43 protein-coding genes (1 of these 43 only partly in view) are annotated in these 40,449 nt (G+C 63.5%); 23 read left to right on the forward strand and 20 right to left on the reverse strand.

Features of this window, described 5'->3' with window-relative positions; translation table 11 throughout:
- The 12 genes from RQH62_RS18925 to RQH62_RS18980 all read right to left on the reverse strand — a co-directional run.
- On the reverse strand, positions 1-2,307 hold the 5' portion of the coding sequence (locus RQH62_RS18925; RefSeq protein WP_084281424.1) for an efflux RND transporter permease subunit. Its footprint begins 852 nt before the window's first position; the window shows 2,307 of its 3,159 coding nt (coding positions 1-2,307); the start codon lies at positions 2,305-2,307; the stop codon falls past the left edge of the window.
- Positions 2,304-3,788 (reverse strand): efflux RND transporter periplasmic adaptor subunit, encoded by a 1,485-nt coding sequence (locus RQH62_RS18930; RefSeq protein ID WP_311270234.1) that lies wholly within the window; start codon positions 3,786-3,788, stop codon positions 2,304-2,306. The genes RQH62_RS18925 and RQH62_RS18930 overlap by 4 nt, the downstream gene beginning before the upstream one ends.
- The gene (locus tag RQH62_RS18935) at positions 3,785-5,017 is read right to left on the reverse strand and encodes a TolC family protein (protein WP_311270235.1); all 1,233 of its coding nucleotides are present in this window, start codon (positions 5,015-5,017) and stop codon (positions 3,785-3,787) included. The genes RQH62_RS18930 and RQH62_RS18935 overlap by 4 nt, the downstream gene beginning before the upstream one ends.
- Before the next feature lie 138 nt (positions 5,018-5,155).
- A complete protein-coding gene (locus RQH62_RS18940) occupies positions 5,156-5,428 on the reverse strand; it encodes a hypothetical protein (protein WP_311270236.1) in 273 nt (90 codons plus the stop codon).
- A gap of 86 nt (positions 5,429-5,514) precedes the next feature.
- A complete protein-coding gene (locus RQH62_RS18945) occupies positions 5,515-5,877 on the reverse strand; it encodes a hypothetical protein (protein ID WP_060977811.1) in 363 nt (120 codons plus the stop codon).
- 44 nt (positions 5,878-5,921) lie between these two features.
- A complete protein-coding gene (locus tag RQH62_RS18950) occupies positions 5,922-6,365 on the reverse strand; it encodes a DUF411 domain-containing protein (protein ID WP_060977813.1) in 444 nt (147 codons plus the stop codon).
- A 68-nt stretch (positions 6,366-6,433) separates the two neighbouring features.
- Positions 6,434-6,907, reverse strand: a complete 474-nt coding sequence (locus RQH62_RS18955) for a DUF305 domain-containing protein (RefSeq protein ID WP_120252795.1) — start codon at positions 6,905-6,907, stop codon at positions 6,434-6,436.
- A gap of 58 nt (positions 6,908-6,965) precedes the next feature.
- Positions 6,966-8,111: a copper resistance protein B gene (locus tag RQH62_RS18960; protein WP_066044094.1), complete on the reverse strand. Its 1,146-nt coding sequence runs from the start codon at positions 8,109-8,111 to the stop codon at positions 6,966-6,968.
- Positions 8,108-10,087: a copper resistance system multicopper oxidase gene (locus tag RQH62_RS18965; protein WP_311270237.1), complete on the reverse strand. Its 1,980-nt coding sequence runs from the start codon at positions 10,085-10,087 to the stop codon at positions 8,108-8,110. Before RQH62_RS18965 ends, RQH62_RS18960 begins: the two co-directional genes overlap by 4 nt.
- Before the next feature lie 48 nt (positions 10,088-10,135).
- On the reverse strand, positions 10,136-10,699 hold the full coding sequence (locus RQH62_RS18970) for an RNA polymerase sigma factor (protein ID WP_232016590.1): 564 nt from the start codon (positions 10,697-10,699) through the stop codon (positions 10,136-10,138).
- The gene (locus tag RQH62_RS18975; protein ID WP_311270238.1) at positions 10,696-11,136 is read right to left on the reverse strand and encodes a periplasmic heavy metal sensor; all 441 of its coding nucleotides are present in this window, start codon (positions 11,134-11,136) and stop codon (positions 10,696-10,698) included. Before RQH62_RS18975 ends, RQH62_RS18970 begins: the two co-directional genes overlap by 4 nt.
- Positions 11,133-11,411 carry a hypothetical protein gene (locus tag RQH62_RS18980; RefSeq protein ID WP_311270239.1) on the reverse strand — a complete coding sequence of 93 codons (279 nt, stop codon included), beginning with the start codon at positions 11,409-11,411 and terminating at the stop codon, positions 11,133-11,135. The genes RQH62_RS18975 and RQH62_RS18980 overlap by 4 nt, the downstream gene beginning before the upstream one ends.
- 132 nt (positions 11,412-11,543) lie before the next feature.
- Here RQH62_RS18980 and copC point away from each other — a divergent pair, with 132 nt between their 5' ends.
- The 4 genes from copC (at position 11,544) to cueR (ending at position 15,682) form a co-directional block, all read left to right on the forward strand.
- Positions 11,544-11,930: a copper homeostasis periplasmic binding protein CopC gene (gene copC, locus RQH62_RS18985; protein ID WP_311270240.1), complete on the forward strand. Its 387-nt coding sequence runs from the start codon at positions 11,544-11,546 to the stop codon at positions 11,928-11,930.
- Entirely contained in the window at positions 11,931-12,857 is a 927-nt protein-coding gene (gene copD / locus RQH62_RS18990) for a copper homeostasis membrane protein CopD (RefSeq protein WP_311270241.1), read from the forward strand. It abuts the gene before it with no gap.
- 66 nt (positions 12,858-12,923) lie between these two features.
- Complete coding sequence (locus tag RQH62_RS18995) at positions 12,924-15,296, forward strand: heavy metal translocating P-type ATPase (protein WP_311270242.1); 2,373 nt, start codon at positions 12,924-12,926, stop codon at positions 15,294-15,296.
- Complete coding sequence (gene cueR, locus RQH62_RS19000) at positions 15,293-15,682, forward strand: Cu(I)-responsive transcriptional regulator (RefSeq protein ID WP_311270243.1); 390 nt, start codon at positions 15,293-15,295, stop codon at positions 15,680-15,682. The genes RQH62_RS18995 and cueR overlap by 4 nt, the downstream gene beginning before the upstream one ends.
- 22 nt (positions 15,683-15,704) lie before the next feature.
- On the opposite strand, the gene RQH62_RS19005 is transcribed toward cueR, so the two are convergent.
- The gene (locus RQH62_RS19005) at positions 15,705-16,274 is read right to left on the reverse strand and encodes a hypothetical protein (protein ID WP_311270244.1); all 570 of its coding nucleotides are present in this window, start codon (positions 16,272-16,274) and stop codon (positions 15,705-15,707) included.
- 220 nt (positions 16,275-16,494) lie between these two features.
- Here RQH62_RS19005 and RQH62_RS19010 point away from each other — a divergent pair, with 220 nt between their 5' ends.
- The 18 genes from RQH62_RS19010 (at position 16,495) to RQH62_RS19090 (ending at position 32,638) form a co-directional block, all read left to right on the forward strand.
- A complete protein-coding gene (locus RQH62_RS19010) occupies positions 16,495-17,256 on the forward strand; it encodes a LuxR family transcriptional regulator (protein ID WP_222887095.1) in 762 nt (253 codons plus the stop codon).
- Between the two features lie 16 nt (positions 17,257-17,272).
- Positions 17,273-18,016: a LuxR family transcriptional regulator gene (locus tag RQH62_RS19015; protein ID WP_405053570.1), complete on the forward strand. Its 744-nt coding sequence runs from the start codon at positions 17,273-17,275 to the stop codon at positions 18,014-18,016.
- Between the two features lie 74 nt (positions 18,017-18,090).
- Positions 18,091-18,702: an acyl-homoserine-lactone synthase gene (locus RQH62_RS19020; protein WP_311270246.1), complete on the forward strand. Its 612-nt coding sequence runs from the start codon at positions 18,091-18,093 to the stop codon at positions 18,700-18,702.
- A gap of 11 nt (positions 18,703-18,713) precedes the next feature.
- Positions 18,714-19,658 (forward strand): phytanoyl-CoA dioxygenase family protein, encoded by a 945-nt coding sequence (locus RQH62_RS19025; protein WP_311270247.1) that lies wholly within the window; start codon positions 18,714-18,716, stop codon positions 19,656-19,658.
- A gap of 49 nt (positions 19,659-19,707) precedes the next feature.
- Positions 19,708-20,049 (forward strand): hypothetical protein, encoded by a 342-nt coding sequence (locus RQH62_RS19030; RefSeq protein ID WP_013849918.1) that lies wholly within the window; start codon positions 19,708-19,710, stop codon positions 20,047-20,049.
- The gene (locus tag RQH62_RS19035; RefSeq protein ID WP_013849917.1) at positions 20,046-20,711 is read left to right on the forward strand and encodes a lytic transglycosylase domain-containing protein; all 666 of its coding nucleotides are present in this window, start codon (positions 20,046-20,048) and stop codon (positions 20,709-20,711) included. The genes RQH62_RS19030 and RQH62_RS19035 overlap by 4 nt, the downstream gene beginning before the upstream one ends.
- Positions 20,708-21,046 (forward strand): TrbC/VirB2 family protein, encoded by a 339-nt coding sequence (locus RQH62_RS19040; RefSeq protein ID WP_311270248.1) that lies wholly within the window; start codon positions 20,708-20,710, stop codon positions 21,044-21,046. The genes RQH62_RS19035 and RQH62_RS19040 overlap by 4 nt, the downstream gene beginning before the upstream one ends.
- Positions 21,043-21,393, forward strand: a complete 351-nt coding sequence (locus tag RQH62_RS19045) for a type IV secretion system protein VirB3 (protein WP_007683398.1) — start codon at positions 21,043-21,045, stop codon at positions 21,391-21,393. The genes RQH62_RS19040 and RQH62_RS19045 overlap by 4 nt, the downstream gene beginning before the upstream one ends.
- A complete protein-coding gene (locus tag RQH62_RS19050; RefSeq protein ID WP_405053569.1) occupies positions 21,386-23,797 on the forward strand; it encodes a VirB4 family type IV secretion/conjugal transfer ATPase in 2,412 nt (803 codons plus the stop codon). Before RQH62_RS19045 ends, RQH62_RS19050 begins: the two co-directional genes overlap by 8 nt.
- Positions 23,798-23,800: 3 nt before the next feature.
- Positions 23,801-24,517 (forward strand): type IV secretion system protein, encoded by a 717-nt coding sequence (locus RQH62_RS19055; RefSeq protein WP_311270250.1) that lies wholly within the window; start codon positions 23,801-23,803, stop codon positions 24,515-24,517.
- Positions 24,517-24,723 (forward strand): EexN family lipoprotein, encoded by a 207-nt coding sequence (locus RQH62_RS24960; protein ID WP_150104476.1) that lies wholly within the window; start codon positions 24,517-24,519, stop codon positions 24,721-24,723. Before RQH62_RS19055 ends, RQH62_RS24960 begins: the two co-directional genes overlap by 1 nt.
- Before the next feature lie 17 nt (positions 24,724-24,740).
- Positions 24,741-25,685, forward strand: coding sequence for a type IV secretion system protein (locus RQH62_RS19060; protein WP_130030144.1), 945 nt, complete (start codon positions 24,741-24,743; stop codon positions 25,683-25,685).
- A gap of 340 nt (positions 25,686-26,025) precedes the next feature.
- On the forward strand, positions 26,026-26,724 hold the full coding sequence (locus tag RQH62_RS19065; RefSeq protein ID WP_311270251.1) for a virB8 family protein: 699 nt from the start codon (positions 26,026-26,028) through the stop codon (positions 26,722-26,724).
- The gene (virB9, locus tag RQH62_RS19070; protein ID WP_311270252.1) at positions 26,721-27,578 is read left to right on the forward strand and encodes a P-type conjugative transfer protein VirB9; all 858 of its coding nucleotides are present in this window, start codon (positions 26,721-26,723) and stop codon (positions 27,576-27,578) included. Before RQH62_RS19065 ends, virB9 begins: the two co-directional genes overlap by 4 nt.
- A gap of 3 nt (positions 27,579-27,581) precedes the next feature.
- Positions 27,582-28,808, forward strand: a complete 1,227-nt coding sequence (gene virB10 / locus RQH62_RS19075; RefSeq protein WP_311270253.1) for a type IV secretion system protein VirB10 — start codon at positions 27,582-27,584, stop codon at positions 28,806-28,808.
- A 3-nt stretch (positions 28,809-28,811) separates the two neighbouring features.
- Positions 28,812-29,816 carry a P-type DNA transfer ATPase VirB11 gene (virB11, locus tag RQH62_RS19080; RefSeq protein ID WP_293784221.1) on the forward strand — a complete coding sequence of 335 codons (1,005 nt, stop codon included), beginning with the start codon at positions 28,812-28,814 and terminating at the stop codon, positions 29,814-29,816.
- On the forward strand, positions 29,800-31,764 hold the full coding sequence (locus RQH62_RS19085; protein WP_311270254.1) for a type IV secretory system conjugative DNA transfer family protein: 1,965 nt from the start codon (positions 29,800-29,802) through the stop codon (positions 31,762-31,764). The genes virB11 and RQH62_RS19085 overlap by 17 nt, the downstream gene beginning before the upstream one ends.
- Positions 31,754-32,638: an LPD7 domain-containing protein gene (locus RQH62_RS19090; protein ID WP_293784215.1), complete on the forward strand. Its 885-nt coding sequence runs from the start codon at positions 31,754-31,756 to the stop codon at positions 32,636-32,638. The genes RQH62_RS19085 and RQH62_RS19090 overlap by 11 nt, the downstream gene beginning before the upstream one ends.
- Positions 32,639-32,675: 37 nt before the next feature.
- Here RQH62_RS19090 and RQH62_RS19095 read toward each other — a convergent pair whose 3' ends face one another.
- From RQH62_RS19095 to RQH62_RS19105, 3 genes are all read right to left on the reverse strand, one after another.
- Entirely contained in the window at positions 32,676-33,860 is a 1,185-nt protein-coding gene (locus RQH62_RS19095) for a HEPN-associated N-terminal domain-containing protein (RefSeq protein ID WP_311270255.1), read from the reverse strand.
- Between the two features lie 132 nt (positions 33,861-33,992).
- On the reverse strand, positions 33,993-34,832 hold the full coding sequence (locus RQH62_RS19100; RefSeq protein ID WP_293784207.1) for a YozE family protein: 840 nt from the start codon (positions 34,830-34,832) through the stop codon (positions 33,993-33,995).
- A gap of 64 nt (positions 34,833-34,896) precedes the next feature.
- Entirely contained in the window at positions 34,897-35,877 is a 981-nt protein-coding gene (locus RQH62_RS19105) for a hypothetical protein (protein WP_293784204.1), read from the reverse strand.
- 157 nt (positions 35,878-36,034) lie between these two features.
- Between RQH62_RS19105 and RQH62_RS19110 the strand changes: the two genes are divergently transcribed.
- Entirely contained in the window at positions 36,035-36,661 is a 627-nt protein-coding gene (locus RQH62_RS19110) for a hypothetical protein (protein WP_293784201.1), read from the forward strand.
- 166 nt (positions 36,662-36,827) lie between these two features.
- On the opposite strand, the gene RQH62_RS19115 is transcribed toward RQH62_RS19110, so the two are convergent.
- The 4 genes from RQH62_RS19115 to RQH62_RS19130 form a co-directional block, all read right to left on the reverse strand.
- Positions 36,828-37,877 (reverse strand): nucleotidyl transferase AbiEii/AbiGii toxin family protein, encoded by a 1,050-nt coding sequence (locus tag RQH62_RS19115; RefSeq protein WP_311270256.1) that lies wholly within the window; start codon positions 37,875-37,877, stop codon positions 36,828-36,830.
- Positions 37,870-38,478 (reverse strand): DUF6088 family protein, encoded by a 609-nt coding sequence (locus RQH62_RS19120; RefSeq protein WP_013849904.1) that lies wholly within the window; start codon positions 38,476-38,478, stop codon positions 37,870-37,872. The genes RQH62_RS19115 and RQH62_RS19120 overlap by 8 nt, the downstream gene beginning before the upstream one ends.
- A gap of 167 nt (positions 38,479-38,645) precedes the next feature.
- A complete protein-coding gene (locus tag RQH62_RS19125) occupies positions 38,646-39,767 on the reverse strand; it encodes a relaxase/mobilization nuclease domain-containing protein (protein ID WP_013849903.1) in 1,122 nt (373 codons plus the stop codon).
- Positions 39,760-40,296, reverse strand: coding sequence for a plasmid mobilization protein (locus RQH62_RS19130; protein ID WP_016743824.1), 537 nt, complete (start codon positions 40,294-40,296; stop codon positions 39,760-39,762). Before RQH62_RS19130 ends, RQH62_RS19125 begins: the two co-directional genes overlap by 8 nt.
- Positions 40,297-40,449: the final 153 nt, after the last annotated feature.

Below are 40,449 nucleotides of genomic sequence, written 5' to 3' on the forward strand. Positions count from 1 at the left end.
ATTGATGGGATAGCGCGCCAGCCCCTCGACGGTTTGGCCGACATTCTCGCCGCCGATCGCGCCCGCGACGATCGCCTGGACATCGGAGATGTTGAGGCCATATCGCGCGGCGGCGATCCGATCGATCTGCACATCGACATAACGCCCGCCTGTCAGCCGCTCGGCGAGTGCGGAGCTCACTCCGGGCACTCCCTTCGCGACCCGTTCCACCTCGCGCGCGATATGGTCGATGGCGGCAAGATCCGACCCAGAGACCTTGACCCCGATCGGGCTCTTGATGCCGGTCGCCAGCATGTCGATCCGGTTGCGGATGGGCGGCACCCAGATGTTGGCGAGGCCGGGTACTTTCACGGTGCGGTCGAGCTCCTCGACCAGCTTCTCCGGAGTCATGCCGGGCCGCCATTGCTCGCGCGGCTTGAAGCGGATCGTCGTCTCGAACATCTCGAGCGGGGCGGGGTCGGTCGCGCTCTCCGCGCGCCCCGCTTTCCCGAACACGCTCTGGACCTCAGGCACCGACTTGATCATGCGATCGGTCTGCTGAAGCAGCTCCGAGGCCTTGGCGGCAGAGAGCCCCGGCAGCGCCGAGGGCATGTAGAGAAGATCGCCCTCGTTCATCGCCGGCAGGAATTCGCCGCCGAGCCGGGACAGCGGCCAAGCGGTCGTCAGGAAGACCAGCCCCGCGAGGACGAGGGTCGCCTTGGGTTTCTTCAACACCCAGTCGATGGCGGGACGATAGGCCCGCGTCAGCGCGCGGTTGACCGGATTGGCCTGCTCGGAAGGAATCTTGCCCCGGATGAGCCAGCCCATCAGCACCGGAACCAGCGTCACGGACAGGATCGCCGCGGCCGCCATGGTGTAGGTCTTGGTGAACGCGAGCGGCGCGAAGAGACGCCCTTCCTGTGCTTCCAAAGTGAAGACGGGCACGAAGGACAGGGTGATGATGAGGAGCGAGAAGAAGAGCGCGGGACCCACCTCGCGCGCCGCGTCGGTGATCACCGTCCAGCGCGCCCCCCCGGCCAGCTCTTCACCGGGATGATCATGCTCCCATTGCTCGATCCGCTTGTGGGCGTTCTCGATCATCACGATCGCGGCGTCGACCATGGCGCCGATCGCGATCGCGATCCCGCCCAAGGACATGATGTTGGCGTTGACGCCCTGGAAATGCATCACGATGAAGGCGGCGAGGACGCCAAGCGGCAGCGTGACGATCGCGACAAGCGCCGAGCGCACGTGCCAGAGGAACAGCGCGCAGACGATCGCCACAACCACGAACTCTTCGGCAAGTTTGTGCGTGAGGTTCTCAATCGCGGCATCGATGAGGTGCGAGCGGTCATAGGTCGGCACGATCGCGACGCCGCGCGGCAGGCTCTTCTTTAAGAGCTCGAGCTTGTCCTGCACCGCCTGGATAGTGGCACGTGCGTCTGATCCCGAACGCAGGATGACGACTCCGCCCGCCACTTCGCCGTCGCCGTCGAGCTCGGCGATACCGCGGCGCATTTCGGGGCCAAGCTGGATGGTCGCGACGTCGCCGAGCGTTACCGGCACGCCGCCGGCCGCAGTGCGCAGCGGTATGGCGCGGAAGTCGTCGAGCGTCTGAAGATAGCCCGAAGCGCGCACCATATATTCGGCCTCGCCCAGCTCGAGGACCGAGCCTCCGGTTTCCTGGTTGGCCTGCCCGATCGCCGCGACGGCCTGCGCGTGGGTGATGCCGTAACCGGCAAGCTTCACCGGATCGAGCACGACCTGATATTGCTTGACCATGCCGCCGATGCTGGCGACTTCGGCCACCCCAGGCAGGCTCTTGAGCTCGTAGCGGAGGAACCAGTCCTGGAGCGACCGCAGCTGCGCGAGGTCGTGTCCGCCGGTCCGATCGACCAGCGCATATTGATAGACCCACCCCACCCCGGTGGCGTCGGGGCCGATCGCGCTGCGTGCGGTGTCAGGCAAGCGGCCCTGGACCTGGTTGAGATATTCAAGGACGCGCGAGCGCGCCCAATAGAGGTCGGTCCCATCGGCGAAAATGACATAGACGAAGCTGTCGCCGAAGAAGGAATAGCCGCGCACGGTCTTCGCCCCGGGCACCGACAGCATCGTCGTCGCGAGCGGGTAGGTGATCTGATTTTCGACGATCTGGGGGGCTTGGCCCGGATAGCTCGTGCGGATGATGACCTGGGTGTCGCTGAGGTCGGGCAGCGCGTCGATCGGCGTGCTGCGCAAGGCAAGGAGTCCGCCGAGGACGAGCGCCAGGGCGCCGAGCACTACGAACAGGCGGTTGTTAGCCGACCAGTCGATGAGACGGCCGATCATCGCGCCGCCTCGCGGCTCAGCGTGCGAACAACTGGACCTTCCGCCGCTTGGTCGAAGCCGAAGACGACGCGGTCGCCCTTCTTGAGCCCGCGCGCGAGCGCCGGGCTCCCCAGCTTGAACGTCATCGTCATGGCGGGCCATTTGAGCGCGGGGACAGGGGCGTGACTGAGGGTAATCCGGTCGCCCGCGATGCTTTCGATCCGGCCGCTCGCGCGATAGGCGCCGTTGGATGTCGTTTCCGGTCGCGGAGTTGGGGCTGCCCCGCCGATCGGGCGCGCCTCGATTCCCGAGAGGCTGGCCTCGGAGTCGATCAGGAACTGGCCGGAAGCGACGATCTTCTCCCCCTCGGCGAGGCCGGCAAGGATTTCGGTCTGGCCTCCTGACTCGGCGCCGGTCTGCACCTCGGCGGGCCGATAGCGCCCTTGCGCCAGCGCCAGCATGACGAGCGAACGCTTGCCGGTCCGAATGACCGCCTCCGAGGGGACGAGCAGTGCCGGCCGCGCAGCGTCGCCGAGATCGACCGAGGCGAACATGCCAGGGCGCAGGCGCCCGGCTCGGTTGGAAAGTTCGATCCGCACGGTGAGCGTCCGGCTTTCGGCGGCGACGCTTGCGAGGATCGCGGCGATGCGGCCGGTGAAGCGCTCGCCCGGATAGGCGGCGAGGGTCGCGGTCGCGCTCTGGCCTGGGCGAAGCCTGCCGGCCATCGCCTCCGGCACGGCGGCATTGAGCCACACCGTACCGAGCCCATTCACCTCGGCGAGTGTCTGACCGCTCGCGACCGTCATCCCGGCCCGGACGCCGAGCGTCTTGATTGTGCCGCCGGTCGGCGCCGAAATCGTCATCACATTGTGCGGTCGCCCGCTCCGCTCGACTGCGGCCACCGTTCCGGTGGGCATGCCCAGCAAGAGCAGGCGCTGACGGGCCGCGCGAGCGAGGCCCGCATCACCGATCCGCCGGGCGGCCAGATATTCCGCCTGTGCGCCCGCCCATTCCGGCACCAGTATGTCGGCGAGCGGGGCGCCTGCCCCGATCACATCGCCCGGCGCGCGCGCATAGACCCGTTGGACGAAGCCGCCAGTTCGCGCCTGGACGATGGCGACGTCGCGCTCGTTGAACTCGATTGTACCGGTCGCCGCGAGGCCCGATCCCAGCGTGCCCGTTCGCGCCTCCGCGATGCGCAGGCCAAGCGATTGCGTGCGGCTTGGGTCGATCGCCACGCCGGTCTCGCCGCTCGCCGCTTCGTCGGCATATTTGGGGACAAGCTCCATATCCATGAAAGGCGATTTGCCCGGCTTGTCGAAATGCTGGCTCGGGACCATCGGATCGTACCAGTAGAGGATCTTGCGTCCGCTTTGCGCTGTTGCTCCAGGCGGAGACTCATGGCGCCAATTCGCGAGGCCATAGCCGAGGCCACCCGCCGCGAGTGCGAGCGCCGCGGCGGCCATGCCCAGCTGCGCGCGCGAGCTTGTGTCGAATTTCATTGGCTGTTCCCCCCAAAGGTGAAGACGAGCCGCACAGCATCGCGCGCGACTTCGGCCTCCCTGTCGAGCAATTGCAGTTCGATGTCGGCAAGCATGGTCTGGGCCTCGATCACGTCGAGCAGCCCGGCGCGACCCGCCGCATAGCTGGCCGTCTCGAGCTCAGCGCGATTGCGCGCGAGCGGCAGCAGCGTGTCGCGTGCGCGCATCCATTGCTCATGGTGCATGTCATGGTCGGCAAGGCCGGCTTCGAGATCGGCGAGCAGCGACCGGCGCATGTCCTCCTGCTCAGCCATCGCCGCGGCGGCGTTCGCGGTACTGGAGGCGATCATCGGGTCCTGCCGCCGTTTGGCAAAAAGGGGCAGGCTGACGGTGACGCCGGCCGAGACCATGTCGCCATAACGGTCTGCGCGGCGCTGATAGGCGACGTCGAAGCCCCAGTCGGGACGTTTATCGGCGCGGGCGATGGCAACGTCAGCCTCGGCCTGGGCGACCCGGGCACTGGCGGCGCCGAGATCGGGATGCTCCGCTAATGCGGCTCGCAAAGTCGTTGCATCGACCGTGAGCGCTGGGACGTCGCCAACGGTTTCAGGCGCCGACTCGCCGGTCCAGCGCGAAAGGAGCGCGCGCTGACGTCCCACTTCGGCGGCGAGCTCGCTCCGGCGGTCTTCCAGCACCGCGAGCGACTGCCGAACCTGCAGCGTCTGTGCGGGGCGGGCCGCGCCCGAGGCAACACCCGACTTTGCCGCGGAGGGAAGGGGGGCGAGCCGGGAAACTATGCCGTTGAGGGCGGCAAGACGACGCTCCGCATAGGCGAGATCGATCCAGGCCAGCGCCGTCGCCACCTTGACCCGCCTGCTCTCGGACAGAAAGGTTGCTTCCGCCGCCTGGACATCAGTCCGCGCTCTGCTTGAGCGCGCACGTCGCTTGGCGGCGTTGGGGACCTCCTGCGAGATCCCTAGCCGCGCCATCGTCATGCTGTCTTCGACGAAGCTGCCCGCTGGCGGACCCGACACCGGGAAATTGTCGATTCCGAGTCCAAGCTTGGGATCAGGAAGCTGCCCTGCGGCGGGCAGCGCAGAACGACGCGCATCAGCCTCCAGCGCCTTGGCGCGAAGCGAGGGAGCCTGTGCCTCGGCTCGGGCGAGCGCCTCCTCGAAGCGAAGCTGCCCGGCGAGCGCGGGATTCGTGGTCAGAGCGAGCACAGGGACGGCTAAGAAGAAGGTACGCATGGAGGACTCCCATTGCAGAGGATCCCGGGCCGTGAAGGACAAATTATGAGTGCCAACGCGCGCCGACGCGGTCTCTTGCCCGCGCCGGCGCGACGCGCCTGGCCTCACTGTTCTATCCTATCGGCCGGGAACCGTGGCTCAGCCGGCCGAAGGCGACATGTTGCCTTCATGCATGGATTTCATGCAATCGGCCGCGCTCGTCTTCATCATGTCGCAGGCGCAGTTCGCCATCTGCGCGTTGTCGGGCACCCACACGCGCTTCTGCGCCGGGCCGGTCGCTCGCGGCCCATATTGCGGCACCGACTTCCATTCCCAGCGCCCTTGCGGCGCACTGCTCTGGTCGGCAGCCCATGCGGGCGCGGCGAGGCTGAAGACCGCCAGCAGGGCGGCCAAAATCGACTTCTTGATCATCACGAATATCCTTGACTGTATGGAGAGGCATCGCGGGCGTCTGGACGCGACAAGAAGCCGCGCGCCTGACGGGCGCGATTGTTCAATCAGCCAAGGAGGGTGGGGGGCTCCGGCTCGGGTGCGTACTCGTGCCCCTGCAGGACGCTGACGGTGGTCCAGAAAATAGCCTGGTTGTGAATCCACGGCGATGCGGGCGCGGGCACTGCATTACCCAGCACGATTGGCACAACGCATCCCATCGCCCCGATACAATCGAGCGTAAGCCCCTTACACGGTGTTCCTTTTGGCGCGGGCTGCTGCTTGGCCATCATTGCCATGCAATCGGCGTCCATCGCCATCGCTGTGGGCGCACGCGCCGCGACGGGCACGCCGTGCGCATAGGCCAGCTGCGCCCCGAAGAGGCCGAAGAGCGCTCCGACAAGGAGCAGAGAGGCGAGCAAGCGTTTCAAGACGTTTCTATCTATCGCAGCCTAATCTTTCCGACAATCGCCATCTATCCTTGATGGCGCGCAAATATTCGTGTGCCTGATGGACCGAATGCGACGACGACATAGGGGTCGCCGCGACGACCCGGCACCTCCATGCCCGGCGATCCCACCGGCATTCCGGCCACGGCTAGGCCAGTGACGCCCTTCGGGCGCTGGGCGAGCACCCGCTTCATGTCTGCGATGGGAACGTGACCTTCGAAGACCAGGCCGTCGATGACTGCGGTATGGCAGGAGGACAGCGAGGCCGGAACGCCGCGCGTGCCTTGGAAAGTGGCGCGAGACTGATCGTCTACCATCCTGATCTGCCGCCCGAACTGTGCGCGGACTTGTGCCGCCCATTGCTCGCAGCACCCACATCCCGGGTCGCGGTGAACCACGATCGGGCCCGCCGCATTTGCAGCGGTTGCCAAAAGCATCAATGCGGCTCCAAGCAGATGGCGCTTCAGCATGTTCGGTCCTCTTTCCTTCATCTGCCTATACGCGGTCGGGAGAAGAACCCCTCGAAATATGCCGCGCGTCAATTGAGGCGCGCAAGGATGACCTTCATCTGTTCGATCTCGCGGCGCTGAGAGTTTCGGATTTCGCCGCACAGGCGCTTGACCTCTGCATCCCGGAGATTCGCTTCGCGGCACATCAGGATGGCGCCTGAATGATGTGGGATCATCGAACGCAGGAAGGCGACGTCGTCGATTGTCGTTTGGGATCGGATCAGCGCGAATGACCCAAAGAAAACGGCCACCGATACGACGATGATCGCAAGATTGGCGGAGCGCGATGCAAACATGTGCTTCATCGCCAGAATCATCAGCACCACCATGGGTGCTACCATCATCAGCGTCATGTAGAGCATGTTGAGATTGTTGTAGAAGCTGTCGAGGCTGTCGATCATGACGAACATCACGAGGTACATGATGACGGCGCCGATCAAGGTCTGCAGGGCAAGACTCAAATAGCCGTTCATCTTGCTGCCTGCGTTCTGCGAATGGTCCATCTCACTCTCCTGTCGGTCCAGCCCGGATATCAGTCCGCCTCACGTCCTCGGTGAGCGCTCAGAACCAGATTCGGACGCCAGCGACAAAACTCGTCGTTGTCGGATCTTCCCCGTCGTCGCGCGCGTAACGGGCGGTCTGGCCGCTTTTCGCGTCGTAGGACACACCCACATAGGGCGCGAGCTTGCGCGTGATTTCATAGCGCAGCCGCAAGCCCAGCTCTGCATTGGAAAGACCGGCCCCGATGCGATTTTCCGGTACGTCTTGCGCAGCGAAGTTCAGTTCGACCCTAGGCTGCAAGACCAGGCGCTGGGTTAGGCGCTGATCATAATAGCCCTCGACGCGCCCGAGCAGGTCGCCCTTGTCCGAGAGGAAGACAGCGCCCTCGACCTCAAACCAATAAGGGGCAAGCCCTTCGAAGCCAAGCACGGCATAGGCGCGTGAGGGATTGGGCTTGAAGTCGTAGCGCACACCTGCCTGGAGATTGAAATAGGGTCCTATCGCGCGGCTGTAGAGCGCCTGGATCTCTGCGGCTTCTACGCCGTCGCGGAAAGCGCCTTCTCCTTCGGATTTAAGCGTCAGCCGGTTGATGTCGCCGCCGAACCAAGCCTCGCCGTCCCACCGATAGCCGTCACGGCCTTTGCGGGCCTGATATTCGGCAAGGTTGAACATCACCTGCGACAGCGTCTGGCCGCCTTCTTCTGCCATCATTTTCCGGCGCGCCAGCGCCATTTCGGCCGGGGGAAACTGGCGATCGGCATAATGGTCCATTGGTGGCCTTGGAGCCGGCGCGCTGCCGGCAGGCAGTGCCGTACCGGTCGGCTGCATGGTCGGCATCGCGCTCATGTCGTGGCCGGCATGCTCGTTTTGCATGTCCATGCCCGGCATGGCGTCATCAGCCATGGTCTTTGAGGGGTCTTCGGACATGCCCGGCATGTTGGAGTGATCCATGCCCTGCATATCATGACCCTGATGCGCCGCCGGTGGCTGGGCAGGCTTGGGAGGCTCGCGCCTCACCGGGCGCGCCGCAGGCGCTGGTCGACGGGGTGCCGGTTTTCTCACCTTGGGCTTGGGCTTTGCAGCCTGTGGCTGTGCCGTCGGCATCGACATCCCCGGCATGTTGTGCATCGAATGATCCTGCGCGAACGCGGGTGCCGTGAGGACCATGGCGGACGATGCGGCGAGGAGAGCAGCGAGCCGCGTCATGCTGCCTCTCCTTTGGGACGGACGCTGACGATCCGCATCATGCCGGCATGCATGTGATAAAGTAGGTGGCAGTGGAAGGCCCAGTCGCCGACGGCGTCTGCAGTGAAATCCCAGGTCACCTTCCCGCCCGGCTGAACGATCACGGTATGCTTGCGCGGCCCATGATCGCCATGGCCGGTCACCAGCTCGAAGAAATGGCCATGAATATGGATAGGATGTCCCATCATGCTATCGTTGATCAGGTTCACCCGCACACGCTCGCCCTCGATGAACGGAATGGGCTCATGCACGTCGGACATCTTCTCGCCATCGAAGGACCACATGAAGCGCTCCATGTTGCCGGTGAGATGGATGTCGATACTGCGAGACGGCGCGCGCACGTCGGGATTGCGGTCGAGCGCCATCAGGTCCTTGTAGACGAGGACCTTGTGACCGACATCCTCGAGACCCTGGCCGGGTTCGCCAGTCCGATCCATTGGCATCGGTGAGATCGTCTGGACACCGGGGCCGCGCTTGACCTGAGGTGCGTTGGAGAAGTCGCGCATGTTCATCGCGCCCATATCCATCGATCCCATGTCATGGCCGGCCATGGGCTGACTGCCGGCCATCGCACCATGGCCCATCGCCGCGTGATCCATGCCGGTCACACTGCCTTGACCCATGGAGGAATGGTCCATCGCTCCCATCGTGTTATGATCCATGCCCGCCATCTGCGGCATGGTGCTTTGGATGGCCGCTCCGGCAGCGACGCCCGAAGCAAGTCGCCCCGACGCATTTTTCTCTGCTGTCGGATCGACCCCGCGAGACGAGTTCATGCCACCCGACATGTCCATGCCTTCCATGCCCTGCATGCCGGACATATCCATCCCCATGTCCTTCATCGTCGCAATGGGACGTTTTCGAAGAGGTGGAACCGGCGCGGTCATGCCCGCCCGAGGTGCTAGGGTTGCCCGCGCCATACCCGAGCGGTCGATCGCCTCGCCGACGAGCGTGAAGGCCTTGTCTTCGGACGGCGTGACGATTGCATCATAGGTCTCTGCAACGCCGATCTGGAACTCGTCGACCTCGATCGGCATGACATTTTGGCCGTCAGCCTGGACGATGGTGAGGCGTAGCCCCGGAATGCGGACGTTGAACGTCGTCATCGCGGAGGCATTGATAAACCGCAGACGGACCCGCTGGCCTGGCGTGAAAAGCGCAGTCCAGTTGTCAAACGGCCCATGGCCATTGACGAGATAGGTATAAGCGGCGCCTGTGGCGTCGGAGACGTCGGTCGGATCCATCCGCATCGCTCCCCAATCGACCCTATCCTTGAGCCGTTGGTCTTTATCTGCGAGCAGACCGGCAAGTGTCTGCCGCTGGAAATTGAAATGGCCTGGATCGACCTTCATGCGCCGAAAGATCGCCTCAGGCGAAAGCTGGCTGTGGTCGGACAGAACGATGACATGCTCGCGGTCAGACTGGACGGGGTCGGCGCCTGCAGGATCGATCACGATCGGGCCGTAATGTCCAAGCTGCTCCTGGAGGCCGGAATGGCTGTGGTACCAATAGGTGCCGTTCTGACGGACGGGAAACTCGTAGAGATAACTCGATCGCGGCTTAATTCCCGGAAACGACACGCCAGGAACGCCGTCATGTTGGGGTGGCACGAGAAGGCCATGCCAGTGAATCGAGCTGTCTTCGTCGAGATCGTTGATCACGTTGAGCCGCACTGTCTGGCCTTCACGAAGGCGGATGAGCGGGGCCGGCACGGTGCCATTGATGCCGATCGCGGCTGACCGGCGCCCATCGATCGTCATCGTTTGTCGTGCGATCTTCAGCGTTATATCGGTGCCCGATACGGTTGGAATCGGCACGGTGAGCCCCTCCGAAACCGGTTGGGCCCATGCCGGCAGCCACGCCGCCAGCGCGGCCGTCCCGCCTGCAAACCCGGCGCCTCGCAAAAAGCTCCGCCGGTCGAGGGTTGAAAGGTCCATTGCGCTTTATCCCTGTCCTGAACTCTCAGGGGTTACGCAGGGTCGGCATCAAACCCTCAAAATTTCTGCCAGTTTTGCACGGGCGCGATAGAGCCTGGTTTCCACCGCCTTCTCGCTGATGTCGAGTACGCCCGCACTTTCAACTTGGCTCATGCCTTCGATCGTTCGCAGGACGAGCACATCCCTGAGGCTTGCAGGCAGCATAGCAATCGCGGCCATGGCCCGTTCAAGTTCGCGGCGATCGTCGAGCCGGACGTCCGCCGAGATCCCGGGATCGGCGACGTCGATCGCCTCCTCGAGGGGCCGTGCAAAGGTAAAGAGACGGCGGACGGCGCGTCGGCGAGCCCAGTCGCGCGCTTTGTTTATTGCGATCCGCGAGATCCAGAGCCGAAACGGCCGTTCGCCGTCATAGCTGCGCAGCGCGGCGAAGGCCGCGATGAAGCTCTGCTGGGTAAGGTCTAGAGCGGCATCCGCGTCTCCGGTATGACCGCGCAGCAGGCGAAAGATGCTCTCCCGGTGGCGCCGCATCAACTCGCTATAGGCCGGCTGTCGCCCACCCAGCGCAAGCGCAGCGAGCTCGCCGTCCGAGCAGGCGGCGAGATCAAGGCTCACGGTTCCTTGGCCGTCAGCGCCTTTACGACGGCCGCATCAAATTTGGCGGCTTGGTCGGGTTTCAGGACCGCTCGCATGGCGAAGATATGCTCGAGCGTTTCCTTCTGAAGCTGACCCATCGCCTGATGCGACCGGTCGACTGCGGCGCTCACGGCGGGACCATAGCCGTGTTCGGCCTGGATGGCGTCGGCGAGCCGCGCATTGTCCGCCCGAAGTTCGAGCTCCAGCGCCTGTTTGCGGACTGCGAAACGGCGTTCGATTTCGTCCATGCGCGCTTGTTGCGCACTATCGAGGTCGAGCTCGTGGTGGAGCAGTGCGTGCAGTTCAGTTTCGACCGGGGTTGGCGGCACGATGAACGCCCGACCAAGGAAGGCGCCGACAATCGCGGCCAGAAAGGCGATCACCGCAATCAGCAGGAGGCGACGGCGATCGGTCATTCGCTCGTCCCGAGGAGCGTCGAGGGCGCCAGGGCCGGCGGCGCGCCGAAAGGCGCGATCGATGACACCCGAGTCTCGCGCGCCGGTATGACGGAGCCCAGAAGTCCGACGGAAAGGGCCACACCGGCGGCGATCCCGAAGACGGCTCCCGACAAAGGCGCGCCATGCCGGCGCTGGTAGGCAAGCGCGTCGAAGACGCCGTCGTCGATCGCCTCCAAACGCGGATCGACCGGAAGCTCTCTTAAGCAGCTCAGTGCTGTATCAACGTCCATCATCTCGCTACTCCCACCCCTGCGACTGGATTTACGCATCGTAGCGAAAAATCCCTCATCGCCAATCTAGCTGGCATCGATGAGGGGTCGGCACCTGATCTGCGTAATGCTCATCGAACGCGAAGGAGATGTTCGATGAAGACCAAGACCCTACTCGCCGCCGCGCTCGCGGCCCTTTCACTCGGTGTGTCGGCTCCGGCACTGGCGCATCCCAAGCTCGTGAGCTCATCGCCTGCCGCGACCGCGACCGTGGCCGCGACAAACCGGCTCACCTTGACGTTCAGCGAGCGTTTGATGCCGCAATTGTCCGGCATCGACCTTGCGATGACTGGCATGCCCGGAATGGCCAATCATGCCCCGATGAAGATTGGCGGTGTGAAGACCACCGTTGGGGAAGATGGCAAGACGCTGATCGCAGCTTTGCCGCGTCCGCTCGCCGCCGGCACTTACAAGCTGGATTGGCACGTCGTCTCGGTCGACACCCACCGCATCGCGGGTAGCCTGATCTTCACGGTCCGTTAAATGGCGGACTGGCCGCTCATTGCGATCCGTTGGGCGCTCTATGCGGATCTTGGGCTGCTGTTCGGATTGCTCCTCTTCACGCTCTACGCCCTGGCTGGCGAAGAGCGTGAGAGGTTGCTGCGCCTCCGCGGGTGGACGATGGCGCTGACGGTGCTGGGCGTGCTGCTGAGCGCTTATGGTTTCCTGCAGTCCGCTGCTGCCATGCTTGGGACGGGTATCGAGGGTGTCGATCGTGTCAGCGCGCTGATGCTGCTCACGGAGACAAGTGTTGGATGGGCGCTGCTCGCGCGCCTAGCGGTCCTGACCATCTTAGGCATTGCTGCCTTGACCCCTGTGTTGCGCCGGATGGCTGGGCTCGTGCTCCTGACCTTTCTTGCCGCCATAGCTGTCGCGAGCCTCGCCTGGTCAGGCCACGGTGCTGCCACCGAGGGACCAGTAGGAATGGTCCATTTGGCCAGCGACATTATTCATCTGCTGGCTGCTGCGGCCTGGATCGGCGCCTTAGGCGCCTTCGTCCTTATCGTATCGCGGCGGCCTCAAACACCCGAAATCCTCAACGCGGCGCATCGCGCGCTCGCCAGCTTTGCGACAGTCGGAGCGATCATTGTGGGCTTGATCGTAGCGACCGGGCTGGTGAACAGCTATCTTCTGGTCGGCCCACGAAATGTGTTGAGGCTTGCAGAGAGCGACTACGGCCGCCTCCTCCTCATCAAGCTCACCTTGTTTGCCATCATGCTGGGGCTGGCGGCGGGCAATCGGTTTCGGCTAACACCGGCGCTTGGCAAGGCGATTGGTAGAGATGGCACCGCAGCGGCCGTGGTGCGCTTGAAACGCAGTCTGTGGATCGAAACCTGCGCCGGCATCCTGATCCTCGGACTGGTTGCCTGGCTAGGAACGCTGCCGCCGCCAGCTTCAGGAGGATCGTAGAAACGGGTCTTGACCCTGACATAATGTCAGACCCTATATCGGCATGCGTCGGAAAGGAGACGGTTTATGACCGATTTGAAGAACGCGGCGCATGGAGGTCATGGTTGTTGTGGAGGCCATGCGCGTCACGCGCACGGCGAAGGCATGAAGACAGAGGTCAAGGATCCGGTCTGCGGGATGACCGTCGATCCGGCAAAGACGCCGCACCACGCTGTCCACCAACACCACGATTATCATTTCTGTAGTGCCGGTTGCCTCGCAAAATTCGAGGCGGATCCGGCGCACTATCTCGCTGCCGAACCGCCCGCGCCAGTCGAGGCCGCCCCGGGAACGATCTGGACCTGCCCGATGCATCCGGAGATCCGGCAGGATCATCCGGGCGCCTGTCCGATCTGCGGCATGGCGCTCGAGCCGGAGATCGCCACCGCCGAGACCGGGCCGAGTGCCGAACTGGTCGATATGACGCGCCGCTTCTGGATCGGCTTGGCGCTTACGATCCCGGTGCTTGTGCTCGAGATGGGCGGCCATCTCTTTCCGGCCCTCCATCACGTCGTCTCCGGACGCGCCTCCACGTGGATTCAGCTCCTTTTGGCGACGCCCGTCGTGCTGTGGGGCGGTTGGCCCTTCTTCGAGCGCGGCTGGATGTCGCTCAAGACGCGCCATCTCAACATGTTCACCTTGATCGCGATGGGAACGGGCGTCGCCTGGGCCTACAGCCTGGTGGCGACGCTCGCGCCCGGCATTTTCCCGGCCGCCTTCCGCGAGGGCGGCACGGTCGCGGTCTACTTTGAGGCCGCCGCGGTCATCACGGTGCTGGTGCTGCTCGGCCAGGTCCTCGAACTCAGGGCGCGCGAGCGCACCTCCGGCGCGATCAAGGCGCTGCTCAATCTCGCGCCCAAGACCGCTCGGCGGCTCGCAGCGGACGGGCATGAGGAAGAAGTTTCCCTTGACCTGATTGCCGTCGGGGACCGGCTGCGCGTGCGGCCGGGCGAGAAGGTCCCGGTCGACGGCGTGATCGTGGATGGTCGTTCGGCCATCGACGAGTCCATGGTGACGGGTGAATCCATGCCCGTCGCCAAGGAAGTGGACGCCGCCGTTATTGGCGGTACGCTCAACCAGAGCGGCGCTCTCGTGATCCGCGCCGAACGGATCGGCCGCGACACCATGCTCGCGCGGATCGTCCAGATGGTCGCCGAAGCGCAGCGCTCGCGTGCGCCGATCCAGCGGCTAGCCGACCAGGTCGCAGGGTGGTTCGTACCGGCGGTGCTTGGCGTCGCGGTGCTGGCTTTTGTCGCGTGGGGCGTCTGGGGACCCGAGCCGCGGCTCGCCCATGGGCTGATCGCCGCAGTCGCGGTGCTCATCATCGCCTGCCCGTGTGCGCTCGGACTTGCGACGCCGATGTCGATCATGGTCGGCGTTGGGCGGGGCGCCGGACTTGGTGTGCTGATCAAGAACGCCGAGGCGCTGGAACGCTTTGAAAAGGTCGAGACGCTGATCGTCGACAAGACCGGAACGCTGACGGAAGGAAAGCCGTCAGTCACCCAGATCGTTACCGCGGAAGGCGTCGAGGAGGGAGAAGTGTTGCGCCTGGCGGCGGCGGTCGAGCGCGCCTCGGAGCATCCGCTGGCGCTGGCGGTGGTAGCGGCGGCGACGGGGCGAGGGATCAGCATTCCAGCGGTCTTGGATTTCGACGCACCGACCGGCAGAGGCGCGATTGGAACGGTCGACAACCGGCGCGTGACGCTCGGCAACGCGCGTATCATGCGCGAAAGCGGCATTGATCTGGCCGCGATGGAAGCGGCGGCCGACGAGCTACGCCGCGACGGTGCCACCGCCATTTTCGTGGGCTTCGACGATCGCGTCGCGGGCGTGCTCGCAATCGCTGATCCGATCAAGGCGACGACACCCGAAGCGCTTGCAGGGCTGCGTGCGGCCGGGATCAAGGTGGTCATGCTGACTGGCGACAACCGCACGACCGCCGAAGCCGTCGCGCGCAAGCTCGGCATCGACGCGGTCGAGGCTGAAGTGCTGCCCGACCAGAAGAGCGCGGTGATCGAAAAGCTGAAGCGGAAAGGTCAGATAGTCGCGATGGCAGGCGACGGCGTCAATGACGCCCCGGCGCTCGCCGCCGCCGATGTCGGCATCGCCATGGGTTCAGGGACCGACGTTGCGATCGAGAGCGCTGGCGTGACGCTCTTGAAGGGTGATCTCACCGGCATCGTGCGGGCGCGAAGGCTGAGCGAAGCGACTATGTCCAACATTCGCCAAAATCTGTTTTTCGCCTTCATCTACAACGCGGCTGGCGTGCCGGTCGCAGCGGGCGTGCTCTATCCCGTCTTCGGAATTTTGCTCTCGCCGATCATCGCAGCCGCCGCCATGGCCTTGTCATCGGTCAGCGTGGTCGGCAATGCGCTTCGCCTCAATAGGGTGAAACTATGAACATCGGCCAAGCCTCGGAGGCGAGCGGCGTCTCTCAGCGCATGATCCGTCACTATGAAAAGATTGGCCTGATTCCGCCGCCTTCCCGTCGCGACAGCGGGTATCGCGACTACGCGCCGGACGACGTGCATCGGCTCTCCTTCATCTCTCATGCGCGTGACCTGGGTTTCCCGATCAACGAGATCGAGGAACTTTTGTCCTTGTGGTCGGACAGGAGCAGGGCCAGCGCCGATGTGAAGGCGTTGGCTCTAGCCCGCGCCGAAGAACTTGGACGAAAGGCCCGCGCGCTTGAGGCGATGCGTGCTTCGCTCCTCGACCTAGCGTCACGATGTCGGGGTGATAGCCGGCCCGAATGCCCGATCATCGACAGGCTACAAGCCGTCTAGGAGTGGCCAAGCACCAAGACCCTCACCCGGTCAGGGCAAGCTCGCCTTGCACGGGCAGATTCGGCTTGGAGCTGATTCCCGGCACTAGACGCAGAGCTTCGCCGACAAGCGTATAGACAGCGTGGCGTTGCGCGCCGCGGTTTCGATGGTCGACGCGGTAGCCTTGGTAATGCCGGCGCAGCAGACCGGCGTTCACAAGTTCGGAGACGGCGCGGCTGAGATTGCTCTTCCCGGCTGTACGGACACGCGCGCGCATCTCCTCCGCGATCACGCCGCGCCTTTTCTCCGCATCGCCGGGGAGCAGTCCGTTTCTGGCGAGGTCGCTCTCGACCCGCTCGGCCAGCGTGATGCTGCGCGGACCACGCTGGGCCATCGGCGTCAATGCGTCGCATAGCCAATCGCGCAGGGAAACGAGCCCATCGTTCCGCCTGACCCAGGGACCGGCGCTGCCATCTGGCCCCGCCACCTGGGCGATCAGCTTGAGCAGCATGAAGGCATAACGGGGCCGGCTCGATACGGTCGCCAGCGTCTCGAGCACGGCCGCGACATCACAGCCAATGGAGGGTTCAAGAGGCTTGCCTGCATGAAACATAACATGATGGAATCAAGCACAAAGCAGGATCAATGTGAATCCCAAATCGGCGGCCGCAGACGGGTTGTCAGCTATGACACTTTGCCGGCGGGTAAAGTGTCATAGGCGATCCATCTAATCGCAGATTGTTGCGAATCATTCTCAACTCATCCTGATAATCATGGCGCTCGCCGCTTAGGTCTGGACGAGGAGTCATCTCGCGGACGAGCTTCGACCGTCTATGGCGAACAGGATAAAAGACTGCGGCCGCCTCGATGATCTCACGCGCTTCGCGACCGAATGTGCGCGTGCTGAAAATCTCGGCGAACTGCATGGAACGATCGACGCGGCCGCGCGGGAATTCGGCTTCCGCTGGTTCACGCTGCTTCATAACGTCGATCTTCGGCGCGGAGGCGAGCAGGCTCTATTCCTCACGACCTATCCCTCGGCCTGGCTCGAGGAAGTGCTCGAAGAGCGCCATTATCTCGAAGATCCCATCCATGCGGCCTGCGCACGCACCCCGTCAGGGCTCGCCTGGGACCGGATTGGCGATGTGCTGGAGCTCACGCCGCGGCAGCGAAGCATCCTCGAACGCGCCAGGGACCATGACCTTGCGTCCGGCTACAGCTTGCCGATCCGGACCCCGGGCGAGCCCGAGGCGATCTTTACCGCCGCCCGATCGCGCGACGAGCCGCTCAGCGCAGAGGAGATACTGACCGCGCGTCTGCTCGGCTCGGTCGCTTATGATCGTGCCCGCGAGCTGCTAGGCGAGGCCGCGAAGACATTGACCTGCGTCCCGCTCAGCCCACGACAGGTCGAATGCATCGCACTCGTCGCGCAAGGCAAAAGCGACTGGGAGATCGGCCAAATCCTCGGTCTCAGCCGCGACACCGTGCACGAATATGTTGAATCGGCCCGCAGGCGTTATGGCGTGCGACGACGCACGCAGCTGGTGCTGCGCGCGGTTCGCGATGGTCATCTCAACATGGAAGCGCTGCTCTGATCTCGCCGGCCATGTGATGATCGGGCTTGGGCAAATTCAGGATTTTTGCGCTGTCGCTGGCGCGATCAAGGACGCCGCAGCCTTGTCGGACCTGATGGCCGAAATCACGAAGGCCATGGGCTTTCGGCACTATGCCCTGGTCCATCATGTCGACCTGAAGCCTGCGGTTCGCTCGGTCCACATCGTCGACTATCCGCAAGACTGGGTGGAGCGCTTCCAGGCGAGACGTCTCTATGCGAGCGACCCGATCCACCGCGCCAGCCATCGCACCAATGTGGGCTTTGCCTGGTCGGCGGTTCAGTCGATCATCTCTCTGACGGCCGCCGATCGCTCGATCCTGGCAGAAGCATACGAGGCCGGGCTGGGCGACGGCTTCACCGTTCCGGCCCACATACCCGGCGAGCTCAATGGATCCTGTTCCTTCGCGATGGCGGCGGGCGAGATGCTCGACCATCGGCAATTGCCGTTCGTGCAGCTCGTCGGCAGCTTCGCGTTCGAAGCGGCACGCAAGATTTCCCGGATCCACGCGCCACAATCCGAATGCCCGAGCCTGACCGAAAGGCAGGCCGAATGCGTGGCGCTGGTCGCGCGGGGCAAGACCGATTGGGAGATCAGCCAGATCCTCGGCATCGGCCAGGAAACGGTGATCCAGCATGTGAAGGATGCGCGCGACCGCTATGGCGTCACCAAGCGCACCCTCCTTGCCATTCGCGCCTTGTTCGACGGGCAAATCAGCTTCGCCGATGTGTTCGGCCGATGATCTCCCCAGAACTGGGGATAACGCAAGAAAGCCGCCTCTGATCGACTGACAGGCCTCACCAAAAGGAGGCTGTCATGCACATCGGGACCGGCTTTTCGCAAGCCATGGAACACTGCCTGTTTCGCTCCATGTTCGAGGAGCGCAAGCGGGTCTTCGTCGATCTTCTTCGCTGGGACGTTCCGGTCATCGCCGGTCGCTACGAAATCGATCAGTTCGACAATGATCGCGCCGTCTACATCGTTGTCACCGGGGACGACGGGGAACACCGTGCATCCGCACGGCTTCTGCCGACGACGCACGAGCATATTCTCGGCACGATCTTCCCGGATCTTTGCGAGGAAGCGCCGCCACGCGGTGGTGCGATCCTGGAAATCACCCGCTTTTGCCTTGCGCGAAAATTGCGCGCCTGGGAGCGTCTCGAGGTGCGCAATCAGCTGGTCACCGCGCTTGTCGAATATGCCCTCGCCAACCAGATCCACAGCTTCACCGGCGTCGCTGAGTGGCCGTGGTTCCAGCAGATCCTGAGTTTCGGCTGGACTTGCCGACCATTGGGTCTTCCCACGTCCGAGCAAGGGCGAAGCCTCGTCGCCTTGCAAATCGATGTGGACGGCCGAACGCGCGAGCAGTTGCGCGAGAGCGGCATTTTCCGCCCTGTCGGCCTTGCCGATCTTCCAGCAGCAGCGTGAGGAGAGCGATCATGGCCACGATCGCAAGGCGCGGCATCTTGGCCGCGACCAAAGCCGACGAAAAGCTGCGACAGCACGGCTTCTGCATCCTGCGGGATGTCGAGTCTCGATCGCGCATCGAAGAGATCGATCGATCCCTCCATCCGCGTTTTGCCGCCACGCCTTTCTGCCAGGGTGGATTCTACGGCCCACGGACAAAACGCTTCGGTGGCCTGTTGAAGCGCGCCCCGGTGGTGGAAAGCCTTGTCCAAAACCCTGCCGTCATGCGCCTCGTCCACGCTATCCTCGAGCCCTGGTGCGACACCGTCCAGCTCAACCTCACGCAAGCGCTCGAGCTGCATCCGGGCGCGCCAGCGCAATTTCCGCACCGGGACCAGGACATGTGGCGCGGTCCGACCGGGGAGCTCGAATATCTCGTCAACGTGATGTGGCCGATTTCGCCGTTCACGGCCGAAAATGGGGCCACGCTGGTCTGGCCGGGGAGCCACAATGGCGGGCAGGGTGACGACGGCGCGGAGCCGGTCGCTATCGAAGCCAATCCTGGATCGGCGATCATATTTCTGGGATCGACCCTTCATGGTGCCGGCTCGAATCATTCAAACGCCGTGCGCCGAGGCATAATCGTCAGCTACTGCCTCGGCTGGCTGAAGCCCTATGAAAACCAGTGGCTGACCTATCCGCCTGAGGTGGCCAGCGCATTTGCCCCCGAGCTTGCCGCGCTGGTCGGCTACCAGCAGCACCGCCCCAATCTCGGCAACTATGACGGGCAGTGCCCGTCCATCCTGCTCGGCGACGATCCGCCGGACCATCTCGCCGCAATCGATGCTCTCCGACCCGACCAGGAAGGCGCTCTGTCCGAATTCCTGCGACAGCAAACCGATCAACTCCCCCCGGCTGGGGGGATTGCCGAAATCGAGCGCGGTCGGAACAAAAGAGAGGTGAAATCCAACGGATAGCTGACGGCATTTCCCGACGCGGGAGCTGTCTCTCGCGGGGGAAGACCCGATGCAACGTGCGATATTCGGCATGGCGATGCTCGCCCTCGCCACAGCCCTTCCAAGCGCACCGGCAGCGGCGAATGACCTGGGCTGCCAGGTTCTCCTCTGTCTCTCCAATCCCGGTGGCGCGACCCAATACGCACAATGCGTGTCGCCGATGACCAAGCTTTGGCAACGCTTGGCCACCGGCGGCGCCTTTCCCGGCTGTAGCGGCGGCGGCGTCGCCCGCACGAAGGTCTACGATCGCGATTCCACAGTTCGCCGGCGGGTGGTCATCACGTTCAACGACGGCCGCAGCCAGACCTTCTCGCTGGCCGGCATCGAGCGCCTGGACGGCGGCGGCCAATGATCCTCGATCTCGCCACCCTTCTTTCGCTTGCAGGAGCTTGCGCGCCGACGGTGGCGCCTGAGACGCTCATTTCGATCGTCCACACGGAGAGCCGGTTCAACAGTCTCGCCATCGGGGTCAATAGTCCCGGCGTGCGCGCGCCAAAGCCCGCGACCAAGGCGCAGGCAATCGCTGCGGCGCGTAGCCTGATTGGTCGAGGCTACAACATCGATCTCGGCCTGGGGCAGATCAACAGCGCCAATCTCGGCTGGCTGGGGCTTTCGGTAGAAAATGCGTTCGAGCCCTGCTCCAATCTGGCCGCCGCCGCGCGTGTCCTCGCGACCAACTACCAGGCGGTCGCGCGCCTTGCCCCGAGCCGGGATCATGCGATCGCGACCGCCCTGTCGATGTACAATACCGGCGACCGGCAGCGCGGCTTTCGCAATGGCTATGTCGCCAGGGTCTATGCCAGCGCGTCGGCCGTCATTCCGCTGATCCGTGGCACGGCGCCGGTGGCTGCCGCACCAGCGATTCCTCAATCTCTGCCCACCTTCGCTCCGCCACCCGACACCCCTGTTTCGCCACCGGCCGCAGCTGGGTGGAATACAGCGGCGAGGGCGAGCCAGGCCTCGCTCATGGTGTTCGGCGACGGGGCCGCATCTCAGAAAGGACAGCATCCATGACAGCAATCACCGCCCACCCGGGCGGACGGCCCCAATGGGCGCGACTTCTGCTGCGCGTCATCGGCGTGATGGCATTGGCGCTGCTTGTCTCGATTCTGCTGAGCGATCCTGCACACGCGCAAGGTGCCGACGGCATCACGTCCATGGCGGAGAACATCAAGACCTGGCTCACCGGGACCTTCGCCAAGACCATCGCGGTGATCGCGGTCGTGATCGTTGGGTTCATGTTTTTCACCGGGCGCGCCAGCCTCGGCCTTCTGGTGACGGTCATCGTTGGCATCTTCATCGTCTTCAGTGCGCAGTGGATCGTCGACACCATCACAGGTGGTGCGTGAAGGAGAGCGCCGCCCTGGACGAGCGGCTGCGCGAGGAGACGCTGTTCCTGGCGGTCACGCGGCCGACGATGTGGCTCGGCGTGCCGCTCGAAGCCTCGTTGCCGATCGCGCTTGCCGCCTGTCTCACTTTGATCGTCAGCGGCAACCCGCTCTATGCCGGCGCCATCGGAGGCGCCTGTCTTGCCGTGGCGCGGCTCATCGTGCGGCACGATGCCAATGCCTTCCGGCTGCTGTGGCTGTGGACCATGACCAAGGCGCGCAGCCGGAACCGCGCCTGGTGGGGCGGCAGTTCCTATTCGCCGCTCCCGGTTGCCGGGCTGAAACGCAAGGGCTTTGCGCGTGGCTAGCGCGGCTGCCCAGCTTCCGCCGCGCAAGACGCCGTGGCGCATATTGCGGCAAGAGGCCGAGCCGGGTCGCTATCTGCCCTACGTGCGCCACGTGACATCGGAGGTGATCGCGCTCGATAGCGGCGACCTCATGATGATGTTCCGCCTTGAAGGGCTTGCGTTCGAGACCGCGGATCCGATCCACCTCAATGACTGGCACGAGAAGCTCAACGGCACCTGGCGCAACATTGCCGACGATCGGCTCGCGCTCTGGACGCACATCGTTCGCCGCCCGGTCGATGACTATCCCGAAGGCCAATTCCGCTCGGACTTCGCGGCCGATCTGGACGAAAAATATCGCGCGCGGGTGACTGCCAAGCGCATGTTCGTCAACGAGCATTATCTGACGCTGATCATGCGGCCGGCGGTCGGCTCGGCCGATCGGACCGGGCTTCTCCTCAAGCGCATCGCCAAGGCCAGGGCGGCCGATGAGGAAGTCGACCCCGACGAGTTGGCCCGCTTCGAGGAGAAGGCGCGCGATATCGAAAAGCTGCTTCGGCGGTGCAGCCCCGCGCGGCTCGCTCTTTATGAGCAGAATGGCCTCCTATTCTCCAGGCCGCTCGAAGTGCTCGAGCAAGTCATGATGGGCGCAAAGGCCAAGGTCCCGCTGGTCCGAGGCCATCTTGGATCAGCCCTCTACGGCGAGCGGGTGATCTTCGGACGCGAGACGGTCGAGATCCGCGCCCATGATGCGAGCCGCTGGTTGGGCATTTTCGGCATCCGGGAATATCCCGCGCTCACCCGTCCCGGTCAGATGAACGCTCTGCTCGGCCAGGATTTCGCGTTCGTCGTCTCGCAGTCCTTCACCTTCATGGGGAAGGCGCGCGCAGCCGAAAGGCTGCGCCGGCGACAGAACCAGATGGCTTCGACCGAGGACGCGGCAGCAAGCCAGGCGCTCGACCTCGAAGACGCCGCCGACGATCTTCAAAGCAATCGGTTCGTCCTTGGCGAACATCATTTCTCGCTTGGGGTGTTTGCCGAAAGCCAGAGGCGACTCGCCGATAATCTGTCGGCCGCGCGGGCGGCGCTCGCGGACGCTGGTTTGGTATCAGCGAGGGAAGGGCCGGCGCTCGAAGCAGCCTTCTGGGCTCAGCTTCCCGGTAACTTCGCGTGGCGGGCGCGGCCGGCGGCAATCACATCGCGGAATTTCGCCGCATTGGCACCTTTTCATACCTACCCCGCAGGCCGGCCGAGCGGAAATCATTGGGGTCCGGCGATCGCGCTGATGAAAACGGCCGCGCAATCGCCCTACTATTTCAACTTCCATGTCGGGGATCTCGGCCACACGCTCATCATCGGTCCCTCGGGCGCGGGCAAAACGGTCGTTCAGAACTTCCTGATGGCGCAGCTCGAGAAGACGGGCGCGCAGCAGATCTTCATCGACAAGGATCGCGGCGCCGAGATCTACGTGCGGTCTGCTGGCGGGATCTATCTGACGCTGAAGAACGGGGAGCCAACCGGCTTCGCGCCGCTGCGGGCGCTCGAATATGGGCCGCGCAACCTCGTCTTTCTCGGTCGTCTGATCCGGCAGCTGGTGACGCCGCCCGGCGGCACGCTGGGCGTCACCCAGGAGCGCATGATCGACGAAGGCTTGGCGTCGCTCGGGCGGCTCGCACCGGAGAACCGATCCATTCTGGCCCTGCGCCAGCTGCTCGGCCAGCGCGATCCGGAAGGCATCGGCGCTCGGCTTGAGAAATGGTCGCGAGGCGGATCGCTGGGTTGGGTGTTCGACAACGAGATCGATGCTTTGTCGCTCGATGCGCCGTTCCTCGGCTTCGACATGACCGACTTCCTCGACAATCCGGAAGTTCGCACGCCGATCATGATGTACATGTTCCATCGCATCGACGGCCTTCTGGATGGCCGACGACTGGTGATCGACATCGATGAGTTCTGGAAGGCGCTGGGTGATGACGCTTTCCGCGCCTTTGCCCAGGATGGCCTGAAGACCTACCGCAAGCAGAACGCCTTCCTGGTTTTCGGCACGCAGAGCCCGGCCGATGCGCTGCGCTCGGATATCTCGCACAGTATCATGGAGCAGGTCGCGACCAAGATCCTGCTGCCCAACCCCTATGGGCGTGAAACGGATTATATCGACGGGCTGGGCCTGACCCAGGCGGAATTCAAGCTCGTCCGTCACGACCTGAACCCGGAATCTCGCCGCTTCCTCATCAAGCAGGGTCATGACTCGATCGTGGTGGAACTGGACCTGGGCGGCCTCTCCGACGAGCTCGCGGTGCTCTCGGGCACCACGGAAACCGTGACGCTCCTCGATGCCATTCGCGCTGATGTCGGCGACGACCCGGCGAAATGGTTGCCTCTTTTTCACCAGCAGCGTCGGTCTGCATCGATCAGGAAAGGATGAGCTATGGGTAAGGGTATATACGCAGCACTTGGCGCCATCGCCCTTGGAATGGCGGGGCCTGCAGTCGCGCAAGGTATCCCCGTCTACGACAGCTCCGGCTATCTGCAGGCGCTGGCCACGGTGAAGAACACCCTGTCGATGATCGATCAGGGGAAGGAGCAGATCGCCGAGGCGAAGCAGCTCTATGGCAGCTTCAACCAGGTCACTGACGTCAACGGTATTGCCTCGTCGCTTTCCACGGACGCCATGCGCCATCTACTGCCGCGGGAGGCCCGTGACATCAGCCGGCTGATGTCGTCGGACAATGCCAGCCTGGGCTCGCTCGGGAGCTCCGCGACCCGTATCCGGGACGCCAACCGTATCGCTTTGCCGGAATTGCGGCCAGGTGCGTCGGCGTATGAGCGCGCTTCCCGCGACAACCTCTTGCGGAACGGCGACCTCGCAGCGCGCGATGCCGCGATCGCGGAGGCGGCCTATGGCGTGTCGGCTCAGCGCACCGCCGGGCTCGAAGAACTGAGAACCTCGCTGGATACGGCTTCGGACGCCAAGCAGGTCATGGATATCCAGGCGAGGGTAGGGGTCGAAAATGCCCATATCCAGAACGATGCTCTGCAATTGCAGGCGCTGCGGATGCGGCAAGAGTCGCAACGTCGGCTTCAGATTCAACGTGACGACGAACAGGACCTGGCCGACCTGACGACAAGTTTGGGTGGCGAGTGATGCTCCGCACGATTGTCGCGAGCGCTATTTTGGCGTCCGCATTAGTGGGCTGCAAACAGCCGACCGGGAAGGATGAGTATCGCCGTGATACTAACCTGAGGAACGAAACCCTCCGGAACTGCGCGAACGGCACCCATCTGAGCTCCCGAGAGTGCACAAATGCGCAAGATGTAAAAGATCTTGATGACCTCAAACGGTCTCTTTGACGTCTGGCGAATTCTCGATGGCTTCTACTCTCTTCAATGATTTCTATCTGCAGGTCGACAATCAGCTCGACCTGTTCCTGAACGAGCGTCTCCAAAATGTCGTTGAGGTTGTTCGCGGCCCACTTGCGGTCGGACTGGTCATCTACATTGCCCTGTTCGGCTACATGGTGATGCGGGGTATCATCAGCGAACCTTGGGGCGAGCTTTTCTATCGGATGGTGAAGCTCTGTCTGCTGTATGTTGCTGCGACGACGGTCGCCTATTCCGATTGGATCACGACACCGCTCTTCCATGGGATGCCGGATGCTCTTTCTCAAGCGCTTTCCGGTAGAACGATCACAAGCGTGGGCGCTGCGTTCGACGACTATTTCAATCAAGCGGATAGTATAGTTCTCATAATTCGCGCTAAGGCAGCGACATACATCGAGATAAACCCGATGCGCTTGGTGCTAATCGCGCTAGCCGTTGGCATCTATGCGTTAGCTGGCTTGTCAGCTGCGATAGGCTTCGCAATTACCATTTTCGCAAAAATTGCCCTCGCAATCATCATTGCGTTGGGTCCGATCTTCATAGCCCTCTCATTGTTTGAGCCGACGCGTCGCTTCTTCCATGGTTGGTTGGGACAGGCGTTCAACTACATCGTCCTTATGGGCGTTATCATCGCGATCACGACGCTCATCTCGGATCTGGGCACCATCGCAATCGCTGCTGCTGAATCAAAGGCCGATGTGACGATCGGTGCAGTTCTGTTCGCAGTTTACCTCTTTCTAGGAACTATCTTTTTCTTCCAGGCGCCCGCCATCGCGACGGGAATAGCGGGGGGAGCCGCTGCCGGCGTGGGTGCCTTCGCCGGAACGGCCTGGGGCACAATGGCATCTCCCTTCCGACAGCGTCGCGTCATGCGCAACAGTCGCAACTTGGAGCGCGCCGCTCGTCGCGGCGGCACCATCGAAGCGGCGTAGTGAGGCATCATCATGACTTTCCTTTTTCCGCGAATTTCCGCCTCGAGCTTCCGCCGCAGCGTCGCTTACCTAGTTGGTGGCCTAGTTGTGCTCGGCGCCGCGGGCTGTGCTTCCGGACCCAAGAAGCTCGCGGTTTGCAATGGCCGTCACCTGCGAGACGTGAACATCTACGGAAGCGTCCTGCCTGGCTCGCCAGTGCCTGCCACCACGGAACCGAGAGTTGCACCGCCTATACCGCCCCTGTCCCATCCACGAGATGGCGATCCACCCCCGCCGCCCGCCGTGCCGTCGCCGTCTCCCTCGGACGACAAGGTCTCGCTCGCACCAAGGGGACCGCACTATGCGAGCTGCTGATGATCGCTCGGAAGCGGTGCCGGCGTTGGGGCTGCAGCGCTATTTCCGGGACGCACGAAGCTGGGATCAGGACAGGATCCGGAACGCGCTGCGCTCGACCCGCATCGCTTGGAGCATCGCGGCCATCGCCTCACTCCTGGCCGCAGCATCGATCTTCGCAGTTGCGGCTCTGACGCCTCTCAAGACTGTCGTGCCCTATGTTATTCGCGTCAACCAGACCACCGGCGCGGTAGATGTCCAGACCGCGCTCACCCAGCGGCCGATGCGCTACGATGAGGCGGTCACCAAATACTTCCTCGCCCAGTATGTGAGAACCCGCGAAAGCTGGATCCCGGCAGCGGCCGAAGAAAATTTTCGGTTTGTGACGATCCTCTCGCAGCCGACCGAACAGCAGCGCTGGGCGCGCTTCTACAGCAGCAACAATGGTGCAAGTCCCCAAAATGTCTGGGGCAAGAATGCGGTCGTGCAAGCGCGCGTGCGCAACATCGCCTTCATCAACGATCGCGTCGCCAATGTGCGGTTCACACGGACAGTCCAGACCGAGACCGACGCTCAGAACAGCGATTGGATCGCCACGATCACGTTCGCCTACGCCAACGCGCCCATGGCGGAAGGCGATCGCTACCGGAACCCGCTGGGATTCCAGGTCGAAAACTATCGTGCCGATCCGGAGGTGATCCGATGAGGGTGCTCTCCGCCGCCATCATTTGCGCGCTGGTGCCTGTAACGGCGGCGCACGCGGTCGAAGTTCCGCGAGGTGGTCCGTCCGACCCGCGCGTCAAGTTCGTCGAATATGAAGAGACCGAGGTCTATCGGATCGTCGGCACGTTCCGGACCGCAACACAGATTGTCCTGAGCGACGATGAGACGATCCAGCACGTCGCGCTGGGCGACACCGTATCTTGGGAGGTCGCAGTCGCCGGGCACATCCTGTTCCTCAAGCCGCGTGAGCGCGCCGGACCGACCAATCTCATCGTCACCACGTCGCGCGGAGGCGAATTGCGCAGCTATGCGTTCGAGCTGACCGCTCGCAGCGGTCCGATCACGGGCCGCAACGGCCAAGCCTATTTTCAGGTAAGGTTCCGGTATCCCAGGGACGACGCCGACCGCGCCGCGCGTCTCAGGGCTGCACAGATTGCCATGCAGGCAGCGGTGCTGGAGGGCCGGGCCGTTCGCGGCGCCCTCGATCATGGGGTCGTCGAAGGGCCTCGCAACATGAACTACAAGGTGCAGGGCTCCAGCGAGCTTCAGCCGTCGGAGGTCTCCGATAACGGGCAGTTCACGGTGTTGCGTTTCCCCGCGAACCGCGAGGTGCCGGCTATATATCTGGTGCGACCGGACGGGTCTGAGACGCTAGTCCCCTTCGACGTCCGCGACGAATTCGTCGTCGTCCATCTGGTGGCGCGTCAGCTTCGCCTTCGGCGAGGCGGCAAGGTGCTGTGCATCTATAATCAGGCGCCAGAACCCTATGGGGTGGATCATGGGACGAACACCGGGTCGCCCCATGTCGAGCGCACCATCACACATCCGCAGGAATGAGCCATGGTCGAAGATCCATCCTCTGTTTCGCGCCCTCTGCCGAGCGCCGATCTCACGCCGGAAAGAGACGAGATCCTGCACGAGCGCGGTATCGAGCCGATCGGGGGGATGACGCCTTCCAAGCGTAATACCGCCCTCATCTTTGCCGGCACGGCGATGGTACTCGGCATCCTGTGGGTTAATTCCGGGACGAGCCAACAGGCCTCCAATCGTGACCTCACTGCCCCGGGCGGGGCGGCCCAAGAGCGGCGCGATATCGTGGCGCGGGAAACCGTCGATTACGCGGCGGTCGCGCCGCAGCCGAGACCGCTGGGCGCAGGCGGGAGCGACCCCAACGCACCGGTGCTCAATCCCGCAGCGGGGGTTTCTGGCCCCGACGGTCAGATCGTCCCTGCCATGCAGCCCGGTGCGGCGCCAGGACCGACAGGAGGGGTGGGCGCCCGGCCGAACCTGGCCGACCAGGCGCGACGATCGACACTCATCGCCTATGGCGGGCGCGATCTCGGTGGGGAGACCTCGCAAGGCCCGGCGGCGGCTTCGGGCGCGCAACCGACCGAAAATTCAGGAACGCCAGGGAGTACGGAGGGCGGGGCGCCCAATGCGCTGGATTTGCTGCGACAAAGCTCCGCAATCGGAGAGGCGCGAGCCTCGATGCTCCCCAATCGCAATTTTCTGATCACTGCGGGGACATTGATTCCCTGCACCCTTCAGACGGCCATCAATTCCGCGCAGCCTGGATACACGTCCTGCCTGATTCCACGGGACGTGTACTCCGAGAATGGCCGGGTCGTGCTCATGGAAAAGGGTACGCGCGTGCTCGGCGAGTATCGCGGGGGCATCCAACAGGGGCAGAACCGCCTCTTTGTGCTTTGGACCCGGGCGGTGACGCCACAAGGCGTCCGCATCGACCTTGCCTCGCCTGGGTCAGACGCGCTCGGCCGCGCCGGACTCGCCGGAGCGGTCGACAGCTTCTTCTGGGCACGGTTCGGCGGCGCGCTCCTACTCTCGCTCGTCGATGACGCCGCCTATATTGCCGGGCAGGCCGCATCGAGCGGCAACGGCAATTTCAACAATGTCACGCGTGCGCCGAGCGAAGGGGCCGCGATCGCGCTCCAGAACAACATCAACATCCGGCCGGTGCTGAAAAAGAACCAGGGCGAGGAGGTCGGTATCTTCGTCGCCAAGGACTTCAACTTCGCCGATGTCTACAATCTGGAGCTGCGGCGGTAAACCATGCGCGATACCGCCGTCCTCCGCCATTATCTCGAACCGCTTCTTCCGTTGCTGGAGCCGGATGATGTAACCGAGCTCGTCATCAACCGCCCGGGCGAGGCGGGGATCGAGGACCGGCAGGGGTGGCGATGGCATGAGTTGCCTGAACTGGACAGCGAGTGGCTTGGAACGCTCGCCGTCGCCGCGGCAAGCTTCACGCACCAGGACATCGATGGGCAGACGCCGATCTGTTCGACCGTCCTTCCAGGCGGCGAGCGCTGCCAGATCGTGATCCCGTCGGTGACGCCGAGCGGCTGCCCGTCCTTTACGATACGCAAGCCCTCGACCGTAACCCTGCCGATCGACCAGCTCGCACGCGCTGGCCTCTTTGACACGACGCGCGCGAGCGCCCGGGGCCTTACCGAAACCGACACTGCGTTGGTGGCGCTTCGCGACGCGGGGGACTGGCCGGCCTTCTTCAAGATCGCGGTCGCCGCGCGCAAGAATATCCTGGTCAGCGGTGCAACCGGGTCCGGCAAGACGACCTTGGCGAAAGCGCTCATCCAGCTCATCCCGCCCGACGAGCGATTGCTTACGATCGAGGACACGCGCGAACTCATCGTGCCCCATCGCAATGTCGTTCACCTGGTCTATTCGAGCGAAGGGCAGGGCCTTGCAAAGGTCGGTCCCAAGCAGCTGCTCGAAAGCGCGCTGCGCATGCGCCCGGATCGCATCCTGCTGCAGGAGCTGCGCGACGGCACCGCCTTCTTCTATTTGCGGAACGTCAACTCGGGACACCCTGGTTCGATCACCACCGTCCATGCCGGCTCTGCCGCGGGCGCCTTCGAGCAGCTGACGCTACTGGTCAAGGAATCCGAGGGCGGCCGAGATCTCGCGCGCGATGATATCCGCGGACTTTTGCGCATGCTCATCGATGTGGTCGTCCAGACCCGGCGCCATGGCGGCCGCTTCGAGGTCGAAGAGGTCTATTTCCACCCGAAGGTGGGCGATGCCGGTGCAGCGTAACTTCTGGATCATCGGCCTGGCCGTTGCCGGTGGCACCATATCGTGCTGCGCGATCGCCATGCTGGTTGCCCTCTTTGGGATGGGCCAGATCGGCCCCAACACCGACATCACGGCCTTGCCCGCGTGGTTGTGGTATTATCGGGCGGACCCGCTGCTTATTCTTTGGCTAAAGCGCGGGGCGCTGGCGGGCGCTCTTCTGGTCGGGCTCCTCGCAATCGGGATTCTGCGCCGCGGGCCGGCATTGCACGGCACCGCCCGGTTTGCGCGCGAAGGCGAGATCCGGCGGGAGGGCCTTCGCGCGGCTGCCGGCATCGTTGTCGGCCGCAAGGCTGGACGTTTTCTGATATTCGGCGGGAGCGAACATGTTCTGCTCGAGGCGCCCACACGCGCGGGGAAGGGCGTCGGCGTCGTCATTCCCAATCTGCTGACCTGGCCAGATTCGGTGGTCGTGCTCGACGTGAAACGGGAGAACTGGGGCGCAAGCGCGGGGTATCGTGCGCGTGCCGGCCAGGCCGTGCACCTGTTCGATCCGCTCGATGCGGAGGGGCGGACGGCGCGGTACAACCCCTTGGCGCACATCGGGCGGACTGATGACATCGAGGTCGTCAACGAGCTGCAGAAGATCGCGGGCATGCTTTTCCCCGCGCCGGAGCGATCCGATCCGTTCTGGGCGGAGGCTGCGCGAGCGGCCTTTGTCGGCGTCGGCGCCCTGGTCGCATCCAACCCGGCCCTGCCCTTCACCATCGGCGAGATATACCGCCGCCTCACGACTGGCGATCCCAAGAGCGACCTTCCCGCAGCGCTTCAGGAAGCCCGCAGGGTGGGCCAGCGCCTCAGCCAAGCCTGCGTGTCCGCGATCCAAGATTTCACCTCGGCCTCGGACAACACCTTTTCCGGGATCAAGCAGACCATCACCGCACGGCTCAATCTCTGGCTCAACCCCATGGTGGATACCGCCACCTCGGAGAGCGACTTCGACCTGCGCGAGGTGCGGCGTCGGCGCATGTCGATTTACCTTGGCGTGTCGCCCGACAATATCGACCGCATCGCGCCGATCTACAGTCTGTTCCTGCAGCAACTCGTGGATCTCAACACCCGCGACCTTCCTGAGGGCGCTAGCAATGTCCCGGTCCTGGTCCTGCTCGACGAGTTCGCCAGGCTCGGCAAAGCCTCGGTGATTGCGAGCGGCTTCTCCTACGTCGCCGGCTATGGCCTGCGCCTGGTTCCGGTCATTCAGAGCCGATCCCAGCTTCGCGCAATCTACGGTCCCGATGTCACCGACGAGATCATCGCCAATTGCGGCCTCGAGGTTGTCTTCACGCCTAAGGAGCTGAAGGTCGCGAACGAACTTTCCGAACGGCTCGGCTTTTTCACGATGAACGTGAAATCCCGCAGCCGTACCATCCACGGGCTACTGGCGAACCGGAGCATCTCGGAATCTGATCAGCGCCGCGCGCTCCTGCTGCCGCAAGAGCTCATGCAGCTGCCGAAGAACGAGCTCCTGCTCCTTCGCGCCGGCATCCCCCCAATTCGAGGGCGCAAGATCGCCTATTACCGGATGCCACGCTTCACGCGACGGGTGGTTGCTCCGCCTGTGCCGTCCGCCCGTCCAATCGCGGCAATGCTTTCCCCACCTACGCCGGCTTCAGCGCGGCAGGGCGCTGGTACACCCGGTCTGAGCGGCGCCCCACAGCAACCGGCGACAAGCTCGGGCGGGACCATACAGGAGGAAATTGTGATGCGGGAAATGACCGACGCCGAGCTGGCAGGTGCGGCCGAGATCACGGATGACATGCTGGTTCTGGGCGACCTGGCCGAACTACCGCCCCCGGGCGACGAGGCCGCCGCGATCGCCTTCGTGTCGGCGATGGTCGAGCGGGCACTTTTGCCACCGGCCGGGCAGCCATCCACATCTATTATCCAGGAAAGGACAGCCCATGTCCGCTGAGAAGTCCGAGAATTCGCGGGGCGCCAGGAAGCGCGCCAATGCCATTTCGATTGGTGAAGGTCAGTCCGTACCGCGTTCTGGGAAAGACACGCGTGACGACATTCCCAAGAAGCCCGGCACCTCTAACAAAGGCAAGGAGGGGGCGGGGGTTCTGCCCCGATCAATTTCTGCCGGCGACATACCGGAGCCCCTGCAAAAGCGCTACTTTTCGTCGACCGGCAAATGGTCGGGCGAACCGGCCTACTTCACGACGGCCCGGGCGAAGGAGCCTGCATTTCGGGACCAAGGACGGCGTCTTGTCACCTCGAGCGAGAGTGAGGAGGTCGTGCGTGATCTCGTCGCCATCGCCCGGCATCGCGGGTGGTCGAATGTTCATCTTACTGGCAGCGAAGCCTTCCGCCGGGCAGCATGGCTCGAGGCCAGTCGCCAAGGATTGGAAGTACGAGGATATCGGCCGAACGAACGCGACCTACAAGAATTGGATCGGCTACAGCGAGACAAGAGCCGCAACAGTATCGCGCCGGCTGCCGTTCCGTCATTCAGCCGGGAGGCCGGCCGAGATCAGTCACAGACTCACGAGCGCTCGGCTCGATCCCGAGCCGCGGCGTCCGGGGACAGAAACGAGCGAGCCGCGCAAAGTCAGTTGCGAGTGATCGAGGCAGTGGTGCGAACCGCATTGTTCGACAATCCCGAAGCGATCTCGCGTGTTATGAAGGTCGCGACCACGAAACTGCAAAACCACGTCGACCGAGGTGATCAAATTCGCCCTGCCATGGTCAGGGAAACGCGCGAGCGAAAGCCGGTCGAAGTTGCATCCATCCGACAGGAGCCCTCAAGAATTCATCCGTCTATCCAGCGATCTCGCGGCCGATAGCGCCACGTCCCATCGTTCAATTCCTTTACCGACGGCGCTACTGATGCGCGACGGCGATCAGACGAAGAAGCGCGTCCTCGGCGTCAACGTTCGCGTCAATGCATTGTCCGTTCTCACAGAATAGCACGAACGCTTTGGTACCGGCATTCTTCGCGCTGCGGTAGATGATGCCGTCCAGCATTTGGCCATCGCGGAGCTGGAAAACCCGTCGAAAATATTCGGTAACGATCTGGGTCGGGACATATTCGATATGCTCCCGGCCGTCGCGCGCGATCGGCTGCGAAATGTCGGCGGCAAATGCGTGAAGAAACCGCAACGAGTGGATCATTTCCTGTCGCGCCATGTCGAATACGCTCGGTATGGACGGAAGCTCGGCGAGGTCCAGCACAGTCAGGTCGCGCACCGGCCGGAAAGTGCCGACTGACAAAACCTTGCCGGCATGCACGTCCGGATCAAAGGTCTCTGCATGTGCCGTTGCAGCGTCGAAGGCGCCGTAGAACATCGGAATGCCAGCGGGGCTCATGCGGTTCGACTGCCGGGCATGCTCCGGCTTGGGCGTACCGATCGCCGTCCCCGTGATCTGTGGTTGATCATCGACGCGGATGCGAACCAAGTCGGTATCGGCACCGATCGTCTTTATCAGGCCTTCATCGGCGAGTTTCGAGCGGATCATGTCCGAAACCGAACCAAGTACCTCTCCCGGCGTCAGCTCGTCATAGCCCTCATGATTGGTCTGTAGGAAGAAGTAGCGCGTGTGGTTCTTCGTGAACGCCTTGAAGCTGTCCCACGCCCAGGTCAGACGCTGGCTGTCGGTTCCGCGATAGAACTCCCGTTCGACCCAGGCCTCGCATTCGATCATGTAATCGAGCGCCGCAAGCACGTCATCGTTTTCGGAGAAGCTGGCATCGTAAAGGACGTCGGAGGTCGTGGAGAGCGGAGCCTGCCATCCCCCTTCACGAGAAATATACATGATTCCTTCGTTGGTGGGTTCGTTCCAGTCGAACCCTAGGCCGCCGAGGACGATCCCGGTGAATGTCTCGAAGGGCGCGGCGATCGGCTGCTCAGATGCGGCGTCACAGAAGCTGCAGGTCTCACTCTCGGCATTCCCTGCGATCCATTCGGCGAGGAATTCATCTGAAACGCAATCCGGGCAGATGTGATCGTCGGATTCGCCGTAACCGCGCTCCTCCATCTCCATCATATATGCCTTCACGATGCCCATCAGATCATTTGCTCCTTCGACGTGGGAGGTAAAGGCAGGCGGAGCCAAAGTCATCAAGATCCACCTCGCACAATCCGGCTCGGCCCACATGTCGATGTCGGGACACGGCGAACCGCTCCGCCAAAAACCGGATCAGGATCGATTGACGCGCTGCTTCTTCGCAGCCCGCCATTCCGACAGCGCCTCTTCAAGCGCTTCGATCGCCTCGTCGCACGCACGGCATGAACGCATATAGGACCGCAGCTTCGGCCCACTGCTGGTATCCACTGGGAAGGTGCGGTCCTGCGCTGCATCGCGCGCGAGATCGCCGATTGGGTCATTCCGCTTGGTCTGCGTGTGCAGCCAGTGCGCGAAGGTGCCGGACTTCGGTTCCGGCATCGGGTCGGGGTCCAGGGCCAACTCGGCGTTCGGATTGTTCTGCTCCCGACGAAGGCCGACCTTGCGATGAACGGCCGCGACGATCAGCGCGCCGTTAGCGATATAGGAGGCAAGGCCGTTTTCCTTGCCCCAGCGTTCGGCCCGGTGCTTCGCGCCATAGGAACCGCATTTGTAGGTCTTGATCTTCTTGACGCTATCGATCCACCGGATGGCCGTCGCGATCTGCGCAAGACTGTCATCCGAAAAGAGGCGAGCCCGGCTGTCATGCTCGGATTTTGCGCCTTCGAACGGATCTTTGTCGAAGCCGTTATACCGAAAGCCATTCAAGCTCAGATCGGGGTGCTGGCGCAACGCGGCGAGGACGGCCTGCTGTGCTTCCCGATAGAGCGCACCATCGGGGACATAGAGATTCGGATGATCGGGATCGCCCAGGGCACTACGGGCAGCATCCTCAATGTGGGATTGAATGTCCTTTTCCCCACGTTCCATCATGCCGACATATTGCGGCGTGACCTTCAGATGCGTGGCAAGCTGCGATTGCGTCCACCGTTTGCGGACACGCATCGCCCTGAGTTCGTCTCCGGTCATGGCCATCGGCACTCTCCTTCAATGTCGATGTATATCAACTAAGTTATGTTATCAACGGATCGATGAAAACTTAGTTTTCTTCTGTGATGAAGTCCGGGGCCGTGACGGGGCGCTGGTGAAGGATATGGTGAACCACGCCCTCGGCCAGCCCCCGTTCGAGCGCCGCGCCGAAATGCGCGATGCTGCGGGTAATCTCTGGCGCTCGAAGCAGGGTCCGCCAGTTGGTGGGCTCGTCCACGCGCTTCTCCCACGCCAGCAGACCGACGAGGGCGCGGTGCGCGAATTCGATACCTTCGGCTCCTACCGTAAAACTCTGACGGATATGGGTAGGCGAATGCTCTTCCGAGGACTGAAGATCCCATGTCGCGAAGAGCTGGGTGGTTTCCGGATGTAGGTCGTTTCGAACCGCGCCGCCCCCGATCGTGAAATGCACACCGGTAACGCGCATCTGCCACGTTTCCTCAAAGCCATTTTCGGTGGGGCGAGTCTCGACCAATTGCTCCTTGGCGATGTCAAGGTGGAGGCCCGATCCCTCCGCCAGCTTGAATGCGACGTCGCCAGCGAGGATGCCGAGCAGATTCTGCCGCATTGCCTCGCCATGGCTGATGTTGAAGTTCTTGCGGGCGAGCGCAAGGTGGCGAATGTCCACCAAGGTCCACAGGGAATAGTGCTTCCATGCGACAAGCAGAGGCAGGCCCATCTGGTCCGCATAGCGCGTGAGGCGCGCATGATAGTCCGCCTTGAAGGAGAGAGTCCTATCGTTGCAAACCTTTACTTCGATCAGGAAAGGGCCGCCGGCGTCGAACATCGCCAGGATATCGGGCACCTGAAATTCGGACTTGGACCGAGCCGGTGTCTGGTGCTGGTCAAGCTTGTGAAGTAGCCGCGTGCGCCCAAGCCAGGCGCATATGACAGCGAATTCATCCTCGGCAGGGAGCCCATGATTGAGTCTGCGTACGCGCCGGGCAACTTCCCCAGCCTCAGCATCGAAGCCGAGATCGGCAAGCACATCCTGTATCAGGCGTTCGATATCTGGTGGCGTATCGGTCATTCGGCGCTTGCGTCAGCCGCGGCTCCCTGCCGATGCCAAGGCCTATCCTTGCCATGCCGGCTCTCCCGGTGTCAGCGAGGCGATGGCGATTTGCAAGCCGGTGATATTCATTCACCTTTGCTCGACACGAACGTACGATCGGTGAAGGATTTTCTTCATGAGTTCGACCAGGGATGCGCTGCCGCGTGTCTTTCAAGCCAATCTCGGGCGGCTGTTCGAGCGGGTCATCCTCCCTGTGCTGGACAGCCTACCGCGCCATGCCACGCTAGAGACCGGGGTAGCCGCGACCCTTGATCAGTTCCTCGACCGCGCCGCGGCTCAGGTCGACAACTATACTGGCAACGAAGCCGCAAAGGCGTTCACGCTGACCTTGGCTGGCGTCTTCGAGCGACAGTTGAGCATCTGGGCGCGCGCGATCCACGACTTGGGCTTGACCGATATGAGCCGACTTCGTGGTTTCGAAGCGCTGTTGGCCGGGTGCGCGAGAGAGGCCGGAATCGACCTGTCTGTCGACCGGCTGGGCGAGGACCTGACTCAGATGTTCGTCGTCGCCAATGTCGTGCGCCACGGCGAGGGTCCATCCTGTGACAGGCTGCGCGCACTGGCGCCCGAGCTGTGGAATGATGCGGCCCCGGATTATCTCGACCTCCTGCCGGGCACGCCCGTTGCGAGCGAGCATCTTCGCCTTCGGAAGGCTGACCTCGTGCGCTATATCCGTGCGACGACCCGGTTCTGGGGTCTCGCCGACCCGCAGCCGCTGGCCGCTACCGATCCGCCATATTGAGCGAACCGTCATGCCGGGAGAGTTCGGGGCGGATGGCGACCGGTGAACGACATTCTCTCACACGGGTGGGGTGATGTCGGCCCTGATTTAACATAATCATAATTATCAGTCTTTTGTCGTTTTATTTCAAATACTTAGTTTACTTGCTCATTCGCGGTCTCCGACATCAACGTCCGTTGATCGTCGCCTCGATCGCCGCCAGACCTTTCATCAACACTTGGAATTTCGGCGGCGCGGCCATGAACATCTCCGACATCGCGCCATAGTCCCGCTCAAGCTTCTCCCAAGTCGCGCCATCGGGCGACAGGCGCAGCGTTCCAACCACGGCGGTGTCATAGGAGGCCGACCTGTCCGCGAACATCAGGCTCTTGTTGTGCACGACCTGCTCGAGCAGATCGATCCGCCCTATCGCCTCGTTCGTGATGCCCGCCTGGTCGAGCATCAGCACGTCATAATAATGGCGCGACATGCCCTCGCGCAGCTTGCCGTTATGATGGATCGCATGAAGGATCGTGACCTTTTCCCAGAAGGTCCGCGCAACGGCCAGCGTCGGCACTGCGGTCACCGGATCCGGCAGTTCCTCGGGAAAGTCTTCGGTCAGATAGGGCAAGATCGGTCGAAGCGCGAACGGTTCCGTGTCGCCGCGGGCGCCAAATTCCAGCTTGATGCGCGGCTTGATGTAACCGCTTTCATCCGCGCCGCCGTAATTCTCGCCATAGGCGAGCCCGTAACCCGAGGTGCGCGGATAGACGAAGAGCAGCGTCTGCTGGTCCTTGTCGTCGGGATCGAGCGCCAGGCTCCAGCCCTCGGCCGTGCCGAGAGCGACTTCGATTTCGCGCGCCAGGATCGGCATGGCGACCGTGGCGACATAAGCCTGTGCCGCCGCCTTGAGCGCCTTGGTCCGGCGCTCGCGCTCCTTGCCGGTAATGTCGCTGTCCATCGGCGAGGCGACTTCGCTGAGCAGCGGCGCCGCGCGGCTGATGGTGAGGTCGATATCTTCGGAGAAGCGCGCGATGATCCCATAGGCTTTCGACAGCGAGGTCCCACCCTTGAAGGTCATGTGACCGGCGAGGTCGGGACACATGACGAGGCGGCGTAGCGTCCAGCAGACCCAGAAATCCTTCTCGATGATGATCGGCGTCAGATCCCGCCGCGCCGCCGCTTCATCGATATAGGCGCGCCGATCCACGGCGGGTCTGCGTGCGAACTCATCCATTGCGGGCGGCGCCGATCTTTAGGACGACGTCGCCCATCCATCCGGGCATCTCGGCCCGGGCCTGGGCGAGCATCCGCATGTCGCGATCATCGAGGCGGGCGGCGAAGTGCCGGATCTTGTCGCTATCGATATTGTCCTTCCCCAGATGCGCGAGCGCCTGCAGAACCGCGTTGACCGAGTCAGGCGCATTGTCGAGCACCGGTGCGCGGCTGTGCTTGAGCGTCAGGCTGCGCCCGCCCGCTTGCCTGACCCGGGTCCGCCCGGTCGTGGCATAGCTGGCCCGGGCGGGAACCTGGGTCGATAGCCCGAGCCTGTTCGCCGCCGCCGCGCCCGACGGTGCGAGCTTGTCCCCACTTTGCGTCGAGAGGGCCTTGGCGACATTGGTGGGATCGGGACTGAGCGCACCGAGCTTGTCATGCTGGCGCGGATAGTCATAAAGACCCCGGCCGATGCGCCGGATGTCGCCGGCGGTCGCGAGGCGCGACAGCGCCATGTCGACCGACCCACGCGTCCCGAAGTCGACGAAGCTCTTGGGCGTGAATACCCAGCCGCGGCCCTTGCCGCGCACGCGCTTCATGATCCGATCGGCTACCGCAGACATTGGCTGTGCTCCTATCTGTTAGATAATAGCATGATTTTTTCTAACAAGATAGGAGCGCGTATCAGCGCCTAAATCAGCTATTTTGCGAGATATTTTGACATCGCATCCAGATAGGATGCCCAGGCCGCACAGGCAAGGTCCGGCAAGCCGGCCGGCAGCGCCGGCCATCATCGTTCCCGATCCCGGTGAGGCGGCGGCCGCCCCTCCTCGGAGCCTGTGGGCGGCGAAACGCCCTCCGGCTCGTTTCGGCGCTCCTGCGGCGGCCGTTCGGATTGCAGTATCTCCCGTGCGCGCGCGAGCCGCCGCGACACCGCTGGCGGCATCGCCGCCAGAAAGCCGGCGATTTCTTGCCCCAAGGCACGATCTTCCGCTTTTCCGGTGCCGGCGAGCGCGACCGCGGCCTCGGCATAGGCACCGCGGATCTGCTTCTGGCGAGCCAGCGCCATGACATCTTCTGCCCGGCGCTCCTGGTCGGCCCCGCGCACGAAGCTTTGCGCGCGCAGTTCGTTGAGCTGCGCGAGATTGAGCCGCCGTCCCTCGGCTCCAAGCCGGGCATCGAGATGGAGCGCGGACGAACGGACCCGCTTCTGGACATGACCGCGCGCACGCCGGGGTGTCGCTTCCGCCGCGACACCGCGCGCGCGCAGCTCATGCGCAAAGGTCTCACGCATATGATGGAGATCCGCCTTGCGCGGATTGAAGCGGGTTCCGTCCGCCCCTTCGGTCGCCACCGTCAGATGGACGTGGGGATGATCGGTGTCGGTATGGAGTGCCAGCATATAGGCATGGTTCCCCTCGAACAGGATTCGCGCGAATGCCTGCGCCGCATCATGAAGCGTCTCGGCGTCGGTCGATCCCCCGGGCATCGACAGCACCAGCGACATCGACGTCGGCCGCTCCCGGCCATGCTCGTTCATGGCCTCGTCGAGCATCGCCCAGTCCTGAGCGATCGCCTTGAGCCGATCCGGCTCGGTGATAATCTCGCCTTCGCTCGATCGGACGGCGAGCTTCCCGTGGCGCGCCACATAGCCGAAATGCTCGGCGACATGATGAGCGCCATATTGCTTGCCGGAGACCTTCACCATCACCTCGGGCGCCTTGCGCACGATCCGCTCGAGCTTGGCGCGCGCCTCGGCCTGGTCCATCGACATCGGCCGGGCGGCCCCGCCCCCGCTTCCGCCCGGTTTGATCCGAACATAAGCGCCGCGCAGGGTCCGCTTGCCGCCTGCCGGCGGCCGCCAGGCCTCCATCAGGCTGGGAAGCGGGAGAACCCCCTCCTCCTCACGCATCGGCCGTGTCCCAGTAGCGAAGATCGCCCTTGAGCGCGGCCCCGAGACCGGCGAGCGCATCGACGATCTCGGACCTAAAGCTTGCGACCCTGGCCGCTTCCCGCGCGACGTCGAGGCCGGATTCGACCATCACCGAGGCGTTGAGCGCGCGGGTCGCCTGGTTGAGGTTGATCCCGATCCGATTGAGCTCGCGCCACGCCTGCGCGATGGCCGCCCGCTCCTCGCGCGGCAAGGGCGCGTTTGCACGCAAGCGCCGCGCCAGCAACGTGGTGATCCAGTCGGTACGCTTCATCCCCAGCACATCCGCCGCGCGGTCGAGCGCGGCGATCTCTTCCGGGATCAGCCGAACCTCGACCCGGCAGGTTGCGCGCTGGCGGGCGCGCCGCGCCTGATGCCCCTCCCCCGCCTCCATGGCCAAGGCGTCACCGATCAAGCGGCGCAGCAGCGCCGAGCGGCCGCCCGATACCGCCGCGAGCGCGGCGAAGCGCTGGGCGACATCATCGTCGAGCCGAAAGGTGAGGACGGGCATGTCCCCAACGCTATTGTCATACATCCCCGGCGCCAAGCCTATCCGGCCCTCACCTTTACTCAACTCATCTTATAGTCTGCTTGGGCAGACTTTCGTTCTTCGGCCAGCAAACCCCTCTCGAACATCGATCGTCCGCAGCAAGGGGCGGGGCCG

This window comes from Sphingobium sp. WCS2017Hpa-17, assembly GCF_031843765.1.
In the GTDB taxonomy this organism is placed as follows: Bacteria; Pseudomonadota; Alphaproteobacteria; order Sphingomonadales; family Sphingomonadaceae; genus Sphingobium.

What these genes read in the sequence shown, in the direction of transcription:
- RQH62_RS18930 (WP_311270234.1), bottom strand. Translation starts at nt 3,788, where the DNA reads ATGAAATTCGACACAAGCTCGCGCGCGCAGCTGGGCATGGCCGCCGCG.
- RQH62_RS18935 (WP_311270235.1), bottom strand. Translation starts at nt 5,017, where the DNA reads ATGCGTACCTTCTTCTTAGCCGTCCCTGTGCTCGCTCTGACCACGAAT.
- RQH62_RS18940 (WP_311270236.1), bottom strand. Translation starts at nt 5,428, where the DNA reads ATGATCAAGAAGTCGATTTTGGCCGCCCTGCTGGCGGTCTTCAGCCTC.
- RQH62_RS18950 (WP_060977813.1), bottom strand. Translation starts at nt 6,365, where the DNA reads ATGCTGAAGCGCCATCTGCTTGGAGCCGCATTGATGCTTTTGGCAACC.
- RQH62_RS18955 (WP_120252795.1), bottom strand. Translation starts at nt 6,907, where the DNA reads ATGGACCATTCGCAGAACGCAGGCAGCAAGATGAACGGCTATTTGAGT.
- RQH62_RS18960 (WP_066044094.1), bottom strand. Translation starts at nt 8,111, where the DNA reads ATGACGCGGCTCGCTGCTCTCCTCGCCGCATCGTCCGCCATGGTCCTC.
- RQH62_RS18965 (WP_311270237.1), bottom strand. Translation starts at nt 10,087, where the DNA reads ATGGACCTTTCAACCCTCGACCGGCGGAGCTTTTTGCGAGGCGCCGGG.
- RQH62_RS18975 (WP_311270238.1), bottom strand. Translation starts at nt 11,136, where the DNA reads ATGACCGATCGCCGTCGCCTCCTGCTGATTGCGGTGATCGCCTTTCTG.
- RQH62_RS18980 (WP_311270239.1), bottom strand. Translation starts at nt 11,411, where the DNA reads ATGATGGACGTTGATACAGCACTGAGCTGCTTAAGAGAGCTTCCGGTC.
- copC (WP_311270240.1), top strand. Translation starts at nt 11,544, where the DNA reads ATGAAGACCAAGACCCTACTCGCCGCCGCGCTCGCGGCCCTTTCACTC.
- copD (WP_311270241.1), top strand. Translation starts at nt 11,931, where the DNA reads ATGGCGGACTGGCCGCTCATTGCGATCCGTTGGGCGCTCTATGCGGAT.
- RQH62_RS18995 (WP_311270242.1), top strand. Translation starts at nt 12,924, where the DNA reads ATGACCGATTTGAAGAACGCGGCGCATGGAGGTCATGGTTGTTGTGGA.
- cueR (WP_311270243.1), top strand. Translation starts at nt 15,293, where the DNA reads ATGAACATCGGCCAAGCCTCGGAGGCGAGCGGCGTCTCTCAGCGCATG.
- RQH62_RS19005 (WP_311270244.1), bottom strand. Translation starts at nt 16,274, where the DNA reads ATGTTTCATGCAGGCAAGCCTCTTGAACCCTCCATTGGCTGTGATGTC.
- RQH62_RS19010 (WP_222887095.1), top strand. Translation starts at nt 16,495, where the DNA reads ATGGCGAACAGGATAAAAGACTGCGGCCGCCTCGATGATCTCACGCGC.
- RQH62_RS19015 (WP_405053570.1), top strand. Translation starts at nt 17,273, where the DNA reads ATGATCGGGCTTGGGCAAATTCAGGATTTTTGCGCTGTCGCTGGCGCG.
- RQH62_RS19020 (WP_311270246.1), top strand. Translation starts at nt 18,091, where the DNA reads ATGCACATCGGGACCGGCTTTTCGCAAGCCATGGAACACTGCCTGTTT.
- RQH62_RS19025 (WP_311270247.1), top strand. Translation starts at nt 18,714, where the DNA reads ATGGCCACGATCGCAAGGCGCGGCATCTTGGCCGCGACCAAAGCCGAC.
- RQH62_RS19030 (WP_013849918.1), top strand. Translation starts at nt 19,708, where the DNA reads ATGCAACGTGCGATATTCGGCATGGCGATGCTCGCCCTCGCCACAGCC.
- RQH62_RS19035 (WP_013849917.1), top strand. Translation starts at nt 20,046, where the DNA reads ATGATCCTCGATCTCGCCACCCTTCTTTCGCTTGCAGGAGCTTGCGCG.
- RQH62_RS19040 (WP_311270248.1), top strand. Translation starts at nt 20,708, where the DNA reads ATGACAGCAATCACCGCCCACCCGGGCGGACGGCCCCAATGGGCGCGA.
- RQH62_RS19055 (WP_311270250.1), top strand. Translation starts at nt 23,801, where the DNA reads ATGGGTAAGGGTATATACGCAGCACTTGGCGCCATCGCCCTTGGAATG.
- RQH62_RS24960 (WP_150104476.1), top strand. Translation starts at nt 24,517, where the DNA reads ATGCTCCGCACGATTGTCGCGAGCGCTATTTTGGCGTCCGCATTAGTG.
- RQH62_RS19060 (WP_130030144.1), top strand. Translation starts at nt 24,741, where the DNA reads ATGGCTTCTACTCTCTTCAATGATTTCTATCTGCAGGTCGACAATCAG.
- RQH62_RS19065 (WP_311270251.1), top strand. Translation starts at nt 26,026, where the DNA reads ATGCGAGCTGCTGATGATCGCTCGGAAGCGGTGCCGGCGTTGGGGCTG.
- virB9 (WP_311270252.1), top strand. Translation starts at nt 26,721, where the DNA reads ATGAGGGTGCTCTCCGCCGCCATCATTTGCGCGCTGGTGCCTGTAACG.
- virB10 (WP_311270253.1), top strand. Translation starts at nt 27,582, where the DNA reads ATGGTCGAAGATCCATCCTCTGTTTCGCGCCCTCTGCCGAGCGCCGAT.
- virB11 (WP_293784221.1), top strand. Translation starts at nt 28,812, where the DNA reads ATGCGCGATACCGCCGTCCTCCGCCATTATCTCGAACCGCTTCTTCCG.
- RQH62_RS19085 (WP_311270254.1), top strand. Translation starts at nt 29,800, where the DNA reads ATGCCGGTGCAGCGTAACTTCTGGATCATCGGCCTGGCCGTTGCCGGT.
- RQH62_RS19090 (WP_293784215.1), top strand. Translation starts at nt 31,754, where the DNA reads ATGTCCGCTGAGAAGTCCGAGAATTCGCGGGGCGCCAGGAAGCGCGCC.
- RQH62_RS19095 (WP_311270255.1), bottom strand. Translation starts at nt 33,860, where the DNA reads ATGGGCATCGTGAAGGCATATATGATGGAGATGGAGGAGCGCGGTTAC.
- RQH62_RS19100 (WP_293784207.1), bottom strand. Translation starts at nt 34,832, where the DNA reads ATGGCCATGACCGGAGACGAACTCAGGGCGATGCGTGTCCGCAAACGG.
- RQH62_RS19105 (WP_293784204.1), bottom strand. Translation starts at nt 35,877, where the DNA reads ATGACCGATACGCCACCAGATATCGAACGCCTGATACAGGATGTGCTT.
- RQH62_RS19110 (WP_293784201.1), top strand. Translation starts at nt 36,035, where the DNA reads ATGAGTTCGACCAGGGATGCGCTGCCGCGTGTCTTTCAAGCCAATCTC.
- RQH62_RS19115 (WP_311270256.1), bottom strand. Translation starts at nt 37,877, where the DNA reads ATGGATGAGTTCGCACGCAGACCCGCCGTGGATCGGCGCGCCTATATC.
- RQH62_RS19120 (WP_013849904.1), bottom strand. Translation starts at nt 38,478, where the DNA reads ATGTCTGCGGTAGCCGATCGGATCATGAAGCGCGTGCGCGGCAAGGGC.
- RQH62_RS19125 (WP_013849903.1), bottom strand. Translation starts at nt 39,767, where the DNA reads ATGCGTGAGGAGGAGGGGGTTCTCCCGCTTCCCAGCCTGATGGAGGCC.
- RQH62_RS19130 (WP_016743824.1), bottom strand. Translation starts at nt 40,296, where the DNA reads ATGCCCGTCCTCACCTTTCGGCTCGACGATGATGTCGCCCAGCGCTTC.